The following is a 56,425-nucleotide window of genomic DNA, read 5'->3' as shown; positions in this document are numbered from 1 at the left end:
CGACAAGTTTGTAGTAGTAGCCGGTCATCGCCGTGAAGCGGCTATTGCTGGCGACGTTATCCCCGAGCAGCCAGTGGTAACCCAGCGACGACCACAAGCCATGGGCGCCGCCTTCGTCCCAACTCAAGCCCAAGCTCGTGCCGTTTGCGGTTACGGCCCCCCAGCGGGTGCCGGTGACGGGGTCGCGAGCGCCGCCGTAGGACAACAGTGAGTTGCTCATCGGGCGACGTGACGCGCTTAGCGACCAGCTGACGGGGTTCAGATCGCCTCTGCCGGTCACGCCGCCGTAGAGGTTGTTTATCTCGAAACCTTCAGTCAGGCCCAGGTCCGCTTCCAGGCGCTCGCTGCGCCAACCGCCGGCAAGCAGTGTCGCTGTGGCTCGTTGGCTCTGATCGGCGCAACCGCTTACCGCCCTACAGGCACCAAAGGGGGCGTCGTCTTCCAGCTTGCCGGCATCAAGAGCAAGGCGTTCGGCGCGCACGAAACTGCGTCCGCCCGCTGCCGGGGTTTCCAGATGCAACAGCGTCGTGTCCGTGAGCAGCTCGGAAATGCCCGGCGTGCCGTCATCGTTACGCCAGCCGTGATCGTGCTGCAGGGTTAAGGTGGTGTCCTGTTGCTGATGAAGGGCTGCGGTGTCGCGGCGAAGACTCCGAACCAGCCAGTCATCCTTTTCGTTCTCACGGGTGGCCTGGGTCAGCTCCGCGTCGCTGGCGGATGCGCCCAACAACTCGGCATCGATCAGTGCCTGTCGGTAGTAAGCCATGGCCGCGGTCGGGTCGACGTCCGCGACAAGTCGCGCAGTATCTCGTCGGAGCAGGGGATCGGGGCGCTCCAGACGTGCCTCGGCCTGCTGAAGTATCTGCCGCGCTTTTTGCCGCTCACCGACCGCAGCCCAGCTATTGGCCAGGCGCCGGTTGGCGTTCCCGTTATCCTCCGCTAATGCGGGCGAGGCTGTTCGTAGAGACTCCCGGGCGTCGGCGGTTCGTCCCATGGCGAGCAACAGCTCGATGCGCATCAAACGAGCTTCCGGATGGGCAGGGTCAATGTGCAATGCGCGGTCCACATAGCGAGCGCCGACCGCAGGTTCGCCGCGTATCGCGGCCCAGTCGGCCAGCAACAGCAGATCGTCTACCGAGTCGCCGTTTTTGCTCAGCCGCTCCTGCATCAGCTCGACGGCAACCGATTCCCGTCCGCTGTCGCGTAGCTTATCGATGCGCGACATCAGCTCCCGACGTTCGAGGCGCGTCGCCAGGGCGCGCATGTCGTCATCCCAGTCACGTTCGCTGATGTGATTGAGGCTCGCAATCGCCTGAACGTCGCGTGCGGTTCCCGAAAGAAAGAGGGCATGGGCGTAACGCGCGATCGGATTGTTGGGCTGCCGCGTCAGCAAGTCGTTGAACACCGCATCGGCTTCCGTGAGGGCTTGCTGTTGCTGTAAGGAACTGGCCAGGCGATAAGCCAGCCAAGGGTCGGTTGGCGCAAAGCTGCGAGCCTGCTTCAGAGCTGTGATTGCCGAAGGCTGATCGCCGCGAGCCGATGCCTGTTCGGCGAGTAGCTGGTAGCGCGCCAGCAGCAGGCTATTGCGCAGCTCGGTGAAGGAGCTTCGCTGGCTGATGCTCAGCGTATCGATGAACGCGAGCGCGCGTTCCGGCGACTGCGCCTGGTACAACCGGAGCAATCCTCGGATTGCGCTGGCGTTGCCCGGATCACGACTGAGCAGCCGCTGATATCCGTCTTGCGCTTCGACTAGTCGGCCTTGTGCTTCGGCGACCTGGGCGAGCCCGAGCCGGGCAAAGACGCTGTCCGGCTGTTGCTTGAGCGCGCTTGAGTAAAGGGATGCCGCTTCGTCGGTGTGTTGCCGTTCAAGCGCCTGATCGGCTTTCTCCAGGGTGAGCCAGTAGCGGGTCGAGGTGATCAGGTCGTTCCACTTGCCGAGATTGTCGATGTCTTCTTCGTGTTTTTTGGCGCGCCCAAAATAAACCAGCGCTTCCTCGCGATGACCCGGGCGCATCAACGCCAGGCCCAGACCACCGAGCAGCTCGGGGTCCTGCGGGTGGCCGCGTAGTGCATGCCTTAGCTTGGCTTCGGCAGCTTCGTCCTGATCGCGGTCGAGCAAACGTAGGCCCTCTTGCCCGGCTCGCCAGAACGGGTCAGCGAGCAGTCGTTGGCTGCGCTCCAGGTTTGCTTGTGCATCTTTGGCGAAGCGCCCGTCGGGATAGCGCTGCAGAAATCCTTTCCAGGATTTGACACTGGAGTCGTCGATTCGCCGTGTTGCGAGGTACTCGAACTCCCGCTGGGCCGCCGCATCGGTCGCGACCGGATTGCGCCCTAGCTCGGCAAGCAACGCCAGGGCGGCCGTGTCCTGTCCGTCTGCGAATAGCAGATTGGCCAGGAGCTGCTGAGCGGGCGGGTTTCCCGGGTACTGCTCGTCGATTCGGCGCAATGCGTCGATTGCCTGAGCTCGCTGACCCGGCTGCGCGCTACGCACACGCCAGTACTCGACAGCCAGCTCCAGTGTCGGCGGCTTGTCGCCATATAGGGCTTTGAACCCACGCAGCGCGTCTTCGGGGCGACCTGCCATAGCGGCCAGCCGGGCTTCCTGCAGCTGCTGCTGTCCGGCCTCGCTGCTCAGTGCGTAAAGCACGCGTGCGTCCCGTTCCGCTTCACTGTTCGGCGCTGCTTGCTGCAGCGCCTGTTGCAGTGTCTTTACTCGTTGCGAGTCCCGCTGGCGCAAGGCAAGCCGCATCTCTGCCAGCATGGCCTGCGGGTCACCAGGCGCAACGAGTTGAAGGCGCGCCAGTGCATCACGCACCAACTCATCGCGGCTCACCGCTTCGGCTGCTCTGACTTGCGCCAGAAGCCATTCGGTTTGCCCGGCGCGGTTTTCCGGTACCTGGGCGTAGCACCAAACGGGAAGCAGAGCAGCGACGAGCGCCAGCTGGAATTTACGCATGACGGATCACCCGGCTTACTCCGAGTCAGCCAGGCGCCGACGGGCAGCCCAGCGCAGCGCTCGCCACAGCACGATAGCGAATAGCACCACGCTGACGGCAGCAAGAAACGCCAATAGCACGGGATGCGACGAGAGGTGGAACCACAGCAATAGCCACCAAGGCAACTCGCCGACGTAATACTGCTCACCGACGAAGTGGCTGCTCACACCGCTGTTGCGGATCAGGGTTACCGTGCCGGCGAAGGCTTCCTGCTTGCCGGAGTCGGTCAAGGCTTCGCGGAGCAGGCGATAGTCCTGCGGGCCGGAGGCCAGCAGTGCAACCAGGCTACGCTGGGCATGGAAGGGCGACTGCTGGCCAACGACCGCGGCCAGCGGGCCGTTAGCGGTCATGCCGAGATTTCCGTTCGGCGCGCCAGCGGGCGTCGCCCCACCACTTTGCACCCAACTACGTGATGCCTCGAGCAGCACCGGAAATGTCGAGCTGTCCAACAGCTGTTGCGGCATTGGGCCAAGCAGGAGCAAATCGGCATCGACCTCCTGGGCCTTGCTCCAGTCGTCTGTGAGGCGAACGCCGTAGGCGGGGTGGCCGGTGTGCGAGCCAATCAGGGCAAGTGTGTCCAGAAGGGTCCCGACCTGAGCCTCGTCGGGTTGTGACGCTACCAGCACCAACGTTTCGGACAGATCTGCCATCCGGCTGAAGGGGAAGCCGGTGCGAGCGAAGGCCTTCAGATCAGGCATGGCCAGGTAGTGATAGTACCCAGAGAGGTCGATGGTCGATTGCTCATCGATGGCCGCTTGGATATTGGTCGGCAAATAGGTCTGGCAGCGATCACGCTGGGCGTTGCCGAGTTTGCTGGCGAAGTTGAACTCGAAGCGCAGCTTGTTGCGCATGCCCATCTTCAGTGCGGGCACGAGCAATGTTTCGCGTTCCGCCGTGCCATCGGCAGTCAGGACGGACAGGCGCAAGTTCTCGACACCGCTGCGCGCATCGCTGCCTTGCAGGGCGATGCTGCTGATGTACTGGTCGTTGATGCTGATATTGAGGCGCGACTCGTCCGTCGTGGTGGGCGGCGTGTAACGGTAGCGAGTCTGTAGGGGTATGCCCTGATTGCGCCAGACGAACAGGTCTGGAGGCAGGTTGACGTCGAGCGTGATCGGGTGGGGCTGCAGGCCGCTGACCTGCAATTGTTGGGGGTAGTCGATCAGCTCCGACAGCTGCACGGCGCGGTCGGTCCTGATCCAGTTGGGCGCATCGTACGGCATCCGAACAGGCGGCTCGACACGCTCCAGGCGCACCTTGTCGCCGCGCAGCTGGCCGTTACCCATGGCCAACGCGGTCGCTGCAGTGACAAGGTCTTGTTCGTCCCGGCCGCTGATGAGCAGCAGCTTGCTGTAGCGGTCCTGCGGGTGTTCGATCAGTTCGACAGTTGGCCCCACGACCGCGGGGTGATCTGCCAGGAATGATGGTCGGCGAGCATTGGTTGCGAAGACTACCGCCGGCTGCGGACGGTCGTTGGTCGATGGTAGCGAGTCGAACATCACTGGAAAGCTAGCGCCCCGCCAGCCAGCCAGGCTGCCGAAATAGGATGCCAGGATACCCGCAGCCCGCTGCTCTTCGCTTGTCGGAGCGCTCCCGAAAACCACGGGAAGAGTCAGGCGCTGGCTGTCGCGCTCGTCGAAAAATGGCAGTGGAAACCAGGCCAGGTCGCCGACGACATCCAGTGCCTGCTCGCGCAGACTGACGCGGCTTTGACGGCCCAGATTGAGCCACAGGCCACTATGCGCAGGGTCCTCACAGATATCGCTGTAGTGCCCTACGAATTCGATGCGTACCCGGTTGAAGTCGCCGAGCAGGCGAGGGTCCAGCGCCAGGTCCGTGCTGACACGCTGGCCAATCTGCTCCTGAGTGATTGGCAGCGTCCCCATCAGCTCATCGTTCAGATAGATCCGCAGGTGCGACAGCACCGGGATCAGGGCGGGCGACGGCGTGTAGTCCAGGTGCAGTGTGGCATCGGTAGCGATGCGATCATGACGCAAGCGGAACTCGACCTGCTCGGCATTGCGTATGCCCAGCATCAACTGGTCCCGCGGGCGGCCCAGGTCGCTGAAGCTGCGACTGGTGTCCCAGCTGGGCGGCACGAGGTCGGCATCGACCTTTGGCCCTGCAGTGGCGCCAGTAGCGATGGCCCAAAGCAGGAAGGTCAGCAGCGTCCGAGGATAGGTTCGGGTGTTCATGACGGGGATACCAGAGGTTTATAGGCAGGGGGGCGAGGGCAGAAGCTGAAAAGCCAGACGGCGAGGCGCACAAGCGGGCGGAGCGGTTTGCTCAGGCTGCTCGGCAGCTGCTCGAACAGACGGTGATAGCCGCGGCCGCCGATACGCAGGACTTCAAAAAAGCTGTGCAGCGGGCGATCGGCTTCGTACTGCTCATGCCGATTCAGCCAGACATCGGCACGGGCGAAGGTGCACTGAACAAGGTCGATCTGTTGGCGCAGGTCCAGATTGTCGAGGCGTACGCCCAGACGCTGGCCAACCTGACGTGATGCGGTACCGGGGAAGCTGAATTCACGATCGCCGCGTTTTAGGATGAGGAAAACCGGCTGGTCCATGCCCACTTGCAAGTCAGTCGGAATCTGCAGCCCGGCACCCCCTTCGGCAAAATCCTTCAGCGTGCAGGGGAAAACGTGGCCATTGCTGAGCTTGAGTGATGCGGGCTGATGAGCCATTACGCGGTGGGCGCGCCTTATCTGCCTAACCTCTGACGCGACGGCCACGGCGGCGCCAATGATGAGCAGGTTGTAGATGACCCAGGCGGAGCTGACCAGAACGGTACCGATCTCGGCGACCGGGCCGGTGAACAGCCGCCACACAGCGAATCCCAGGCCGGCCACGTTGAGCACGGCGAGCACCAGATACGGCCGGGCTATTCGCCAGTCGAACTGATCGTGATCCATCAGACCGCCCTTGGCGGTAACGTTGAACTTGCCTTTGCCCGGGTTGAACAGAGCTACAGTCGTCGGTCGCGCGATATACCAGGCCAGTACCGTCTCGTAGACCTCTCCCCAGAAGGAGTGCCGGTACTCGCCCTGCATGCGCGCATTGGTCAGGCTGGCGTGAATCATGTGCGGCAGCACGTACAGCACGATCATCAGCGCTGGCGCGTAGATGATGTAGGCATGCAGCAGCAGGAACGCCAGCGGCGCCGTCAGATATATGAGCCGGGGCAGCCCTGCGAGGAAATGCAGCATGGCATTGGCGTAGCAGATACGTTGGAAAAATGTCAGGCCGCGTCCCAACAGTGGGTTATCGGTGCGAAAGATCTGCGCCATGCCGCGTGCCCAGCGTATGCGTTGGCCGATGTGCGCCGACAGGCTCTCGGTCGCCAGGCCGGCTGCCTGCGGTGTCGGCAGATAGGCCGAGTTCCAGCCCGCCCGATGCAGGCGCAATGCGGTGTGAGCGTCTTCTGTAACGGTTTCGACTGCGAAGCCGCCGACCTCTTCAACGGCTGTGCGGCGCAGCACGGCACAGGATCCGCAGAAGAATGCGGCATTCCACATGTCGTTACCGTTCTGTACCAGGCCGTAGAACAGCTCGCCCTCGTTGGGCTGGCGGCGAAAGGAGCCGAGATTGCGCTCGAATGGATCGGGCGAAAAGAAATGATGTGGGGTCTGTACCAGCGCCAGTTTGGGGTCGCGCAGGAACCAGCCAGTGGTGACCTGAAGAAAAGAACGCACTGGAATGTGGTCGCAATCGAAAATAGCGATCAGCTCGCCACTGGTCACTTTCAGTGCATGGTTGAGGTTGCCCGCCTTCGCATGGTTGTTGTCCGTGCGAGTGATGTATCCAACTCCCACTTCTTCGGCGAAGCGGCGAAATTCGTCCCGTCTACCGTCATCGCAGATGTAGACCTTCAGCTTTTCGCGCGGCCAGTCCAGGCCTAGGGCTGCCAGGACTGTGGTGCGCACCACCGAGAGGTCTTCGTTGTAGGTGGGGATGAGCAGGTCGACAGACGGCCAGGCGGCGGTGTCCTCCGGCAGGGAGGCGGGTTTACGGTCAAGCGGCCAGCTGGTCTGCAGATAACCCAGAATCAGCACGACCCAAGAATATGTCTCTGCTGCGAGCAGGATCAGGCCGCAGGTCAGGTCGAAGTACGAGTCCCAGTGGAGCGTCGCGGTATAACGCCACCACAGGTAGCGGCAGGAAATGATGGTCGAGAGGACGACCAGCATCAGCACTGCGAAGCGGCCCGGAACGCGCCTGACGAGCAGCGCTATACCCCAGAGCAGCAGTACGAAGGTGACCTGCGCGGTATAGCCAAATGGCTCGGTGATGCAAAGGATGCCAAGCAATACCGCGAGCAGTGCGATGACGACGGTCGAGGCCTGCCTGACAGGTTTGGACAGCTGGGAAAACCAGCGCTCAGCCCCCAGGGTGTTTGCCGGCACGCCTTTTAGTGCCTGCAGTCGCGACACGTGCCTGCCAGCAGCGCGCACAGGTTGGGCCAATCTGGCTGAGACAGTGCGCAGGCGTCTGCCTGCCTGTCGGGCTGGGTGCGTTAACAGCGATACGCTACGTCCGTCCACGGGGCGCGTGATGATTAGCCATGCGCTCTGGAGCAGGATGCGTAGTGGATCACCGGCCTTCGGCCGGGTATCGGCAATGTGCGGATATAGCCGTCGACGTTCAGCCAGCACCCATTGCCAACCGGGTGCTTCCAGGCGGAACAGAAGCCAGGCCAGCATGTAGAAGCTCAGCCAGCTAATGGCGCCCCAAAGGCTCGCACCACGGCGGTATCGGATCTCTTGATAGTAATGCAGCGGACTGCGCATGCTCAGCACTCCGATCGCTGCGAGAGGCACCAGATCGCCAGGCTGCGCAGGTCGCTCGCCGCCTGGCTTTGGGGGGCGTAGTGGCCCACCGGAGATTTGTGGGCCAAGGCTTCCTGGACCGCTTCGTCTTCATGCACCAGCTGCGGTTGGCGTGGCAACCCGTGCCGCCTGCGCCAGATCATCAGCAGGTCTCGTTGCAGCTGGCTTGCCGGATTGAAGCGGTTGACCAGTAACAGGTCTGCGAGCGGATGTGGCCTTGTCTGTAGCAGCACATGGCATGCAGCATCAGGCATTGCGAGATCGATTAGCAGGTCGGCACGCTGCGTTGCGCACACGCCGAATCGATGGCCGGGTAGCCGCTGTGGCAGATCGAACAAGACCCAGTCGTAGGCATGGGAAATCAGGTTGCACCGCTGTGCCCAGCATTCCCGGTCCGCGCAGAGCGCTGATTCGAGCTGCGCTACTTCAGCGTCGCTCACCCTTCCGTACGGCAGCAGGTGCAATCCAGGTTGGACTTCCAGCGCCGGTTCATTCCACGCCTTTGCGTCCAGTTGCGCTCGCGCCCAGCCCGATTCGAGGCTGATTTCCACGTTGAAGTGCAGACGCAGCATGTTGTCTGGACTGAGGTCGATCAACAGCACGCGCTCGCCCTGCTGGTGCAGGGCCAAGGCCAGATCTGCGAGTAAAGACGTGGCGCCCAGGCCGCCGCGCAGCGCTCGTATAGCCAGGGTTTTCATGCCGGACGCCTGTCAGCGGTCGATGAGCCGATGGTATCGAGCGTTGCAGCGTCCAGCGCAGTGTTGAGGTCGTCGACTACTGAAAGCTCGAGCAGCAGCGGCCAGCGCTGGATGGCCTTGTCCAGTTCCAGTGATGCGGAAATATCCAGGTAGCCGAGATCCGGCAGGCCCAGATAGCGTTCTAGGCGGCCGATATCGTCATTGTGAACCCGCTGGGTCAGGCTGGGCATGTGTCGCTACTCGAAACGGTTCGGATAAGGGAGCCAGACGGTTTGCCCGCCCAGACGTACGTAGGGTTTGCCATCGTGTTCAATGACCTGCGCGGCCGCGGTCTCGGAAACCGGTTCGGTTCTTGGTAAATCGGCTATCAGCGCATTGATGTCCAGCTGGTTGCCTTCGCGTTGCGCGGCATAGAGCCTGGAAACCAGTTCTGAAAGAGCCAGGAAGCTGGAGGGCTGCTGAACATGAAGCGCTTGCCCGCTGCCGGCAGCGGTCATGCCGATCAGCTTCAAGCCGACTGGCACCTGGGTGATGGAGGGGCGTGGAATTTCGCGCATGCCGGCAATCTGCATGCGGTCCCCGTGCAGTGCCGCACCGTGTTCGGGAACCAGCAGCAATGCCACGGGTTTGCCGCTGCGCTCCAGCTCATCGATGAAATTCGAAATATCGTCCAGAAGCCGCTGCGCCCTCGGACGGTATTCAGCCGATTGGGCCTTGCCGTCGGCACCGACGATCCGGTTGCCGTCGTGCAGGCTAATGCTGTTGTAGAAGAGGCTGACCCGCTCATCCGGCTGCTGCTGACGCTGCTTCCACCAGCCGCTGAGCACGTCGAGATCTCGGGCAATTGGGGAGCCGTCGAAGCCCGCTAGAGAGCGCGGGAAACGCTGGCTCGAAAGCGCAGGTTGCGGCATCCCTTGTGCAGATATCTCGTCGGCAAAGCCATCGAAACGACCGTTATGGTTCATCAGTGTTTCGGAACGGAAGCCCAGGTTGGCCAGGTTCTGGAACAACATGCATTGCTCTGGCGCGGGCTCGTACAGCGCTTGATGGCGTGGCTGGCCACAGCTGGCGCGCAGCAATCGTATGGCGGCCGGCCCGCTATATGACGTTGCCGAGTTGAAGCGATCGAAAACGACGTCCATTCGTTGAAGCAGCGCGTTATCGCGCAGGCCAACCGCATCGAGGTCGTCCCAGGCCAGCGAACAAACGTTCAGCACGACGACGTCAAATGCTGCGCTCTGCGGGCTCGGCGGTGGGAATTGCGTCTGGCGAGCAGCTTCGGCTTTGAAGAAGTTTTCCAGCCAGTTGTCGAGTGCGAGGCTGTCATTGCCTTGGCTATTGGTGGCGGCTGTTGCACTGATGCCCTGCGCCGGACTGGCTGGGGAGGCAGCCAAGCTCGGCGTGTAGGCCCACAGATCAGTACTGCTGAGGTTCAACCAAAGCAGGCCGCCAAGACAGAACACCGACAGACGTACCCAGCTGGCAACGTAGCTGTAAGCAATGACCAGCAACGCGCAGAGGCCGATTAGTTTCCAGTCAACGAATCGGCCTGCGAGATCGAGCAGATACGCCGGGGTGAAGTCGAGCACTCCGGGTTGTGCGAGCAGGCGCTCGAACGGGGGGAGCCAGGTATCGTGATAAAGCAGGGCGATACCGATCGGGATGGCGATCAGCTGACGGGCAATTCGCAGGGCCCGGCCAGGCAGGGGTACGACCAGGCAGGCAGCGAACACCAGATTGGGCAGGGGTTGAAAATTCAGCAAGCCAAGGCCAATCAGCAGGAACTTGAGCAGGAAATACAAATTCCATGTGCCGAGCCCAGGCCAGGAGGCAGTCGCTGGTGCGGATACGATCAGAGGTTCATGCGCGCTCATGCGTGCCATCCTCCCGGACCGTGTCGGCTGAACGACGGCGCAGCGCTGTGGTTTTCAGGTAGCGTGGTGGAAGCACTCGATCGATTGAGCGAAAGATGCTCTGGCGGGTTGTTGCGATCAGCCAGCCAAGGCATATCCCGATCATTACGAATAGGGCGGCGACTTCGATCAGTTGCTCGAGTCTCATGTTCGTGCCTCCAGCGAAAGGCTCAGGGGGCGCGGTTTGAAAAGCTGTTTTGGCGTGCTGGAAGCGGTGGATGAGCGCGTGCTATCGGCAGGCGAGGCGTCATTCTGGAAGCCGGGACCGGACAGGAAGTCCAGCTCGGAGAGTGATTCCAGCCCCAGGAACAGCTCTTGCCATTTGACGCCGAATATATTGCTCAAGGCGTCGTCCAGCGATTCTGGGCGGCATGCAAAAAGGAACAGGTAGAGACCACCCTCGACGATACAGGCGATATCGCCGTTTCTGCGCAGCCGTGTCTGACTCAGCACCTGTTCCAGGCTGAGGCCGGGCACCGGCTGCAGACGAATCAGCTGGTGGCTGATGTCGCCAGCGACGCTTCCGGTCCACATCTTCCGAATGGCCTCGGCGAACCTGGCGGGGCTCTGCTGCCCACAAAGCGCGAGCGGCTTCAGTTCATCGAGATTTGCTTCGATTTCTTTCAGCTGCCTTTGCCAGACGTGCCCTTGGGCACTTTCCACCAAGGTCAGAAAACGAGTGAGCGGTGTACCGAAGGGGACCACAAGCGTGGCACCCCCGCTAATCAACAACTGCTCGTCGCGATAGCGCAGACACGGTGCGATCTCGCGGACGATCAGCTTTAGCTGGTTGCCGCACGTACGGCGCAGCTGATTGAGCAGATGTGCCAGCTCGTCGAGTTGCTCGTTTCGGGATATCGCGAAGAGAACGCTGGCAGCTCTGGCGGTCAGCGCGTGCTCGAGCAGCTCAGCGTTGCTGTCGAACAGCCGCCATTGTGGCGAGAGGTGGAGCGCGCCCTCCAGCACACTGCGTTCGGCGTGGACGCGGCCCTGGTCCGAATACTCCGCGCTTTGCCCAGCGTCGGCGGTCTCCGCGACTTTGAAGCCGCAGGGGCGATACTCAAGCGGGAACTTACGTCCACTCAACACGCCCTCGCTGGCATGCCAGAAGTGCAAAAAGAGCTGGGGGCCGGATGCCGTGCGACTCAACAAGGCGAGGCCTGCAAGTGAATAGGGCAGGTGGCACAGGTGATCGCTCAGGTCATCACTTATGCCATCGCTGATGATGACCATGGTCGCGTGGCGCTTTCTAAGCCAGATGCCAATTCGCTCGATCCACGCAGCCAGCGCTTGTTTGCCGAACAGGTTCCATGCCTGGGTGGGAAGCACCAATATAATGTGCTGGCCCCGAACATCTACAGCTCGCTCCAGCTCCGACTCGGTACGCTTCAGAAAGGCGCTAACGTGGTTAGCGGCCAGCGTCAAAAGCAACAGTTCGCGAGGGCCGGCGTCTACGGGCAGGCTGTCGACCAGGTGCTGGTGTTTTGTGTCGGTTGATATCAGGACCGCAAGGTGGTCTCGGCCGAGCCCCTTGATGACTTGCTGCGATAGCAACGCTGCGTCGCTAGCCTGCTCTGCAATAAGCCAATGAACCCGACCGGTGTTCAAGGTCAGGGCTCCTGCATCGCCATCGCCCAGCCCCAGCGAAGCTGGTTGCTGTTTGGAAAAGCTATCGGTAGGCAAGGTGGCGTGACCTGTTGCGGTTTTTAGTGGGACGCGCTCTGATGCGGCCTTGCCAGATATCGGCAGGGTCGTCTCTGGCGTGAGCCAGTCCATTTCACTTCGTCGGAAATTAGCAACATGACCATGTTGCCATCATTATGATATCAGCGATTGCGAGTATCAAATAGTTCGAGGCGATGGCCGGTTGCCATGTGCAGCAGTTTTGACGAGCTACGCTGGCTAAAGTCACTAGGGTTGGGGAAAGCATGAACGTTGAAACGGTAAAAGACGCCTCGGGACTCAAGACCAAGTCAGGTGTAGGGCGCGTGTTCAAGGCTGCCGGCTACTCCTTTGCGGGCCTTGCTGCGGCCTGGCGTTACGAAGCGGCCTTCAGGCAATTGCTTTGCATGGCATGCGTGTTGATACCCGTCGCCTTCTTCGTGACCGATTCGCCGGTCGAACGGGCGCTGTTGATCCTGCCGGTGTTGGTATCGCTAGCCCTTGAGTTGCTGAATTCGGCGATCGAGGCTGTGGTTGATCGCATCTCTCTTGACATCCATCCGCTATCCAAGCGCGCCAAGGATCTAGGTAGTGCCGCGCAGTTCATGGGCCTGTGTTCCATCGTGATCATCTGGCTCGCCGTTCTGATTTGAGCGAGCAGCGGATGGCACAGCCTGCCTGGTAACGAAAAATCTGCTAACAATGGCTGTCAGTAGGGCCGATCAACACTGCGCAATAATGCGCCGTCGACCATCTGGGAGTTTCCATGAGCAGCACTGCGCAAGCCAGCGAAGGCGAAAAAATCCTCATCGTCGATGACGATGCCCGTTTGCGGCGTCTGCTCGAGCGTTTCCTCGACGAGCAGGGCTACCGTGTTCGTACCGTGGAGAACACCGAGCAGATGGACCGTCTGCTCAGCCGCGAGCTGTTCCAGCTGGTGGTGCTCGACCTGATGATGCCGGGCGAGGACGGTCTGTCCGCCTGCCGTCGGTTGCGCGAGAGCAACAATCAGATTCCGATCATCATGCTCACCGCCAAGGGCGACGAGGCCAGCCGCATTCAGGGCCTGGAGCAGGGTGCCGACGACTACCTGGCCAAGCCCTTCAATCCCCGTGAGTTACTCGCGCGCATTCGTGCGGTGTTGCGTCGGCAGGCCCCGCAGGTGCCCGGCGCGCCGGCCAGCGAGGATGAGACCGTAACCTTCGGCGAGTACGAACTGTCGCTTGCCACGCGTGAGCTGAAGAAGGGCAACGAGGTGCACATGCTCACCACCGGTGAGTTCGCCGTGCTCAAGGCGCTGGTCCAGCATGCTCGCGAGCCGCTTACCCGCGACAAGCTGATGAATCTGGCACGCGGTCGTGAGTGGGATGCGCTGGAGCGTTCCATTGATGTGCAGATTTCCCGCCTGCGTCGGCTGATCGAGCCGGACCCGTCCAAGCCTCGCTACATCCAGACGGTCTGGGGTGTTGGTTATGTGTTCGTGCCGGACGGCAACAAGTGATGCCGCGGGCTGCAAGCGTCGGGCTGCTGGTAACAGGCGCACGACGCGCGGGCTCGACTCTGCCTGAGACATACCGCCTGAGGGCTGCGGCAGCTTTGTGAAAACTCCTCTGTGGTTCCCGCAAAGCTTCTTCGCCCGCACCCTGTGGATGGTGCTGATCGTGGTGCTGTTCTCCAAGGTACTCACGCTGGTCTATCTGATGGCCAACGAGGACGTGCTGGTGGATCGGCAGTACAGCCACGGTGCGGCGCTGACTCTGCGTGCCTACTGGGCTGCAGACGTCGAGGATCGCGATCGTATCGGGCGTGCCGCCGGCTTGCTGCCGGTCGCTGAGGAGAACGTTCCGCGCAGCGAATATCACTGGCCCTACACCGATATCTTCCAGCGGCAGATGCGAGACGAGTTGGGTGACGACACAGAGGTCCGTGTGCGTATCCAGCCGTCTACCGCCATTTGGGTGCGCGCACCGAACCTCGGACCAGATTGGGTCCAGATGCCGCTGTACGCTTATCCGTTGCGCGGCCAGCGTATTTGGAGCGTGCTCGGTTGGTTCCTCGGGATTGGTCTGCTGTCCACGGGTGCAGCCTGGATCTTCGTCAGTCAGCTCAATCTGCCGCTCAAGCGGCTGGTCTTTGCTGCGCGGCAGATCGGCAAGGGGCGCAGGGTAAGGTTGCCGATCAGCGATACGCCGAGTGAAATGACCGAGGTCTATCGTGCCTTCAATCAGATGGCCGAGGATGTCGAGCAGGCCGGCCGCGAGCGCGAGCTGATGTTGGCGGGCGTCTCCCACGATCTGCGTACACCGCTGACGCGCCTGCGTCTGTCGCTGGAGCTGATGGCCAGCGATGATGAGCTGACCGAGGACATGATTCGTGATGTCGAGGACATGAACGCGATCCTCGACCAGTTTCTGGCTTTCGTGCGCGACGGTAGTGACGAGCCGGTGGAAACCACCGACCTCGGTGAACTGATCTGCGAAGCGGTGGCGCCCTACAATCAGCAACGAGAGACGGTGCGGCTGTGCGTCGAGCCGATGCCGCCGTTCGCCTTGCGCCGGGTGTCGATCAAGCGGCTGCTGGTCAACCTCATCGAGAACGCCCTGCGTTACGCCGGTGGCGGGGTGGAGGTGGCTGCTTATGTGTCGGGCGACCAGCACGCGCCCTACGTGGTGCTCAGCGTGCTCGACCGCGGCCCGGGGGTCGATCCGGCAGAGCTGGAAGGGATATTCAATCCCTTCATTCGCGGCGACCGCGCTCGCGGCGGACAGGGCGCCGGCCTGGGCTTGGCGATCGTCAAGCGCATCGCCTCGCAGCATGGTGGCGTGGTCGAGCTGCGCAATCGCGAGGGCGGCGGTCTGGAGGCGCGGGTCAGCCTGCCGCTGGGGCTGCTGCTGCCGCGCGATGCAGTGCAGGGCAAGTCGGCGGAGTAAGCCGGCTCGCCGCGCGGATCGGTCAGCCCTTGCCTTTGGTGCGGGTCAGGTGCGGCCCGCCGTTCTTCTCCAGGTACTGGATGATCAACCCGGCAACGTCCTTGCCGGTGGTTTCCTCGATGCCGGCCAGACCCGGCGAGGAGTTGACTTCCATCACCAGCGGTCCGTGGTTGGAGCGCAGGATGTCGACGCCGGCCACGTTCAGGCCCATCACCTTGGCCGCGCGAATGGCGGTCATGCGCTCTTCCGGGGTGATCTTGATCAGGCTGGCGGAGCCGCCGCGGTGCAGGTTGGAGCGGAATTCGCCGGGTTTGGCCTGGCGTTTCATCGCGGCGATGACCTTGTCGCCGACCACGAAGCAGCGGATATCGGCACCGCCAGCTTCCTTGATGTACTCCTGCACCATGATGTCCTGCTTGAGGCCCATGAAAGCCTCGATCACCGATTCGGCTGCCTTCTCGGTTTCGCAGAGCACCACGCCGATGCCCTGGGTGCCCTCCAGCACCTTGATCACCAGCGGTGCGCCGTTGACCATCTGGATCAGATCGGGAATGTCGTCCGGCGAGTGGGCGAAGCCGGTTACCGGCAGGCCGACGCCGCGGCGCGAAAGCAGTTGCAGCGCACGCAGCTTGTCTCGCGAGCGGGCGATGGCGACCGACTCGTTGAGCGGGAATACGCCCTGCATCTCGAACTGGCGCAGCACCGCACAGCCATAGAAAGTCACCGAGGCGCCGATACGCGGGATCACCGCATCGAAACCTTCCAACGGCTTGCCGCGGTAATGGATCTGCGGCTTGTGACTGGCAATGTTCATGTACGCACGCAGCGTATCGATCACCACCACCTCATGGCCCCGCTGCTGACCGGCTTCGACCAGGCGTCGGGTGGAATACAGGCGCGGATTGCGCGACAGCACGGCGATTTTCATTGAGCACCGGAGGAAGTGAGGATCTGGGGTTTGTCCTGGATATAGGTTCGCGACGGATCGATCAGCCATTGCCCTTCGACCAGCGCCTTGGAGCCGAGCAGCAGGCGATAGCGCATGGTCTTGCGGCAGGTCAGAGTGAACTCCACCGGCCAGACATGGCTGCCGAGCGCCAGCAGAGTGCGCACCACGTAGCGTGTCTGCACCTGACCATTGGAGCTTTTGATCAGCTTGCGCGTGACCAGCGGTGCTTCGCAGCGGTGGCGGCGCTGTACCAGCGTCCCCAGGTGCGCCGTAAAGCGAACCCAGCGTTGCCCGTCGCGTTCGAATTCACTGATCTCGGTAGCATGTAGCGCTGAGGTGCTGGCCCCGGTATCGACCTTCGCGCGCAGGCCCACCACACCGAGATCCGGCAGGGCGATCCATTCACGCAGACCGATCACGGTATGGGGGTCGAGACTCTTCAATGGGGGCGTCCGAAGATTTTGCGGGCATTCTAGTCGGGGCGCATGACAACTGCATCCGTCTGTAACACCCTAGAGCGACGTGTAGGAGATAGAGCTGGACGATGGCTGAAAAAGATGACGACAAGGTGCGGCTGGACAAGTGGCTGTGGGCTGCGCGCTTCTTCAAGACCCGCGCACTGGCCAAAGCGGCCATCGAGGGAGGCAAGGTGCACTGTCGCGGCGAGCGTTGCAAGCCGAGCAAGGAACCGAAGATCGGCGATGAGCTGGTGATTCGCGTTGGCTTCGACGCGCGTACGGTGGTTATCCGCGCGCTGTCGGCGGTGCGCCGCGGCGCACCCGAGGCGCAGACGCTCTATGAAGAGACGCCGCAGAGTCTGGCCGCTCGCGAGGAAGCGGCAGCCCAGCGCAAGGCGGGCGCATTGGGTATGCAGACCGACGGACGGCCAAGCAAGAAGCAGCGCCGGCAGATTCAATACCTGCGCGACTTCAAGCCGGGCTAGTCGCGCAGCAGGGCGATTCGCCTTAGCAATGGCAGCTTTGCGGCCAGCTGCATGGGCGCGCGCGCCAGCCATTGCAGCAGCGCGGCGATGTACGCGCCCAGTGGTGTGCAATAGCCCCAGCCGAGAGCCAGCAAGGCGATCAGCAGGCCGCCGACGAAGTCGTCGCTGAACCAGTGCGCGCCGGCTACCAGCCGCGGCAGCATGAACACAACAGTGACGCCGATTACCACGACGAGACGCCCACCGCGGGCGAACAGCGCCATGAACAGCCCCCAGATCAGCAGTACCGACGCGTGATCGCCAGGAAAGCTGCGACTGGACCGGTCCTTGAGCTCGAATACCCGCTCGAGCAGCGGGAAGTGATCGCTCAAATGATAGGCGCCAGCAATTTCCAGCGATGGGCTGGCATGCTGCCAGCCGAAGTGGCCGGCCGATTTGGTTACTGCCACGCGAATCACCAGCAGCACGAGCAACAGGCCGATAAAGGTGAACAACGCCGGGCGCAGTTGGTGTTGGGCAAACAGCCAATCGCGACGAATCAGCAAGGTCAGCAGCAGGGCTCCGACCAGAATGTCGAACACACGGACACTGCTCAGCGCCCACAGCCAGTCCCACCATCCGGTGATGCCCAGCGAGCCATTGAGCAGGTGGAACACCGCATGATCCATGGCATCCCACAGTGCGCGGGTGGTCGGCCATAGCCAGCTGAGCAACAGCAGCCCGGCGAGCAGGTGAGTGATCAGCAGCGGCAGCGGACGCCAGCGCGCCTGGGGAGTGGTCACGGACATAGGTAATCTCGACCGGGGTTTGCGATGGCGCGCGATACTAGTTCGCGTTATCGGTCCTGTCCTGACCACCTGCAAGCTGTTCAGCCACGGTTCAGTTTCGGCCAGTTCGGCGTGCCCGCCCGGCAGTCGCCCTTGGTGCTAGCCGGCTTTGCGCCTAAAATCGCCGGCTTCCTCCGCCGTTTCCTGCGAGCCCCGGCATGTCCGATCAAACCCAGCGTTTTCTCTTCGATGATTCCGACGTTCGCGGCGAAATCGCCACGCTAGACGAGAGCTTCCAGCATGTGCTGGCCAAGCATGCCTACCCGGAGCCTGTCGCCCAGCTGCTTGGCGAGCTGTTGACCGCTGCCGCGTTGCTGGTTGGCACGCTCAAGTTCGATGGGCTGCTGATTCTGCAGGCGCGCTCCAGTGGCGCCGTGCCTCTGCTGATGGTCGAATGCTCCAGCGCCCGTGAAGTGCGTGGCATTGCCCGCTACCACGCCGAGCAGATCGAGGCTGGCGCCTCGTTGGCCGAGCTGATGCCCGAAGGCATGCTGGCGATCACCGTCGATCCGGCCAAGGGCCAGCGCTATCAGGGCATCGTCGATCTGGATGGCGTCAATCTGGCGGAATGTCTGACCAACTACTTCGCTGCTTCCGAACAGTTGCCGACACGCTTCTGGCTCAACGCTGACAGCCGCCGGGCTTGTGGGCTGCTGCTGCAACAGCTGCCGGCCGATCGCATCAAGGACGCAGATGAACGCGACGCCAGCTGGCAGCACCTGCGTACCCTGGCCGATACCCTGACGGCCGAGGAGTTGTTGGGATTGGACGGCGAGACGGTGTTGCATCGTCTCTATCATGAAGAGCAGCTGCGTTTGTTCGATGCACTGCCGATTCGCTTTCGCTGCAGTTGTTCGCGTGAACGCTCCGCCCGTGCGCTGATCAGCCTGGGCGAGGAGGACGCCCAGCAGCTGGTCGCCGAGCAGGGCGGGGCGGTGAGTATCGACTGCCAGTTCTGCAACGAGAAATACACCTATGATGCCGCCGACGTTGCGCAACTTTTTGCCGGTGGTGGCAGCGACGCCCCCTCGGATACCCGTCACTGATCGAGTACTGTTGCCTGCCGTCATTCAGACATACGCTGGCATCGCTGTGCGCGTTAGGTGTCTGGACCTATAGGTAGGCAGTGAACTATTTGGCCATCACGGCCTCATACCCAGCGCGGCGGATTATCTGGCATAATCGCGCGCACTTTTTTCGATGTAGTTCGCCGTTCGGCGGGCTACAACAGCATGGAGGAATCGGCCCAAAGGCCGACGGGGACACTCATGACGCAAGCCACCAACGCCGTGTACACCGACATCAGCACCGCTCAACTGATTGAAGAAGCCGTCAAGCGCGCTGAGGGCGAACTGTCCGCCAATGGCTCTCTGGTGGTTAAGACCGGGCACCGCACCGGTCGTTCTCCGGCTGACCGCTTCATCGTTGAAGAGCCCAGCACCCAGCAGAAGATTGCCTGGGGCCCGATCAACCGTCCGTTCCCGGCCGGCAACTTCGAAGCTCTCTGGAATCGCGTCGAAGCCTACCTCGCCGAGCGCGACAGCTTCGTTTCCCACGTCCATGTCGGCGCTGATCCCGAGCACTACCTGCCGGTCAAAATGACCACCGAGACCGCCTGGCACAACCTGTTCGGCCGCTGCCTGTTCATCACCCCCGAGCAGTTCAACCCGATCGCCCTGAGTGAATGGCGCATCCTCAATGCTCCCTTCTTCCAGTGCGAGCCTGAGCGCGACGGCACCAACTCCGATGGCTGCGTGATCATCAACTTCGCCGAGAAGAAGGTGCTGATCGCCGGCATGCAGTACGCCGGTGAAATGAAGAAAGCCATGTTCTCCGTGCAGAACTTCCTGCTGCCGGACGTCGACGTACTGCCGATGCACTGCGCTGCCAACATTGGCGAAGACGGCGACACCACTCTGTTCTTCGGTCTGTCGGGCACTGGCAAGACCACCCTATCGGCGGACGAAAGCCGCTACCTGATCGGCGACGACGAGCACGGCTGGGGCGTTGGCCGCGTGTTCAACATCGAAGGCGGTTGCTACGCCAAGTGCATCGACCTGTCCGAGAAGAACGAGCCGGTAATCTGGAAGGCCATCAAGTTCGGCGCCGTGCTGGAAAACGTGGTGCTCGACGACCGCACGCGTCTGCCTGATTACGCCGATGCCAGCCTGACCCAGAACAGCCGCGCGGCCTACCCGCTGCAGCACGTCGAGAAGCGTTCCGAGAAGAACCTCGGTGGCGAGCCGAATGCGGTCATCTTCCTGACCTGCGACCTGACTGGCGTGTTGCCGCCGGTGTCGATCCTGAACAACGAGCAGGCTGCTTATCACTTCCTGTCTGGCTACACCGCGCTGGTCGGTTCCACCGAAATGGGTTCGGGCAGCGGCATCAAGTCGACCTTCTCCACCTGCTTCGGCGCGCCGTTCTTCCCGCGTCCGGCTGGCGAGTATGCCGAGCTGCTGATCAAGCGTATCAATGGTTTCGGATCCAAGGTCTACCTGGTCAATACCGGCTGGACTGGTGGTGGCTACGGTGTCGGCAAGCGCTTCAACATCCCGACCACCCGTGCGGTGATCGCTGCGATTCAAAGCGGTGCGCTGATCGGTGCCGAGACCGAGCATCTGCCGATCATCAACCTGGATGTGCCGAAGGCTGTCGCTGGTGTCGACACCCAGCTGCTCAACCCGCGCAACACCTGGACCGATCAGAGCGCCTACGATCAGGCAGCGAAAGAGCTGGCTACCAAGTTCGTTGAGAACTTCAAGAAGTTCGACGTCTCCGACGCCATCCGCAACGCCGGGCCGCAGCTGTAAGCTGAGCGCCGTGTCGAAAAAGCCGCCTCCGGGCGGCTTTTTCGTGTGCGCCTGGCGCTGCTCGCATCAATAGCGCCGATGATTTTCATCAGCAAAACGGCATGGATTCGATGGGTTGCCGTCTCTAGCATGGCCTCACTGTTTTTTCCGAGGAAATGCCATGAATACTGAAGAAGCCATCCGCACCCGTCGCGCCGTCAAGGTTTACGACTCGGCCTACACACTGAGCCGAGAGGAAAAGGATGAGCTGCTGCAGCTGGCCTTGCTGGCGCCGTCCGCCTTCAATCTGCAACACGTGCGACTGGTCGAAGTCAGCGACCCGACATTGCGCACACAGATCCGTGAGGTGGGTTGGAACCAGGCGCAGATGACCGATGCCTCGATGCTGGTGGTGGTCTGTGCCCAGGTCGATAGCTGGGAAAAGAACGTCCGCCGTGTATGGGACGGAGCGCCAAGCGAGGTGCAGGACTTCATGGCCGGCGCCATCGACGCCTACTACCGTGACAAGCCGCAGGTTCAGCGTGACGAAACCATGCGCAGCTGCGGTTTGGTGGCGCAGACGCTGATGCTCGCTGCGCGCGCCAAGGGTTTGGACTCCTGCCCCATGGACGGCTTCGATTTCGAGGCGGTCGGCAAGCTGATCAACCTGCCGGACAACCATGTCATCGCCATGATGGTCGCGGTGGGCAAGCGGGCCGCTGAGCCAAAGCCACGCATCGGCAAGCTGCCGTTCGATGAGGTGGTCGTCCGCGATCGCTTCTGACGCGCTGCGGGTTTGCGCCAGCGATGGCCCGGCGTATTGCTCGCGCGCAGGCCAGCTGCGGTCTTGTGGTCGGCTGGTGTTCAGTTCTGGTATTTGCAGGCTTCGGAAAGCGTGCGGTAAGCCAGCTTGCGCTCGGCGCCAGCCGAATCCCGATAGGTCATCACCGCGTCGGTCACTTCGCAGTACGGGGTCGGTTTGATCTTTATCGACAGCACTGCAGCAACATCCAGCTGGGTGCCGTAGGTGTAGGGTGTGGCTTTGACATCGTTGGCCTGAGCAAGAGCGGAAAACAGCAGGGCAGTGGCAATAAGGGGTGCGCGCATGGCGGTGAATCCTGTTCTAGTTCATGGGTCCGTCCTGTTCGCGGGCAGGATCACCTGATCCGGCGGCGCTTATGTTTGTTTTCAGGAGCCCGGCAATCGTAAAGGTAGATAGCTTCCTAACGGTAATTGCCAATTCCAATCCCACCGATTGACTGAAATGGCTGGCCGTTTTGCTCGCTGCCTTGCGCTGCCGAAGCAAACTCCGCTCGTATACCTTCTAGACGGTCGGGCTCACCTGTCGACCCGCTTTGCAGTACCGTCTCCCTCCTTTTGCTACCCTCCGGCCTCCAGTCAAAGGAGTGACTCAGCATGATCGAACAGACCCTCAAGCAGACTTTCGGCTACGACCGCTTTCGTCCAGGGCAAGACCAGGCGATTCGCGCCGTCGTGGGCGGGCGCTCGGCGGCGGCAATCTTTCCCACCGGGTCGGGCAAGTCCCTGTGTTATCAGTTGCCGGCGCTGCTGTTGCCGCATCTCACCTTGGTCGTCTCGCCGCTACTGGCATTGATGCAGGATCAGCTGGCGTTCCTGCATCGGCACGGCATCGCGGCGGCAAGCATCGATTCGGCGCAGAGCCGCGAGCAGGCGAGCGAAACCATGGCGCGCGCCAAGTCTGGTGAATTGAAGATCCTGATGATTTCGGTGGAGCGGCTGAAGAACGAGCGCTTCCGCAACTTCATCAGTCAGGTGCCGATCTCGTTGCTGGTGGTCGACGAAGCACACTGCATCTCCGAATGGGGCCACAACTTCCGCCCGGATTATCTGAAGCTTCCTGACTATCAGCACCAGTTCAACATCCCTCAGGTGCTGCTGCTGACGGCAACGGCGACGCCGCCGGTGATCGCCGACATGCAGGCCAAATTCTCGATTGCCGCGGACGACGTGGTAACCACCGGTTTTTACCGGCCCAATCTCAACCTGCTGGTGGAGCCGGTCACTGGTTTCAACAAGCAGCGCCGGTTGGTGGCATGGCTGGCGGACAAGGGCGGCCAGCCGACCATCGTCTATGTTACCCAGCAGAAGACTGCCGAGCAGGTCGCCGAACACCTGGCGCAACGGGGCTTTCCGGCCAGCGCTTATCACGCTGGGATGGCGCACGAGCTGCGCGAATCCATCCAGCGACGCTTCATGGAGGGCGAGCTGAACTGCATCGTCGCCACCATCGCTTTCGGCATGGGCATCGACAAGGCGGATATTCGCAATGTGGTGCACTACGACCTACCCAAGTCGGTGGAGAACTACAGCCAGGAAATCGGCCGTGCGGGCCGTGATGGGCAGCCGTCCGACTGTCTGGTGCTGGCCAATCGCGACAGCCTCAGCGTGCTGCAGAACTTCGTCTATGGCGACACGCCGGAGCACGACGGTATCCGCTGCGTGCTTGATGAATTGCGTCAGGCAGGCGCTGGCGGGCAATGGGAGCTGATGCTCAACCAGCTCTCGGACCAGAGCAATATCCGCCAGCTGCCGCTGAAGACGCTGCTGGTGCAACTCGAACTGCGCGGCATCATCGCGCCACGCTTCGCCTACTTTGCCGAATATCGTTTCAAGTACCTGCTCGAACCCGAAGTGCTGGTCACCAGGTTCGAAGGCGAGCGGCGGCAGTTCGTCGAGGCCATCGTGCATACCTCTGCTCGGGCTCGCACCTGGTGCACCCTGGACTTCGACATGCTCTACCAGCAGCACGGCGCCGACCGCGGCCGGGTGGTCAAGGCGCTGGAGTACTTCCAGGAAAAGGGCTGGATCGAGCTGGAAAGCAAGCAGATGACCGATGTCTACGCGCTGCTCGATGCGAATTTCGACGCAGAAGCCTTGAGCGAGGAGCTGCATGCCTACTTCAAGCAGCATGAAGCCAGCGAGATCACGCGCATCGAGAACATGCTGGCGCTGTTCGAGTCCGCCGAATGCCTGAGCCAGCGGCTGGCTACCTACTTTGGCGATGCCAACGCACCGCAGCGCTGCGGGCATTGCTCGGTCTGCCGCGGGCAGGTCGCGCAACTTCCTGAGCCAGCGGTGCTGGCGCCGCTTGGCGAGATCGACCTTGATGCCCGGTGCGCCGAGTTCAACCAGCGCTACACGCAGCTAAAGGGAGGGGCGCCCAGCGTCGAATGCCTGACGCGCTTTCTCTGCGGTATCAGCGTGCCGGTATTCACCAAACTCAAGGCACGCCAGATTCCCGGGTTCGCCTCGCTGGAGGCCTATCCCTACGCTGCAGTTCGCGAACGGTTGGCGAGATAGCGCCCGGCTTATTCGTCGTCCGCGGGCTGTGTCAGCGTGCCGTGAGGCCAATCAGCATGTCGGCGACGCCTTTGGTCTGGCGCGACGTACCGGCGGTGAGGTTGCTCGAGTTTTCCAGCGCATCCAGCAAGCCGGTCAGCGAACCGACACCGGCCGACTGGGTCTCGATGTGTTGTGCCACCGCGCGAATCTCGCTGGCCAGCCGGTCGATATCGGTGCCGATCTCCTCCGCATTCTTGCCGGTGATCTCGGCCAGCTTGCGCACCTCATCGGCGACCACCGCAAACCCCCGGCCCATCTCGCCTGCACGCGCCGCCTCGATTGCAGCATTGAGCGCCAGCAGGTTGGTTTGCCCGGCTATCTGCTGGATCGTTTGCACCACCGATTGAATGCGCTGGCTCGATTGCGCCAGCTCCCTTGCACTGCCGACCACTTCATCAGCTTGACTGACCATCTGCTTCACCGAGCTGCCGGCCTGCTCGATTACCGCGCCTTGCTGGTTGATGTTCAGGGTCAGGTCATCCATCGAACCGTGCAGTTCTGTGGCGCACTGACTCAGCTGCTCGGAAATGGACCGCCGCTGCTCGTCGGCCTGGGACAGGACCTGACCCAGGTCGGCCAGCCCGCGAAACACCGGGCGAATGTGCTCGTCCAGGCCGCTGACGTCTACTGCGCTGCTGTAGTCTTGGCGCTTGAACTGCTCGATCTGCTTGACCACTACCTGGCTGAGGCCGGTGAGCTTCTTGATCTGCCGGCGCAGGAAGAACGCTTTGAATTCGCCGTGGTAAGCGATGAAGTTGTCGGTGTATTCGTCGTGAAATTCTTCTTTTCCGTTGGTGCGGAAAAAGAACACGGCGGTCAGGGTCTGGTTCAGGTTGAGCCCTAGGATCTCGCCGAACGTGGAATATCCCGCCACGGGGACGCCATCGAATACCGGGTCCATGCCGCCCAGAGCCTGTTCGTTATTCAATCGGCGCAGGATGCAGTCGTTGAGAATGCCCACCAGCGGCTTGCCAGGCTTGTTGCGCATGAACTGCTGATAGTCGCGGCGGGTGGCCTCGGCCAACGGCGTGCGCTTGACCATGATCAGCTCTTCCCCGGGCGCCACATCGCAGAACAGGTGCACGCGTTCGTTGGCGAAGTCGATCTGTGAGATCGAGCGGACGAACACTTCCTCACCCACGCGAATGGCGAAGGAATAATCCGACAGGCGCTGCTCAAGCTCCTGCGGTGCGCACTTCAGTGCATCGCACAGGGCCTGGACCATCGTGCGGATATTGCCTTTTCCGTCCACGACCTGGCTGATGTAACGGTCTTCCAGCGACGCACTGAGCACGTTGAGGATCAGCGTCGTGGGTTCGAAGTTCTGGCTCTTGAACACGCCGAAACGCACGTCGCGGGCGCACTTGAGGAACACGATCAGCGCATGGTTCTGGTAGCTGCGCTTGCCGTCATGCAGCTGGGTCTTCTGGAAATCCAGCTTGCCTCCGGCCGAGCCGCCAACGAACAGGCAGGGAAAGCGCCCGGATTCGTACAGTGCTTCCATGAAGAACGACTCCGACGCTGAAAGACCGTCGAAGAATATGTTTGCCAGGGTGTCGCGGTAGTCGATCTTCATCGACACCTGCACGCGCTTGATCGACGCCGTGAGGCGTGCGATGCGTTCTGTCATGGACAGCCGCTGGGAGCCGCCGCGTATATCCTCGCATTCCAGCGGCACACGAACGATCTCGGCGGCCGCGATGACGCTCGCGTCGAACAGCTGCAGCACCACCCGATCCCACTGTGCCCCGGTGGCGCAGTAAAGTCGTTGGCCTTCGCTGGACAGCTCACCCGCCGTGGTGCACAGGCTGATGGTCGCTTCCGGGAAGCGCTGGGACACCTGCCTGGCGACATCATCCAGATCGACATGCGGCGAGATGAAGCCGGCGATGTAGGTCGGGTTGAAGCGCACGGCAGCCAGCTGTTGTGCGAGCTGCTGCGCCGAGCAGAGCAGGCTTGCAGTGCCGCTGGATTGCGTGTGGCCTGGCTTGAAACGGGAAAGCGAAATCATGGGCAGTACTCGCGCTTTGAGGGTACGAAGCGGGACACTTGGCCGCTCCCGCGCTGATCGGCTGTCGACCAGAGGCTATTTATTGTTATCGGCGTCGGCGGAACGGTCTGTAGGCCGTTCGGCGGCGTTGTCGTCTTGCACGTTATCGGCCGCCGGCGGAAAGATCGCCATGCCACCATGGTATTCATCCCTAAGTACTGAGCGTGCGAGGGGCAGGGGTGACGCACAGCCGAATGTGCTCCGGTAGCCGCCTCTGATATGTGGTCAGGTCATGCCAGCGATTGCGCGATTTTCGACCAGCGGAGTGTTGTCGCAGGCGTTGCTGCCGATAGTGTGGATAGGCGTCCTGCAGGAGCGACATCATGCCCCGCTTTTTTACCGACTTAGGTTTTCGCTGGAAAATAACCCTGCCCATCGTGGCGCTGGCCTTGCTGCTGGTGCTGATGGGAGCTTTCGGGATGCGTGGCATCGAGCGCGTTGCGGACTCCAGCGAAGTGCTCACCGAGCGACATCTACCTGCTATCGGCCTGCTGCTCAATGCCGACCGTGACCTCTATCAGGCCTTCGTCGCTGAGCGAAGCCTGCTCGGCGGTAACTCCGAAGCGCATGCGCAGGCGCTCAAGGCGACTCACGCGGAGAATCTTCAGCAGGCCTATGACCGGGTGCAGAAGTACGCAGCGATGCAGCCCGGCGCGGAGGCACTGGCGTTGGTCGAGCAGTTCAATCGAGGCTTTCAGCAATGGGCAGCAGTATCCCAGCGCGTTATCGAACAGGTCGATGTCGACCTCCGGGCCGCGAGTGCGCTGAGCTTCGGCGACAGCGAGGCCCGCTTCGATTCCATGCGTGATGCCATCGACAAGCTGGGCGAGCTCGAGGAGGCCGCTGCTGAGAGCGAAGGTAAGGAGGCCATTGCTGAAGGTGCGGCCACCGCCAGGCAGCAGGGCGCTGTATTGGTAATAGGCCTGATTGGATGCGTGCTGTTGATACTGGGTTTGCCGATGGTGGTGTTGCATCCGATGCGTCGGCTGCTCGAACGTTTGAAGCAGATAGCGGACGGTGACGGCGATCTGCGCGCCCGCCTGGAAGTACGTTCGGCCGATGAGCTGGGGCAGCTCGGTAACGCATTCAACCGTTTCCTCGACAAGCTGCAGCCGCTGATTGCCGAGGTCGGCCGCGTTACGGGCGAGGTCGAGACCGCTGCACGCGGCATGGCTGCCATGGCCGAAACCAATGATCAGCTGATCAGCCGCGAGCACGCTGCGGTCGACCAAGTCACGACGGCCGCTACCGAAATGAGCGCAGCCGTGCATGAGGTCGCGCTCAATGCGCAGAACGCATCAGACGCAGCGCGTGCGGCGGAGACGCAGTCGCGTCAAGGCGCAGCAGTGGTCAGCAGTACCATCCAGTCGATCCGTCAGCTGGCCCAGGAAGTCGAAGGCGCCTCGCAGACCATAGGCGCGCTTGCCGAGGAAACTTCCAGCATCGGTGCGGTGCTTGAAGTGATCCGCGGGATCGCCGAGCAGACCAATCTACTGGCACTCAACGCCGCCATCGAAGCCGCCCGTGCTGGCGAGCAGGGGCGTGGCTTCGCCGTGGTGGCTGATGAGGTGCGGGCATTGGCCGCCCGCACCCAAGACTCGACCAAGGATATCCAGGCGCGCATCGAGCGCCTGCAGAGTGGCGTCGGCAAGGCGGTGCAGGCCATGCAGACCGGCAGCGACAAGGCGCGTGATAGTGTCGAGCGGGCATCGGGCGTCGATCAGGTGCTGGCAGAAACATCCGTGTCGGTACAGCGCATCAATGACATGGCTGCGCAGATCGCCACTGCGTGTGAGGAGCAGGGCTGCGTCACCGAAGAGATTGCCCGCAACATCACCGATATCCGGGATCTGTCCAATGAGGCTGCGGCGTGCTCGTCGCAGAGCATGGTCGCCAGTCAGCAGTTGTCCGGTCTCTCGAAGAATCTGGCGGAGTTGGTTGGGCGCTTCCGGACATGAGTAACGGGCAGTAGCGGCTACAGGGTGCCCCACAACAGCCTGCCCAGGCCCCTGTCGTGAGGCAGCAGGAGCAGGCTGAGAATGAACACCAGCAGCAGCCCGACGGCGTAGCACAGGCAGGTCAGGCCTCGGCTGCGCTTAGCGCAGGGTGCGGCCGGTGCTACGGGCTCAGGACTTCGAGGCGGGCAGGATTGGCTGGGCATGAGTGTCTCGTCGGTTGCATACAGCGCCAAACATGCGGGCATCGCTCGGCTTTTCTGGGCGCGGCGCAGCAAACGCCAAAAGGAGGCATATTGCCAGTACTTGCAGTCTGTGCCGACGATAATCGTCGTCATCCGAGCTGCCATGTTTTTGAAACATCGCGAAAAGCTCCCGCTCGTCGTTCCGAAAATTTGATGGCGGCGCTCGACCATACTCAGAGGTCGATGCCATAGCCTTTCGGAGAGTTCGCACATGTCGACGCGCCGCCAGCTCCTGCAACGTTCTGCCATAGCCGCCGCGATGCTGGCCCTTGGGCCGCTGCTGCCCTCGCTGGTGCGGGCTGCCGAGACGCTGAGCACCCGCAGGATCCCGTCCACGGGCGAGATGTTGCCGGTCATCGGGCTCGGCACGTCACGCACCCATGACGTGCGCTTCGATGATCCGCAGATGGACCCTCTGCTCGAGGTACTGCGAGTGCTTGTGAGCGGTGGTGCGTCGTTGATCGATACCGCGCCGAGCTACGGCAATGCCGAACGCGTCGCGGGTGAATTGGTGAAGCGCATCGGCGAGCGTGACAAGGTTTTCCTCGCCAGCAAGGTTTCTTCCAGCGGACGTGAGCGCGGTATGGCCCAGATCGAGGCCAGCTTCCAGGCGCTGCAGACCGATACCATCGACCTGATCCAGGTGCACAACTTGCAGGACACCGGCACCCAGCTCGGCCTGTTGCGCGAGCTCAAGCAGGAGGGCCGTGTGCGTTATATCGGCGTGACTCACTATTTGGAGTCGGCCCATGACCGGCTGCTGGAGACGCTCAAGCAGGAACAGGTCGACTTCGTTCAGCTCAATTACTCGGTAGGCGAGCGCAACGCGGAGAAGCAGCTGCTGCCGTACTGCGCCGACAACGGCATCGCCACGCTGATCAACCGGCCATTCACGCGCGGCAACCTGCTCTCCCGCGTCAAGGACAAACCGCTGCCGGTCTGGGCTGCGGAGATCGATGCCAGTTCCTGGGCACAGCTGCTGCTCAAGTTCATCCTCGCCGAACCGGCAGTGACGGCGGTGATACCGGCGACCTCCAATCCGCGCTACATGGCCGACAACCTGCTCGCCGGGCAGGGTCGGCTGCCGGATGAGCGCCAGCGAAAGCTGATCGTCGAAGCCTTCCGCTAAGCCTGGTCTCTAGTCAGCTGTTGGAGGGGGCATGCTCACATCGCTAGGCACACGCGCCGCCGCCCTGATCAATGCCCGTCCCGGCGAACTGCGCGCGGCGCTTGGCGGGTTCGGGCTGTTCTTTTGCCTATTCGCCGGCTATTTCATGCTCCGACCGATTCGCGAGTCGATGGGCATTCAGGGCGGCGTCGAAAACCTGCAGTGGCTGTTCACCGCGACCTTCTTCGCCATGCTGGTGGCCGTGCCATTGTTCGCCTGGCTCAACTCTCGCGTGGCGCGGATCCATTACATCGATTGGGTGTATGGCTTCTTCTGCGTCAACCTGCTCGTGTTCGCCGGGCTGTTCTTCCTTCTCGGAGACAGCGTTTGGCTGGCGCGGGTGTTCTACGTGTGGATCTCGGTCTACAACCTGTTCGTGGTGTCGGTGGCCTGGAGCCTGATGGCCGACGTGTTCGACGCGCCTCAGGCACGCCGACTGTTCGCTTTCATCGCTGCAGGGGCTAGCGTGGGCGGGTTGGTAGGTCCTGCACTGAGTGCGTTGCTGGTAGGTGTGCTCGGGCAGTTCGGCCTGATGTTGCTGGCCGCGATGCTGTTGGCAGCGGCAGTGGCGATCAAGCACTACCTGATGGCGTGGCGTGAGCTGCTGGGTGCAGGGCGCCCCGGTGCCGAACATGCCGAGAGCCCAAAACGTCCGGTTGCCGGCAATCCATTCAGCGGCCTGACGCGGGTGTTGGGTTCGGGCTACCTGCTGGGTGTTGCCGCTTTTGTGTTGCTGCTTACGACCGCCAGCACCTTTCTCTACTTCGAGCAGGCACGGCTGGTTGCCGAACTGTTTCCTGGTCGCGCCGAGCAGGTACGCGTGTTCGGTGCGATCGATTTTGTGGTGCAGGCGGGGGCGCTGTTATCTCAGCTGTTCATCACCGGTCGGATCGCCCAGCGGTTGGGTGTTCGTGTGTTGCTCGCCGCGGTGCCGGCACTGGTTTGCCTGGGCTTCATCGGCCTGGCGCTGGCGCCGACCTTTGCCGTGCTGGCCGCGGTGATGATCGTCCGCCGCATCGGCGAATACGCATTCGTCCGCCCAGGCCGCGAGATGCTCTTCGCGCCGTTGGATGCCGAGAGCAAGTACAAGGCTAAGAACTTCATCGACACCGTGGTCTATCGCGGCGGCGATGCCCTGAGCGGGTGGGCCAAGAGCCTGCTCGACAGCCTCGGCCACGGCGCCTGGCTGGTTGCCCTGGTAGGCGCCATATGCGCAGCGGTCTGGGGCGTGGTGGGCTGGTTTATCGGCGCACGGGCCGACCGCGCTGGCGCCAAGCCGGATGAGCCGCGGTCGGCAACCAGACGAAGCAGCTGAACCTCGTCGGCGCTCACGCCTCGAACCCTAGTAGGTACGTCATCTATCAGGAGTAGTCGTATGCATGTTCAGGTCAATAGCAACCATATTCCCGGCAGTGTCGAGCTGCACGAGTGGGTCGGCTCGACCGTAGAGGATCGTCTCGAGCGTTTCGACGACTTCCTCACCCGTGTCGAAGTCCACATCAGTGATGAAAACGCGCAGAAGGCAGGCGCCGATGACAAGCGTTGCCAGATCGAGGCGCGGCCCAAGGGCCATCAGGCCGTGTCCGTGACGCACAAGGCCGAATCGTTGCAGCTTGCGGTCGATGGAGCGGCGGACAAGATGCAGCATGCGCTGGCAAATCTGATGGGTAAGCTGGACACCCGCGTACTGTCCAGCGGTGAGTTGAATGATCCACTGCTCGATGAACAGCCCCAGGCCGTCAAGGATGCGATGCTCGAAGAGGAATTCCTGGAAAAGCAGGACGAGCTCGACAAGTGACACCATCGCCCCGGTCACGTGCCGGGGCGACATGCGTTAGCCCTCCTTTCCCCTGCTTCCTTCCGCGCGTTTGTCGTGGCGGAGCAGGCCTGCGTATCCGGTAAATGTAGATGCAGATCATCCTCGTGCGACACGGCAGACCCGACCATGGCGGGGCGCGCTGGAGCACCCCCAAGGGCATGAAAACGTGGGTCGAGCGCTACAACGCTGCCGATGTCGTTGCCACCGAGCGCCCCGATAGTCTGGTCGAGCTCGCAAGTTCGGCTGGTATCGTGGTCTGCAGCTCGTTGCAGCGCTGCATCGAATCGCGGTCGCACCTGGAGTGCGATTGCTGCGAGGTGCCTGATCCGGTGTTCGCCGAACCGCACCTGCCGTACCCGGATTGGGGGCTGCCGCTGCTGCCATCGCGCTTCTGGCGGCTGGCGTTTCGTACTGCCTGGTTCCTGGGCTTCGCCAGCCATACCGAGCACATCCGCGAATCCACCAGGCGTGCCAGCGCAGCGGCGGAGCGCTTGATCGAACTGGCGGAAGCCAACGAAAGCGTGCTGCTGATGGGCCATAAGATCATGAACGCTCTGATCGCCAGGCAGCTCCGTCAACGCGGCTGGAATGGCCCCGCCCTTCCGTTGCTCACCGGTTACTGGCAGCCGAGTCGCTACATCAAGACCTGAGCGCTATCCCGAGTCGCGGCATCGCAATTTCCGCCTTTGGTCATTCCAGGCCGCTTTGGCTTGCCAGATGAAACGTTTCAGCTACCTTGAGCAGGAGTCATAACAACAAAGGAATATCCATGATGCGTTTGCAGCTTCTCCTCGGCCTGGGCATCTGCCTGGCCACCCCTGCCATGGCCTGGGAACAGGTTCTGATCGACCACGACAAAGCCGCGAAAAACTGGCGCGTCACCAGCGAGCAGCTGGGTATCGATGCGCCAAAGCCGTTTTCGGTCAGCATGCGTACCTTGCATGGCGGCCGGCAGGAAGGCGTCAGTCTGATCGAGATCGACAATGGCACCATGCGCATGACCGTTGTGCCCACGCGCGGCATGAACGTCCTGGAAGCCGTCGCGGGCGACGTTCGCCTGGGCTGGGATTCCCCGGTGGATGAAGTGGTCAATCCGGCCTTTATCGAGCTCAATGGGCGCGGCGGGCTGGGCTGGCTGGAGGGTTTCAACGAGCTGGTCACACGCTGCGGCTTCGAGTGGGTCGGTCATCCCGGCGAGGACAACGGCGAACTACTCACGCTGCATGGCCGTGCGGCCAACATTCCGGCCTCGCGCGTGGTGCTGCAGATCGATGAAAAGCCCCCCTATGCCATTCGCTTGCGAGGCGAGCTGCAGGAGAAGGCCTTCAAGAAACTCGACTTCGCGATTCTCACCGAGCTCAGCACCGAGCCGGGTCGTGCCGGTTTCTCGCTGCACGACACGCTGACCAATCAGGGTGACTATTCCAAGGAATATCAGGCGCTGTACCACACCAACTTCGGTACGCCTTTGCTGGAGGAGGGCGCGCGTTTCGTTGCGCCGGTCAAACAGGTCTCACCCTTCAATGCCCGTGCTGCGAAAGAGCTGAGTGACTGGCAACGCTACCGCGGCCCAACGAAGGATTATGACGAGACGGTCTTCAACGTGGTGCCCTACGCGGACGAGCAGGGCGACACCTTGACCATGCTGCACAACCAGGCCGGCAATCTTGGCGTCAGTGTGGGCTTCAATACCGGCGAATTGCCGGTGTTCTCGCTATGGAAGAACACAGATACCGAGAAGCAGGGATATGTGACCGGGCTGGAGCCGGGGACCAGCTATTCCTACAACCGCCGTTATCAGCGACCGCTCGGTTTGGTGCCGAAGATCGAGCCGGGCGAGCAGAAGCACTTCCGCGTGCGTTACGAGCTGTTGGGCGACAGCGCCGCAGTGGACAAGGCACGCAAACAGATCGAAGCGTTGCAGGGCGGGCGTGATACGGAGACACGCAAGGCCCCGCTGGTTGACCTCAACAAGGACTAATACGCCATCAGCCAGACATTCATCCTGCCGGTTCGTCATCAGGGAGCGGGGCGCCAGGAAATTTACGTGAATGCCTCTCGATGGCTCTAGCCCAGGGGTTCTGGTGCTGCTGAAGGCCAAAGGACCAATGCGAAAGTTCCCCGCGGCGCGGAGGTATAGCGAAAGGCTTACAAGAAGCTGCGACGTTCGCCACTTCTGCAGTCTGCGGCATGTAATTAATCTACACACACTCTGAAGCGCAGGAAGCGCTCAGGATCAGGAAGATCGACCATTAGCCAGGACGGCACTCGAAGGGACTTCGGAAAGGTCAGAAAAAACCCGCTTCGGCGGGTTTTTGCTTTTTGGCGTGTCACGTTTGTACGTGCGCCTGAGCTTGTCCTGTTGTCTTTTCCCCCGGCTCCGTTCCTGGCTGCTGTGAGCATTGGTAATCGCCACTTATCATCGAACCAATCAGCCGAATTCATCGCCGTGCTATTTATTACGGACGAAAAAAAGCCCCGCCGAAGCAGGGCTTTTTTATATCAGGCGTCTTAGGAGACTTGAACCTGATCGGCCTGCATCCCTTTCTGGCCTTTAGTAGCCATGAAAGAAACTGCTTGGCCTTCGCTCAGGCTTTTAAAGCCTGCGCTTTCGATTGAACGATAATGGACGAAAAGATCTTCGCTACCATCGGTCGGCGTAATAAAGCCGAAACCTTTTTCATCGTTGAACCATTTAACTGTGCCATTTTGACGAGTAGACATGAGTATCTCCCAGGTGTTTTAAGGCTGCAGCACTGAAGCATTCAGGGCCGAGACTGAGAAGCGAGAATCAAAACGAACCGAGGAGATGAAACAGAGAAACATCATGCCGGGTGTCGAAGTGTTAATTGCGAAGCAGTGGGAGCGAATATACGCACATTTAAATATAAGTACAGCGTTCTTTATTGTTCTCTGTATTTCGAGCGGCGAGTAGAGATCTGGCCCTGCTGATAATTCCCAGATAACTGGCTGTTAATGATGAATATTTGTACCCGATATGGCTAGCCTAAAAAATTAATTCAAATACCGCCTGCTTTGTAAAAAGCAAAGCTTGAGCTTGCCTTTTTGCTTCTGTCCGCCGAATAGAAGTGGTGCCCCTGGAAACGCTTGGGCACCACGTGATAACCAGCAATCGAGGCACGGTTTTTCGGGGGCGAGCGCGACAGCAGAACAGGGTGATTGTTTCGCCTATAGCGAAAGGCTTACAAGAATCCCAGTTTTTTGCCCTTCAGCATCGGCCAGCAGATGATTAATCTGTGCCCACTCTGAAGCGCAGGATGCGCTCAGGATCAGGATGATAGACCACCGCCAGGAAGGCAGCCGAAAGGATTCGGAACGGTCAGAAGAACCCGCTTCGGCGGGTTTTTTGTTGCCCAGGGGAAAGTATCTCCTGCACCCCGCCTGTCCCCACCTATCAGGCAGAGGCTTATACGATCACGCTTCGTCGAGCAGGGCGCGGATCTTTATCAGTAGGTCGGCGCCTTCAAACGGCTTGAGCACCAGTTCCATGCGCTCATCTACGAAGCCCTCGCGACTGGATGCGTTCTCCGCATAGCCGGTCATCAGCACCACCGGCAGTGTCGGGCGTTCGCGGCGAGCCCATTCGGCCAGCTGACGACCGGAGAGGCGCGGTAGTCCGACATCGGTCAGCAGCAGGTCGATAGACGGATCGGCCTCCAGCAGAGACTGGGCAGTCTCCACATCGCCCGCTTGGCTGCACCGGTAGCCGGCTTCGATCAGGGTTTCGGCGATCAGCATGCGCACACTGGGCATGTCTTCCACGACGAGCACATGCTCATGACCGGCGAGGAGATGGGTCGACCTGTCGAGTGCCGTGTCGCGCGTGGCCGGCAATTCGCCGGTGGCCGCGGGAAGTAGCAAGGTGACTTCCGTACCGGCGCCAAGCGTACTGCGAATGCTCGCATCACCCCCTGACTGCAAGGCAAAGCCGTAGATGCTCGACAGGCCCAGCCCAGTGCCGCGACCTTGGGGCTTGGTGGTGAAGAACGGATCGAAAACCTTGTCCAGCACGCTGGGCTCGATACCCGTGCCGTCATCGCTCACGCACAGGCCGATGTAGTGCCCTGCCGCGAGCTCCGGCTTCTGACTGCCGTCCGATGGGAACGTGCTGATGCGAATATGCCCGCCTTCGGGGAGCGCATCGCGGGCGTTTATCACCAGATTGAGCAGGGCACTCTCGAACTGGCTGACGTCCACGCGAGCCACTGCGGGCTCATCGGTGAAGTCGAATGTCAGCGTGATGCGCTCGCCGATTGTGCGGCGCAGCAGGTCTTCCAGGGAGCGGATGCGTTCGTTGATGTCCAGTGCCCGTGCATCCAGCGGCTGCTTGCGGGCGAATGCCAACAGGCGATTGGTCAGTGATGCGGCACTGCGCGCCGAGCTGAGGGATGCGTCGGCAAAGCGCAGCACGCTGTCGGCGCGGCCTTCGATGATGCGCTGCTTCATCAGCTCGATGCCGGTGATGATGCCAGTAAGCAGGTTATTGAAGTCATGGGCGATACCGCCGGTGAGCTTGCCCAGTGCGTCCATTTTCTGCGCCTGCAGCAGCTGTTCCTCGGTGCGCGCCCGCTCGGCGACCTCGTGGGCAAGCTGGCTGGTGGTAGTGGCGATCTCCTGTCGCTGAGCACGCTCGCGGTGGCGCTGTTCGGTTACGTCCTCGACGAATACCAGGCCAAGGCCTTGGGTGCGGTACGGCGAAATCTGCCATTCGGTCTCGCGCGTCTTGCCGTCGACCAGCATCTGCAGCGGCGTCCCCCAGCGCTCGCCTGCCCGCAAATGCGTGCGCAGCTCGGTGAGTATCGCTTCCTGCCCGGGGGCGAAGCACGTTGTCAGAGGGGAGGAGCGGCCGGCGGCGCCGATCAGCAGTTCGAACGCATGATTGCACTCGTGCAGTTGCAGTTCGGCGTCGAGTACTGCAATGGGTGCGGCGACATGGATAAAGATTTCCCGGAAGCGCGCTTCGCTATCACGCAACGCTCGCTCGGTGTCGCGCACTCGCAGCAATGTGCGCAGCGTCGCCAGCAGCACGTCGGGATCGACCGGGTGAATCAGATAGGCATCGCCGCCAGCATCCAGGCCGGTGATGATGTCGTTGGTTTCGATCGAGGCGGCCGAAACGTGAATTAGCGGTAGCAGTGCGGTGCTCGCGTCGGCACGTAATTGGCGGGCGATGTCGAACCCGCTCATGTCCGGCAGGTTAACGTCGAGGATCAGTGCATCTGGCGAGGCATTGGCGACCAGTTCCAGGCCTTCGCTGCCGGTGCCGGCTTCCAGCACCTGATAGCCATGGCGTTCGAGCACCCGGCGCATCGCATAACGCGTCGTGGCGTTGTCGTCGACTATCAATAGAAGACTGTCACGCTCCATCGGAACTCTCCGGCTGAATCGTGAACGGGAGGATGACGAAGAACTCGGATCCCTTGCCGGGCTCGCTTTCCAGACCGACGCGACCGCCTAGCAGTTCGGCGAAGCGCTTGCACAACGCCAGGCCAAGGCCGGTACCGCGCAGGCGCTTCTGCAAAGGCGAGTCGACTTGAGCGAAATCCTCGAAGAGCCGGTCATGTAGCCCGGCGGCGATGCCGATACCGGTGTCGCTGACGGCGAAACGGACCTGCTGCGGGTTTTCCATTCGCGCCGAGACGCGTACCTCGCCCTGTGGCGTGAACTTCACGGCGTTGGAGATGAAGTTGCGCAGAATCTGCGCCAGCTTTTTGTCATCGGTGTAGAAGCGCGGAATGCCTTCCGGCTCTTCGAAGATGAGCGCCACTGGCGAGCCTTCGACAATTGGGCGGAACATCCCGCGCAGCGCCGAGAACAGGTCGAGCATGTCGAACCAGGCCGGGGAAATGCTGACGCGGCCGGCCTCGATCTTGGCCAGGTCGAGCAGATCGTCGACCATCTCGCTCAGCTCGCTGGCGGCCGAGCTGACGAAACGCACCTGCGTGTGCTGTTCCGGGCTCAGCGGCCCGTCCAGTTCGTCGCTGAGCAGGCGGGTGATGCTGAGAATCGAGCCCAGCGGCGTGCGGAACTCGTGACTCATGTATGACAGAAAGCGGCTCTTCAGGTCCGACGCCTGGCGCAGTTGCTCGGCCTGGGTGTCCAGCTCCGCATACAGCGCCAGCACACCCTGATTGGTTTCTTCGAGCTCGGCGCGCAGCGACTCGTTATCGCGGCGCAACTGCTCGAGCAGGCCGGCGTCGCCGGACTCGGGGGACGTCGGATCAGCCACGAGGAGCCTCCAGATTGAGTGCCAGCACGGTCACATCGTCGCGACCGCGGCAGAAGTCGCGATGCAGCAGCGCGGCGATGATGGCCGGGTGGCGGTGAACGAGACCGGGGTAGTCGCGCAGATTCCAGCGAGTTTGCAGTCCATCGCTGTAGAGCACCAGCAGCCGCGCCTCACCCAGCGGGTAGTCGAAGACATGCGCCTTGCGAAAGCGCACGCCGACGATGCCGGGATGCGAGGCCAGGCCGCGCGAACCCTCACTGCCGATCAGGCTGGCGCCGATATTGCCAATGCCGGCGAAGTCCAGCGTCTGCCGTTGGCTGTCGAAGTGGGCGATCGCCGCCGCGCCGCCGCGGCTGCCGTTCATGGCCTGGTGCATGTTGCTGAATAGCGTGAACGGTGAATCCAGTGGTGTTTCTGCAAACGCCACGGCACCCGCCTGCGCGGCCTGCTGAGCAAGCTCGCCATGGCCGATGCCGTCGATGACCAGGGCACTGCAGCGCGCTTCGTCGAAGGCCAGATGCCAGACATCACCACAGGCCGTTTCGCCTGGGTAGGGATGTTGGCTGACGCCGAAGCGCCACTGCGGTGGCTGCACACCGCGTGGAAACAGCTGCGCCAGCACTACCGAGCCGCGCGCGTCGGAATAGGCGTCGAACACCTGGGCCTGGCGCGCCAGCGCGCCGAGCCCGATGCCCTGAGTCCCGCGAGTGGAAAAGCCGTCCGTCAGGCACTGATCGAGATCGAAGCCCGGCCCGCGGTCGACCGCGATGATCTCGACCCCGTGCCCCTCTCGTCCAGGCACTACACGCAGGTGCAGTTCGCCGCGCCCGGCGTGCTTGAGCACGTTACTGCCCAATTCGGTCACCAGCAGCGCGACGCGCCCGGCATCGGTGGCGTCGAAACCATGCTGTTCGGCCAGCCGCTGGGCGACCCGGCGGGCATGGCCGATCTGGCTGTTGTCTTCGATCAGCAGAACCTGAGTGACGCTTCCCTGAACGTTCATGTCCACCGCGTGATGGTGATTCGGGTGCCCGCGCCGACCGTGCTGTCGAGTTCGAACTCGTCCACCAGCCGCTTGGCGCCGGTTAGTCCCAGGCCGAGCCCGCTGCCGGAAGTCCAGCCGTCGGTCATGGCCAGCTTGATGTCGGCGATACCCGGACCTTCGTCGCGGAAGGTCAGGCGTACGCCGACCCGCGTGCCGTCCTCGATCAGCTGCCAGTCCATGTCGCCGCCGCCACCGTAGACCACTGTGTTGCGCGCCAGCTCGCTGACCGCGGTGACCAGCTTGGTCTGGTCGATCAGCCGCATGGCGCATTCCTGGGTCAGCTTGCGCACGGTCTGCCGTGCCAGCACTACGTCCTGCTCGAGGCGCACCGGCTGGCTGCCGCTGCTGCGCACGATCATTGCGCGGCCACGCGGGCACGCAGTAACTGCATGCCACGCTCGACGTTCAATGCGGTGCTGACCCCAGGTAGCTCGAGGCCGAGTTCGACCAGGGTAATGGCCACGGCGGGCTGCATGCCGACCACCACGGTCTCGGCATCCATGATCCGCGACAGGCCGGAGATGGTGCCGATCATGCGACCGATGAAGGAGTCGACCATGTCCAGCGCGGAGATGTCGATCAGCACGGCCTTTGCCGAGGTTGCACTGATGCGCTCGGCCAGATCGTCCTGCAGGGTCATCGCCAGTTGGTCGTGCATGTCGACCTGGATGGTGACGAGTAGAAACTCGCCCATCCGCAGAATGGGTATGCGGTCCATTAGACGGCCTTCGTCACGGTGAGGCCCGCACGGCGCAGGGCCAGGGCGAGGGCGTCAGCCAGGCTGGCCTTGGTGACGATGCCCTGCAGGTCCAGGCCCAGATGCACGATGGTTTGCGCGATCTGCGGACGCACGCCGCTGATGATGCAGTCGGCACCCATCAGGCGAATCGCGGTGACCGTCTTCAGCAGATGCTGGGCGACCAGGGTGTCGACCGTCGGCACACCGGTGATATCGATGATGGCGATTTCCGAACCGGTATCGACGATGCGCTGCAGCAGCGATTCCATCACCACCTGGGTGCGCTGCGAGTCGAGGGTGCCGATCATCGGCAGGGCGAGTACGCCGTCCCACAGCTTGACCACCGGAGTCGACAGTTCCAGCAATTCTTCCTGCTGACGCTTGATCACTTCTTCGCGGGACTTCTGGAAGGTGCGTACGGTGTACAGACCCAGGCTGTCGATCAGCTCGGACGCGGCCCACAGCTGCTCGGCGAATACCGCCGGCTCGTTGGCGTACTCGCTTTGCAGCAATGCCATCAACGGGCGCTTGAAGGCGAAGATGAAGCCGGCGGTCTGCTGCGAATCCATGCCTAGGAGTGCGCGGCTACGCGAGAGCTTCTCCAGATACAGGCGCATGCCATCCCACGCCGGGCCATTGATGTCGGCCGAGCCGTCTACCGTTCCGCTGATCAGCTGGCGGATAAAGTCGACAGTCTGCTGGGCTAGTTCTTCGGACTTGACGTTGTGGTAGCCGCCAAGGTTCTGCAGATCGGACTTCCAGCTGCTGAGCAGTTCGGACTGATTGCGAGTGATGGTGTCGATGGTGCGTTGCAGCAGGGCCGCCATAGGTGTAGCTCCAGATTTGACTTGATTGTCCATGTTCACCATGGCGCGTTAATAGGAATAGAGGTCCGCCTCGCGGCGATGTTCCGCGAAGCCAGCGATGGCTTGGCAGCTTTCCGATATTTCCGACAAATAAACTGGGAGATAGTAGCAAATGGGCATCAGCTACAAGCAGGAATCGCGTCATGGCCGATCGCTGTTCAGGCGGGCGCCACGGCAGCGATCTGCTCGATCAGCCATTGCAGCGCCGAGTCGTTCTGCCGCTGCGCGACGCTGACGATGTCCAAAGCGAAGGTGCCGAGATCAAACGGCAGATCGAATAGCTGCAGGGGCAGCAGGGTGGCGAAGTAACGCGCCAGCTGGGTCGGCAAGACTGCGGCGAGGTCGCTGCTGGCGACGATATGGGCGGCCTGCAGGTAGTTTGGTGTGGTGTACACCACCTCGCGCTCGCGGCCCTGGGCTTCCAGCCACTGGTCGACCATGCCACGGGTTTGGCCACCATGTACCCACAGGTGGCGCAGGCGTAGAAAGGCGTCCAGATCCAGGCCCGCGGTGAGTAGCGGATGTTCGCGGCGCACCGCCACCTGCAGGGTCTCGCTGGCCCAATGGCGGACGTGAAAGCGCGAGGGCACGTCGAGAAAGCGCCCAAGCACCAGGTCGACCTCGCCGTTGTCCAGCGCTTCGACCGGCAGCGTCGGGGTCAGGTGCTGGATCGCCAGTTGAATGCCGGGTGCATGCTCGGCCAGGCGCCGCATCAGTGCCGGCATGCAGATCAGTTCGACGTAGTCGGTCACGGCGATGCGAAAACGCTGCTGGCTGCACGCCGGATCGAAGGCCTCGCCGGCAATCAGGCTGTGTTCGATCTGCTGCAGCGCATGACGGATTGGCGCCTCCAGCGCCAGGGCTCGCGGCGTCGGCTGCATGGCCCGGCCGACGCGCACCAGCAGCGGGTCGTCGAGCAGTTCGCGCAGGCGGGCCAGGGCATTGCTGACCGCCGGCTGGCTGAGCGAAAGCCGCTCCGCCGCCCGCGAGACGTTGCGCTCGCGCAGCAGGGCGTCCAGCACACGGAGCAGGTTGAGGTCGAAGTTGTAGATATTCATTTGGTGAATCCGAAACATCACAAGACTAAATTTCAAAAATAGTAGCGTCTTCGTCTATGGTTGGTCTCCAGTTTTTCCAGCCTTGCAACGAGGACAGCTGCAATGAGCCAAACCCAATTCGATATCCAGACCGCAGCCGTGATCGGCGCGGGCACCATGGGCCGCGGTATCGTCATGAGCCTGGCCAACGCCGGCGTGCAGGTGCGCTGGCTGGACAACAATCCCGAGATGCTGGAACAGGCGCTGGGCGCGGTGGCCGACACCTACGCGCACAACGTGCGCCAGGGGCGGATCGACGAGACTCAAGCGGCTGCGCGACGGGCCTGCATCAGCAAGGCGGCTGATTACCAGGCGCTGGCCGATGTGGATCTGGTGATCGAGGCGGTCTACGAAAACCTCGAGCTCAAGCAGCAGATCTTCCGCGAGCTGGACGGCATCGTGAAGCCGACCGGCATTCTTGCCAGCAACACCTCGGCGCTGGATATCGACGCCATCGCCGCCGTCACCGGGCGCCCGGAGCAGGTCGTGGGCCTGCACTTCTTCAGCCCGGCGCACATCATGAAGCTGCTGGAAATCGTCCGCGGCGCGAAGACCTCCAAAGCCGTGCTCGACGCCTCCACCGAACTGGGCAAGCGCATGGGCAAGGTCAGTGTGGTCGCCGGCAACTGCCCGGGCTTCATCGGCAATCGCATGCTCGCCACCTACGTACGCGAGGCGCGGATGATGCTGCTCGAAGGCGCCTATCCCCATCAGGTGGACGCCGCGCTGCAGGGCTTCGGCTTCGCCATGGGCCCATTCCGTATGTATGACGTGGTCGGTATCGATCTGGAATGGCGCACCCGCGAACTGGCCGGCAAGGGTCAGGACGAGCCCGAGGTGCAGGTGGATAACCGTCTCTGCGAGCTGGGCCGCTTCGGCCAGAAGTCGCGCATGGGCTACTACCGCTACGCCGAGGGCAGCCGCCAGGCCGAGCACGATCCGGAAGTGGACGCCCTGGTGCAGCGCGAGTCCGAGCGCCTCGGCTATGAGCGCCGCGAGATCGGCCCGGAGGAGATCCTCGAGCGCTGCCTGCTGGCGCTGGTCAATGAGGGCGCGAAGATTCTCGAGGAAGGCATGGCTGAGTCCAGCGCCGATATCGACACCGTCTACCTCTACGGTTACGGCTTCCCTGCTGAAGTCGGCGGGCCGATGACCTGGGCCGATCGTCAGGGCCTGCCGGCCATTCGTGATCGCCTCAACGCATTGGCCGAGCGCCACGGCGCGCACTGGCAGCCGGCCGAGCTGATCGACAGCCTGGCCACCCTTGGCGGTCGTTTCGCCGACCACAAGAAGGAGGCGTGAGCATGGAATACAAGGCACCCCTGCGTGACATGCGCTTCGTGCTGCACGAGCTGTTCGACGCCACCGGTCATTGCGAATTGCTCGGCAACGGCCTGGACCGCGAGCTGATCGACGGCGTGTTGGAAGAAGCCGCGCGCTACACCGGCGGCGAGATCGCGCCGCTCAATCGCAACAGCGACGAAGAAGGCGTGACCCTGGAAAACGGCGAAGTGCGCACGCCGCAGGGCTTCGTTGAGGCCTACAGGCAGTACGTCGACAACGGCTGGGCGAGCATGACCGGGCCGACCGAGTACGGTGGTCAAGGCTTTCCGCAGCTGGTGGCCTGCAACTTCCACGAGATGCTGATGGGCGCGTCCCTGTCCTTCCGCATCTACTCGGGCCTCACCGAGGGCGCGGTGCTGGCGCTGTACAAGCACGGAAGCGACGAGCTGAAAAATGCCTATCTGGAGAAGCTGGTCAGCGGGAGCTGGAGCGGCACCATGTGCCTCACCGAGCCGCAGGCCGGCACCGACCTCGCCCTGCTGCGCACCCGGGCCGAGCCCCAGGCGGACGGCAGCTACAAGGTCAGCGGCAGCAAGATCTTCATCTCCGGCGGCGAGCACGACATGAGCGAGAACATCGTGCACCTGGTGCTGGCGCGCCTGCCGGATGCGCCGGCTGGGGTGAAAGGCATCAGCCTGCTGCTGGTGCCCAAGTTCATCGCCAATGCCGATGGCACGCCGGGCGAGCGCAACGCGCTGAGCTGCGGCGCCATCGAGCACAAGATGGGCATCAAGGGCGCGGCCACCTGCGTGATGAATTTCGACGGTGCCACCGGCTGGGTTGTCGGCGAGCCGAACCAGGGCCTTGCCTGCATGTTCACCATGATGAACGACGCGCGCTTCCAGGTCGGCTTGCAGGGGCTTGGCATTGCCGAACAGGCTTATCAGGGCTCGCTGGCCTATGCTCGTGAGCGCTTGCAGTCTCGTGGGTTGGCAGGCGCGCAGCACCCGGACAAGGTCGCCGACCCGATCATCGTCCACCCGGACGTGCGCCGCATGCTGCTAACGCAAAAGACGCTGGTCGAAGGCAGCCGCATGCTGGCCGCCTACTGCGCCCGGCAGCTGGATCTCGAACACGGCCACCCCGAGCCGAGCTACCGCAAGGCCGCAAGCAAGCGCGCTGCGTTGCTGATCCCCATCGTCAAGGCGTTCTTCACCGACATGGGCCAGGAAGTCGCAAGCCTCGGCGTGCAGGTCTACGGTGGCCACGGCTATATCCGCGAGTGGGGCATGGAGCAGCTGATGCGCGACAGCCGCATCACCCAGCTCTACGAGGGCACAAACGGTATCCAGGCGCTGGATTACATCCGCCGCAAGCTGCTCGGCGATGGCGGCGCGGAGCTTTCGGCGTTGCAGGCGGAATTCAGCGAGGTCTGTGACCGGCAGATCGACCGGCCAGCACTGCACGACATGGCTAGCAAGGTGCAGGCACGCATCGGCGAATGGCGCGAGCTGACTGCCGAGATCATTGCTGCGACCGGCCGCGATCCGCAGGAGATTGGCGCGGTGTCGGTGGATTTCCTGCAGTACTCGGCGTATGTCCTGTTGGCGGGCTTGTGGCTGCAGGCCGCGGCGCGCGCCCAGGATGCGCTGGAGCAAGGCAGCGGTGAAGAGGCGTTCTATCAGGCCAAGCTGGCCAGTGCGGATTTCTACCTGCGCCGGGTATTGCCGCGGGCGAGTGCGCATCGGGAAGCCATTCAGGGTGGGGCCGAATGTTTGATGGCGCTGCCGGAAAGCGACTTCGCGTTTTGAGCTAATCGATCACAGGAGGCACCGATGCATCCGTTCAGCTTTGCCACAACCGCTCAATTGATCTGTGAGCCCGGCTCGTCGCGCCGGCTGGCCAGCCTCTGCAAGGAGCGCGGGGCACGCTCGGTGCTAGTGGTGACCGACCCCGGCATCACCCGTTTCGGCCTGCTCAATGAAGTGCTGCCGGGCTTCGAGGCGGAAGGGCTGCAAGTCGCTGTGTACGATCAGGTCATCGCTGATCCGCCAGAAAATATCGTGATGGCTGCGGTCGAGCAGGCGAAAGCGTGCGGTGCCGATCTGGTCATCGGCTTTGGTGGCGGCAGCTCCATGGACGTAGCCAAGCTGGTGGCATTGCTGGCGCATCCTGACTGCAGTCAATCGCTGCAGGACATCTATGGGGTCGGCAACGCCAAGGGTCAGCGCCTGCCGCTGATACAGGTGCCGACCACGGCGGGCACCGGCTCCGAAGTCACGCAGATCGCCATCATCACCACCGGCGAGACGACCAAAATGGGCGTGGTCTCCACGCTGTTGCTGCCGGATCTGGCGTTGCTGGATGCCGATCTCACCCTCGGCCTGCCACCAGCGGTGACAGCGGCCACGGGCATCGATGCCATGGTGCATGCCATCGAGGCCTATACCAGTGCGTTGAAGAAGAACCCGATGTCCGACCTGTTGGCCCGTGAGGCGCTGCGCCTCTTGGCGGCCAATCTGGACGAGGCGGTGCATAACGGCAGCAACCGTGAGGCGCGCCAGGCCATGCTGCTGGGCGCCTGCCTGGCCGGGCAGGCGTTCGCCAATGCGCCGGTGGCGGCAGTGCATGCCTTGGCTTATCCGCTGGGTGGCAATTTCCATATCCCGCACGGGCTGTCGAACGCGCTGGTGTTGCCGCAGGTGCTGCGCTTCAACGTCAGCGCGGCGACCACGCATTATGGCGAGCTGGCGCCGATCATCCTCGGCGACCGGCTGCGCACGGACGACCCATCGACCTACGCCGAGCAGCTGATCGAGGAATTCGAGCAGATGAGCGCACGCGTTGGCCTGCCGACCCGGCTGCGTGATGCCGGTGTGCCCGAGGACATGCTGCCGCAACTGGCCAAGGAAGCGATGCTGCAGCAGCGCCTCTTGGTCAACAACCCGCGGGAAGTGACCGAAGCTGACGCCCTGGCGATCTACCGAGCGGCTTACTGACCCCACGTTGCGTCGCGTTCACGTGGCGCAGCGTCTGTTACCCCGAAGGATTACCGCATGGCCGAACAACCGCAGCACCTGCGTACCGATTATCGCCACTTCCAGCCCATTACCACGCGCTGGCATGACAACGACATCTACGGCCACGTGAACAACGTCGTCTACTACAGCTATTTCGATAGCGCGGTGAATACCTATCTGATCGAACGCGGCGGTCTGGATATTCACGACGGCGAGGTGGTGGGCTTCGTGGTCAGCTCCGCGTGCGATTACTTTTCGTCCATCGCCTTTCCGGACGCTCTGGAAGTTGGCTTGCGAGTCGGAAAATTGGGCAACAGCTCAGTGCAGTATGAACTGGCGATCTTCAAGGCCGGTGAGGCGCAGGCCTGTGCGGCGGGGCGCTTCGTCCACGTCTTCGTAGAACGCGTCAGCAACCGACCAACCCCGATTCCCGCTGGCTTGCGTCAGGCGTTGGAAGCATTGCTGGTGTGAGGAGGGATGTGGGGGTAGAAGAGGAGCGGGGTTTAGCTGCACTGCATGGCTGGGATTCCGGGCCATGCAGCGGTGCTCTTGCTGTGCCAGTTCGCGCGGCAAGGTCAGCAGTATCAGCGGTGATGTTTGTGTTTGTGCTTGTAGTGCCCTTTGGCTTTGCCGGGGTGACCGTAGTAACGGCGGTCGTCTCGGTAGCGGCGGTCGCCGCGATAGTCATCATCATCGCCGTAAGCATTGCCGATAGCGCCGCCTGCTCCGCCGCCTACCGCAGCGCCGATCAGCCCACCGGTGCTGCCTCCGACCCGCTGGCCAATGACATTGCCGCCCGCTGCGCCCAGGCCGCCACCGATGGCCGCTTCGGTGCGGCTGCGCTTATCTGCACCGACCATGCCGCCAGCCGCGCCGCCTACGCCGGCACCGATCGCCGCGCCGGTAGACCCCCCCAGATGCTCGCCGACCACTGAGCCCAGCGCGCCGCCAAGTGCGCCGCCGACGGCGGCTTCAGTGTTGCTGCCGGCGAATGCCGCGCCGCTGAGCAGGCTGGAAGACAACAGGAAAATCGAGGCGTACTTCATGGTGTGATCCCATATGTGGAATTGCGCCGTGATCCTCACGTGCCGTTCCGCTTCGGGCAAGAGCGTCCCGACGAAATGCGTGATGCAGTTCCCGTTTGCTAACTCTTTGATTTTCCGTGGGAACTTGGATTTTTCTGGATGGTCTCAGTTCGCTTGTAGGATATCCCCGTTTCCCGGGTGAAGTGCGCATCAGCCGCGCGGTTTGCCCGCAGCCGATACCGTTGGGCTGTAGACACGTGGCGTGCTGTGGTGCGGCAGGTGGATCAGATTCAGGTTATGCCGCTGCGCCCATTGCGCAGCCAGCCCCGTAGGTGAGGACAGGCTGACCAGCGTCGGAATGCCGGCCCGCTGAACTTTGTGTACCAGCTCCAGACTGCAGCGGCTGGTGACGATCGCCAGGCCGCCATCTGCGACACAGCCAGTGCGGGCCATGGCGCCAATCAGCTTATCCAGCGCGTTATGCCGGCCGATATCTTCACGGCCCAAGCGTATTTCCCCGGTCGCATCCATGAACAGCGCGGCGTGGACCGCGCCGCAATCGCGGCCCAGTGGCTGAAAATCCGCAATACGCTGGCGCAGGTCCGCCAGCCAATGCGAGGGCGGCAGCGGTGAGGTCGGCATTATCGGCAGCTGGGGCAACGCCTGCTCCAGCGCCTCGACACCACACAGTCCGCAGCTGCTGGTACCCGGTAGCTGACGACGCTGCTGCTTGAGACGCCAGAATGCGCGGCTGGAAATCTCCAGCTCCGCCCGCCTCGCATTGCCGCGACCTTGCAGGCGGACGTCGTAGATATCGTCCAGCGAGTCGACGAGGCCATTGGCCAGGCTGAACCCTACCGCGAAATCTTCCAGATCGGCCGGCGAGATCATCATCACCGCCTGGTTGAGCCCGTTGTAGGCGATTGCTAGCGCGCACTCTTCGGCGAGGTCGACCGCGCACTGCTCAACTTCGTCGATGGGCTGATAGCAATAGCGCTGACTGGCACCGGCGGGTGATTGCGCGGCGTCGGCGAAGCCATCGGTCAGGCGAGACGGGGCATTCATCGGCAAGTTCATCCTGGGCAGTATTGCAAGGCCGGAGCGCTGGGCTGCAGGCGAGACGGCGCAGTTGCCATGAATGCGCGCAGCCGGCGGATAGGGTTATGACCCCGTCCGGCTGCGGACGATTCACCGTTGATCGTTCTCTGCCAGCATGTCGCGCACTCGTTTGGCCAGTGCATCCAGGTTGAACGGTTTGCTGATCATGTCCATGCCCGGTTCGAGGAAGTCCGCGCTGGCAGCCTGTTTGGCGTAACCGGTCATGAACAGCACGGGCAGGCCAGGGTACTGCTGGCGCGCGACGTCGGCGAGCTGGCGGCCGTTCATTCCCGGTAGTCCGACATCGGTGACCAACATGTGGATGGCCGGAGTGCTTTCGAGTATGCGAATCGCCGCGTTGCCGTCCGCCGCCTCCAGTGCCTGATAGCCGAGCATCTGCAGCACATCGATGACCAGCAGGCGCACCGCTGGGTCATCTTCGACTACCAGCACCGTTTCACCCTGTTTTGCATGCAACGTGCCTTCCGGCTCCATGGCCGTCGTAGCCATTGCTGCGGCGGACTGTTCCTCGAAGACGGGCAGGTAGAGGCTGACCTGCGTGCCTTCGCCAGGCTCGCTGGCGATCTGGATATGGCCACCCGCCTGGCGAGTGAACCCGTACACCATCGATAGGCCGAGACCGGTGCCCTGGCCGATCGGCTTGGTGGTGAAGAATGGTTCGAAGACGCTGGCCAGTACCTTTGCACTCATGCCGCAGCCGCTGTCGGTCAGGCATAGGATGACGTAGCGCCCTGCGGGTAGATCGCCGACCTCGCCTTGTCGCTGCAGTTCGGTATTGCGGGTTTCGAGCAGCAGGGTGCCGCCGTCGGCCATGGCATCGCGGGCGTTGATGACCAGATTGAGCAGCGCGCTTTCCAGTTGGTTCTCGTCGCTGGAAACGGGCCATAGCCGTTCCTGCAGCTGATTGCGGATCTGGATATGGCTGCCCAGTGTGCGGCTGAGCAGATCGTGCATCGACTCGATCAGCTGGTTCAGCTCGACACGCTTGAGATTCAACGGTTGGCGCCGGGCAAAGGCGAGTAGACGGTGGGTCAGCGCCGCGGCACGGTTGGCCGAAGTCACGGCGGCATCGATGAAACGTTGGGTTTCGCCGTGACGGCCGGACTGGATGTAGCGTTGAATCAGGTCCAGGCCGCCGATGATGCCGGTCAGCATGTTGTTGAAGTCGTGAGCGATGCCGCCGGTCAGCTGGCCTACCGCTTCCATCTTCTGCGCCTGACGCAATGCTTCCTGCGCCTGCTCGCGGCTGGCCATTTCCTTGAGCAGCCGCTCGTAGACTTCCGCCAGCGCCTGGGTGCGCTCTTGGATGCGGCTCTCCAATGTCTCGTTGAGTTCGCGCAAAGCCTGTTCGGCACGCCAGCGCTCGGTGACATCCAGCGCCATGACGAAAAAGCCAAGTACTGCACCGCGGCCATCGCGGCGCGGCAGATAGTGCACCAGCATCCTGCGCACTTGCCCGTCCCGGTGCGGGCTGTAGGCTTCGAAGGTCACGTCCTTGCCGGCGAGCGCGTCGCGAATGCTCGCCTGGCGTTCGACATAACCTTTTTCGCCGAGCACTTCGCGTGCAGTCTTGCCCAGCAGCCATTCGGTCGAGTGGCCGAACCAGTCGGAGTAGTAGCGATTGTTGAAGCGAAAGCGCTCTTCTGCGTCGACATAGCCGATCAGCACCGGCAGCGCGTCGGTGACCATCTTCAGTTCGGCTTCACTCTGGCGCAGGGCGTCTTCGCTGGTTTGCTGACGGGTGATGTTCATAACCGCGCCGGGGAAACGCAGTGGCCTGCCTTGGTCATCGCAGTGGCAGCGCCCACGCGCCAGCGCCCAGCGTGTTTCGCCATCTGGTTGCTGGAGTCGGTAGCGAACGTCGAGGTTGCCGCGCTCGGCGATGCAGCGCTCGAGGGCCTTGCGTAAGCGTGGTACGTCGTCGGGGTGGACGTGCTCGAAAAAGGCTTCGCTACTCAGCCCATTGGGGCCGGACTGTTCCACCGGAAGAATTCGTGAAAGCTCGGCCCCCGGCGGAATTTCGCTGGCGTGGATGGCCCAGTCCCAAATGCCGATCAGGTCGCTGGCTTCGAGGGCAAGTTGCAGGCGCTGCTCACTGGCCCGGTGCACCTCGGCGCTGAGCTTGTAGTGCAGGGCGGTCTGCGAAAGGCGAGTTTCGGTGCGTACGCGTTCGCTGGTTTCACTGAGGCACAGCAGCAGCCCGCTAATACTGTGCGGCGCATTACGAATGGGGCTCAGGGCGAGATCGAACCAGGCTTCTTCCAGTTGACCTGCGCGCTCGATGGCCAGCTGCTGATTGCGCAGCACGCGGGCCTCACCGCGCTGAGCAGTGTCGCAGGCCGGGTCGAGCAATTCCCAGGTCGCGCCCCAGCGCTGACAGGCCGGCTGGCCCAGTTCACCTGGGTGGCGATCGCCGATCAGTGCGGCGTGGGCGTCGTTGTACAGCTGCAGCGCCTGGTCGCCCCAGAGGATGCACATCGGCAGAGGTGCTTCGAGAATGGTATCGAGCAGCAACCGCAGCGAAGCCGGCCAGGTATCGGGCGTGCCCAGCGCAGTCGCGCCCCAGTCGTACCGGCGGATCCGCTCGCTCATCTCGCTGTGACTGTGAGGCCAGAGTTCGGCGCCTACTGCTGCCATGTTGCTTCCTATCGATCATCCGTGGCTGCTACGAGCGTTGGCAGCTACTGCCTCTACCTCGCTGTTTCAATGCGCGTCGACCCTGGCTCTTCCTGAGCCGGTTCTCGCCGACGGCAACTGTTGCGTAGTGTAAAGCTTCCGAGCCGCGGACGGCAGCGCCAGCCGTCACGCTTGGCCATCGCGCAGGCTGCTGACCAGGTCGAGATAGTCGCCGACCGCGGCAAATTCCTCGGTATCCTTGGGCGCGCGCCGGCTGTCCGGTTCGCGCACGGCCAGCAGATGAGCGATGCCGAAACGTCCAGCGCTGCGCAGGATCGGCAAGCTATCGTCGATGAACAGCGCGCGCGCGGGGTCGAAGTCCAGATCCTGACGCAGTGCATGCCAGAACTGCGGCTCCTCCTTAGGGTAGCCATAATCATGCGAGCTGATCAGCCGATCGAACCATGGCGCCAGTTCGATCTTTTCCAGCTTCAGCGACAACGAGTCGCGGTGGGCATTGGTGATCAGCACCACGCGTTTGTCGGACTTGCGCAGCTCGGCGAGAAACTCGTCTGCAGAGGGACGCAATGCAATCAGCTCGGCGATCTCGCGCTTCATCTCGCGGATCGGCAAGTTGAGTTCGCGGGTCCAGTAATCCAGGCAGTACCAGGTGAGCTTGCCGACGTGTTCGTTGAACAGTGGCGCCAGCTCCAGCTCGGCCATTGCACGGCTGATGCCGTGCAGCTCGGCGTAGCGTTGCGGCAACAGTTCGAGCCAGAAATGGTTGTCGAAATGAAGATCCAGCAGCGTGCCGTCCATATCGAGCAGGACGGTGTCGATTTCGGACCAGGGCAGATTGGCAGTCATGGGCGGGCTCGGGGTCGGCGATGAGTAGATAGGCAAGCGGCGGTCAGTTGGTCGCAAAGCACTCGCGGCCAGCGCAAAAAGCCGGGTTATGATAGCTGCTCGCGTTTCCAGGAGTTTCCCATGCGCCAGAAACCCACCGTGCTAGCCCGTGAGATCGTCGCCAGCAGCCGACTGTTCCGTGTCGAGGAGCTGCAGCTGCGTTTTTCCAACGGGGTTGAGCGTACCTACGAACGCCTGGTCGGCAAGGGCAGCGGTTACGGCGCGGTGATGATCGTGGCGCTGGCCGATGCGGAGAATGCGCTGCTGGTCGAGGAATATTGCGGCGGCACCGACAGCTACGAGTTGTCGCTACCCAAGGGGCTGATCGAGCCGGGTGAAGACGTGCTAGAAGCGGCCAACCGCGAGCTCAAGGAAGAAGCCGGTTTCGGCGCACGGCGTCTGGAGCTGCTCACCGAGCTGTCGCTGTCGCCGGGCTACATGAGCCAGAAGATCCAGGTGGTGCTGGCTCGCGATCTTTATCCCGAACAGTTGCCTGGTGACGAGCCCGAGCCAATGCGCTTGGAGCAGGTGAGCCTGCACGAGCTGTCGAGCCTGATCCAGCACCCCCAGTTCAGCGAAGGTCGTGCGCTGGCCGCGCTTTATCTGGCCAAGGATCTGCTGACCCAGCGTGGAGAGTTCGGCCAATGAGTCATCCTTACTTGTCATCGGTCATCGATCTGGTTCGCCAGGCCGGCGATGCGATCCTGCCGCACTGGCGCAGCGAACTGGTGGTGCAGGCCAAGGCCGACGAGTCGCCGGTGACGGTGGCGGACATGGCTGCGCATCAGGTTCTGATTGATGGGCTGAAGGCATTGGATAGCGGCATCCCGGTGTTGTCGGAGGAGGATTGCGAAGTGCCGCTGGCTGAACGTGCTGGCTGGACACGCTGGTGGCTGGTCGACCCGCTGGATGGCACCAAGGAGTTCATCGCCGGCAGCGACGAATTCACCGTGAATGTCGCGCTGATCGAAGAGGGCAAGGTGCGCTTCGGGGTGGTCGGCATACCGGCCTCTGGGCGCTGTTACTACGGTGGTGAGGATTTCGGCGCCTGGTCTAGTGAGACATCCGGCGCGACGGAGCCGTTGCGCGTACGCCAGCAGCATGCAGATGCCTTCACCGTGGTCGCCAGTCGGCGTCACAGCAGTCCTGCGCAGGAACAGTTGCTGAGCCGGCTGGGTGAGCGTTTCGGTGAGCTGGCACTGGTCAATGTGGGCAGTTCGCTGAAGCTCTGTCTGCTGGCCGAAGGCGCCGCCGATTGCTATCCGCGTCTGGCGCCGACGTCGCAATGGGATACCGCTGCCGCACAGGGTGTCTTGGAGGGGGCCGGCGGTGAAGTGCTGGATGTCAGCGGTGCGTCGTTGCGCTATGAGGCGCGGGAAACTTATCTGAATCCATCGTTTCTGGCCTTGCCCAAAAGCGTCGACTGGCGCGATTGGCTGATCGACCTCGCCAACCGCGAATAACCGGTGCGCCGGCTTGCCGCTCGCCGGTGCCGCCTGAGCAAGCCGCAGCGGACGCAGCGGCTTGCAGTCCTTGCTATTTGTGCAGCACGAACTGCCCGGTGAAACGCACGGCATCACGGCCGTCGGCCGCCAGGATGCGGCTTTTCAGCTCCAGGCGCGAACGGCCGCGGCGGCGATAGATGGATTCGAAACGTTCCCAGGCCTCGGGGCTTGGTGCCGAACAAATGGCCATGGCGTCATCCATCACTGGCAGCGGATATTCGATCTTGCCTTCGTGGATGACGATGTGGCCGTCCTCGATGCCCGCCTCGCGCAGGCGCAAATGCAGCCAGCCCCAGCCAGCCAGCACCGAAGCGCAATACAGGCTGCCGCCGAACATGCTGCTCTTGTGATTGATGTTCGGCTGCAGCGGTACCTGCAGGCGCAACTCGTGGTTTTCCCACTGTTCGACGCGCAGCCCAAGTGAGCGGGTCAGCGGTATGTCGTGATGGAGGATGGCTTCCAGGTAGCGGCTATCGCGGCTCATGCCGGGGAGGTTCCTAAACGTTACGGAGATACAGACAGACGCCAAGCATGACTCCTGAGTCACGGTTTGGCCAGTCCGTTCACACCATTTGCCTAGGCATGCAGAGGCCGCGCCACGCCTGCGTTGCGGGTGGTCTGGATCGGTGCTCTGAAGTGCTGTGGCGATGCTCGATGGTGCGCTGGCTCAGCCGGCAGCCTTGCTTCGGTAGGCGCAGTAACCCGGGCGTGGGCCGATGCGCGGGTGGTTGCGGCAGGTGTCCGGGCGCTTGGCATAGACCGTGCAGAGCCGGGTCTTGCGGTCCAGGTAGAGGCAATCGCCATTGGTCAGCCGTGTGAGCGTGAAGATCTCGTGCTTGTGGTTGAAGTGTTCGACGATGCCGGCCTTGCTCAGCCGCTTGGCGACGTTCTTCGCCGGCTCGTCGCGCTCGAAGGCATCGACCAACTCCAAGCGAATCAGGTCGTCGATGCGTACCTCTACCGGCAGCGTGCAGCAGGTTGCATTGCAGTCTCGGCACAGGCCGGCGCTGTAGCGTACCCAGGTTTCCAGGCGTTCCGGGTCGGCGGAGGCGATCACTTTGTTCTTCACGGGCAGTCTTCGGGCGATTCGGGCGCGCGGATCATAGCGAGTCGCCCGCCGATTACCAGTGCCTTCCGACGACAGCAATGACCAGACAGGCGGTAGCGCAGATGTAAAGGAAACCTGCAAACCTTTCAGGAACGTTTAACGGAGGTGAACGGGCGCGGCTGCCGCGAGTCCCTCTTGTGTGTCTTCGCTAACCGAGGTCTGTCCATGACGCAGGAATCAGCCATTGCCACCGCCGAAGAAGTTGCCGCTTTCCGTGAGCGGGTGTTGCGCAAGCTCACCTACTCGGTGGGCAAGGACCCGGAGAACGCCTCCGATTACGACTGGTTCCATGCGGTAGCCCTGGCCACACGCGACAGCACCATCGACCGTTGGATGGATTGCACGCGTGACGCTTACACCGTTGGTCAGAAGCGGGTGTACTACCTCTCGCTGGAGTTTCTGATCGGCCGGCTGCTGGTGGATAGCCTGAGTAATCTTGGATTGTTTGACGTCGCCCGCGAGGCGCTAGCCGGGCTCGATGTGGATATCGATCGCATCCGCCTGTTGGAGCCGGACGCGGCGCTGGGTAACGGCGGTCTGGGTCGGCTCGCCGCCTGCTTCATGGAAAGCATGGCTACCCTCGGCGTGGTCTCCCATGGTTACGGCATTCGCTATGACCATGGTTTGTTTCGCCAGGCCATCGTCGACGGCTGGCAGCACGAGCAGACCGAAACCTGGCTGGATTTCGGCAACCCCTGGGAGTTCGAGCGCTCCGAGGTCAATTACCTGATCGGTTTCGGTGGCAACGTTACGGCCAGCACCAACGAGAAGGGCGAAGTGCAGCATTTCTGGCATTGGGCCGAGGGCGTGCGAGCGATCGCCTATGACACCCCGATCGTCGGCTGGCGCGGTGCCGGTGTGAACACCCTGCGCCTGTGGCGCGCACGGCCCGAGGCGGATTTCCATCTGGCGCGCTTCAACGCGGGTGATCACATCGGCGCCGCGGCGGAAGAGGCCCGCGCCGAGAGTATTTCGCGCGTGCTCTATCCGGCCGATAGCACCGAGGCCGGGCAGGAATTGCGCCTGCGCCAGGAGTACTTCTTCGTCGCGGCCTCGTTGCGCGATCTGCTGCGCCGCCACATCAAGCAGCGTGGGTCACTGGACAGCCTGCCCGAGTACAACGCGATCCAGCTCAACGACACCCATCCTGCGATTGCGGTGGCCGAGCTGATGCGTTTGCTGGTGGACGTGCACAGCTACGAATGGGAGCACGCCTGGCGCCTGACGACAGCGACGTTGTCGTACACCAACCACACGCTGCTGCCCGAAGCGCTGGAGACCTGGCCGGTTGGCTTGATGGAGCGCTTGCTGCCGCGGCATATGCAGATCATCTACCTGATCAATGCCCATCATCTGGACTGTCTGCGTGAACGCGGCATTCAGGATGCTGAGCTGCTGCGCTCGGTATCATTGATCGAGGAGGATCACGGTCGTCGCGTGCGCATGGGTAACCTGGCATTCCTCGGCTCGCACAGCACCAACGGCGTTTCCGGGCTGCACACGCAGTTGATGCGCAAGACCGTTTTCACCGATCTTCACAGCCTTTATCCGCAACGCATCAACAGCAAGACCAATGGCATCACCTTCCGTCGCTGGCTCTATCAGGCCAACCCGCAGCTGACCCAGCTGATCGTGGAGCATCTCGGTGAAGAGGTGCTCGATGAACCGGAGACGCGGCTACTCGAGCTGGAACCCTACGCCGAACAGGCACAGTTCCGTCAGCGCTTCGCCGAGCAGCGGCTGGCGAACAAGCGTCACCTGGCCAATGTGATTCACGAGCGGCTGGGTATCAGCGTCGATCCGACGGCGCTGTTTGATGTACACGTCAAACGCATCCACGAGTACAAGCGCCAGCTGCTCAACCTGTTGCATACCGTTGCGCTTTACCAGGCTATTCGCTCCGATCCGGGTGGCAACTGGGTGCCGCGGGTGAAGATATTCGCCGGCAAGGCGGCGGCCAGCTATCACCAGGCCAAGTTGATCATCAAGCTGACCAACGACATCGCTAACACCATCAATGCCGACCCCACCGTGCGCGGGCTGCTGAAGGTGGTATTCCTGCCCAACTACAATGTCAGCCTGGCCGAGGACATCATTCCCGCGGCCGATCTGTCCGAGCAGATCTCCACTGCCGGCCTGGAGGCTTCCGGAACCAGCAACATGAAGTTCGCTCTCAACGGGGCGCTGACCATCGGCACGCTGGATGGCGCCAATGTGGAGATGAGCGAGCAGATCGGGCTGGAGCATATGTTCATCTTCGGCCTCACCGCCGCACAGGTGAATGCGCGAAAACAAGCCAACGAGTACAACGCCGAAGCCATCATCGCTGCTTCGCCGCGACTCAGCGAAGTGCTCTCGGCGATTCGTGGCGGCGCGTTTTCTTCGGGCGACCCGGGGCGCTATGTCGGGTTGGTAGATGGCATCAGCTGGCACGATACCTTCATGGTTTGTGCCGATTTCGAGGCCTATTGGCAGGCGCAGCTGGACGTCGAAGAATGCTGGCGCGATCCGGCGCGCTGGTGGCGGTCATCCGTGCTGAACACGGCCCGCACGGGCTGGTTCTCGTCCGATCGGACCATTCGTGAGTACGCCCGCGAGATATGGAAAGTGATCTGATGGCGGTGCGCGCCGAAGTCGATATTCGGCGCGCCGCCTCGGCTGATGCGGGCTGCAGCCCGTGCTGGCAATC

At 62.4% G+C, this 56,425-nt stretch carries 48 protein-coding genes and 3 pseudogenes (1 of these 51 cut by a window edge); 23 read left to right on the top strand and 28 right to left on the bottom strand.

Annotated features, from left to right (window positions below):
• The 8 genes in view from bcsC to bcsE are tightly spaced (at most 15 nt apart) and all read right to left on the bottom strand, a layout consistent with a single transcriptional unit that may run on beyond the window.
• Positions 1–2,953: the 5' portion of a cellulose synthase complex outer membrane protein BcsC gene (gene bcsC, locus AAEZ08_RS18535; RefSeq protein ID WP_500124864.1), read on the bottom strand. The gene continues 506 nt to the left of window position 1, outside the view; the window shows 2,953 of its 3,459 coding nt (coding positions 1–2,953); its start codon is at positions 2,951–2,953; its stop codon lies off the left edge, out of view.
• A 15-nt stretch (positions 2,954–2,968) separates the two neighbouring features.
• Complete coding sequence (gene bcsB, locus AAEZ08_RS18530) at positions 2,969–5,188, bottom strand: cellulose biosynthesis cyclic di-GMP-binding regulatory protein BcsB (RefSeq protein ID WP_500124863.1); 2,220 nt, start codon at positions 5,186–5,188, stop codon at positions 2,969–2,971.
• Complete coding sequence (gene bcsA, locus AAEZ08_RS18525; RefSeq protein ID WP_500124862.1) at positions 5,185–7,782, bottom strand: UDP-forming cellulose synthase catalytic subunit; 2,598 nt, start codon at positions 7,780–7,782, stop codon at positions 5,185–5,187. The genes bcsB and bcsA overlap by 4 nt, the downstream gene beginning before the upstream one ends.
• 2 nt (positions 7,783–7,784) lie before the next feature.
• A complete protein-coding gene (gene bcsQ / locus AAEZ08_RS18520; RefSeq protein WP_058063500.1) occupies positions 7,785–8,519 on the bottom strand; it encodes a cellulose biosynthesis protein BcsQ in 735 nt (244 codons plus the stop codon).
• Positions 8,516–8,749, bottom strand: a complete 234-nt coding sequence (bcsR, locus tag AAEZ08_RS18515) for a cellulose biosynthesis protein BcsR (RefSeq protein ID WP_003281061.1) — start codon at positions 8,747–8,749, stop codon at positions 8,516–8,518. Before bcsR ends, bcsQ begins: the two co-directional genes overlap by 4 nt.
• A gap of 6 nt (positions 8,750–8,755) precedes the next feature.
• Positions 8,756–10,393 (bottom strand): cellulose biosynthesis protein BcsG, encoded by a 1,638-nt coding sequence (bcsG, locus tag AAEZ08_RS18510; protein WP_500124861.1) that lies wholly within the window; start codon positions 10,391–10,393, stop codon positions 8,756–8,758.
• Positions 10,380–10,580: a cellulose biosynthesis protein BcsF gene (bcsF, locus tag AAEZ08_RS18505; RefSeq protein WP_058063503.1), complete on the bottom strand. Its 201-nt coding sequence runs from the start codon at positions 10,578–10,580 to the stop codon at positions 10,380–10,382. Before bcsF ends, bcsG begins: the two co-directional genes overlap by 14 nt.
• Positions 10,577–12,208 carry a cellulose biosynthesis protein BcsE gene (gene bcsE / locus AAEZ08_RS18500; protein WP_500124860.1) on the bottom strand — a complete coding sequence of 544 codons (1,632 nt, stop codon included), beginning with the start codon at positions 12,206–12,208 and terminating at the stop codon, positions 10,577–10,579. The genes bcsF and bcsE overlap by 4 nt, the downstream gene beginning before the upstream one ends.
• A gap of 152 nt (positions 12,209–12,360) precedes the next feature.
• Here bcsE and AAEZ08_RS18495 point away from each other — a divergent pair, with 152 nt between their 5' ends.
• The 3 genes from AAEZ08_RS18495 (at position 12,361) to AAEZ08_RS18485 (ending at position 15,024) form a co-directional block, all read left to right on the top strand.
• Positions 12,361–12,747 (top strand): diacylglycerol kinase, encoded by a 387-nt coding sequence (locus AAEZ08_RS18495; protein WP_102820963.1) that lies wholly within the window; start codon positions 12,361–12,363, stop codon positions 12,745–12,747.
• A 113-nt stretch (positions 12,748–12,860) separates the two neighbouring features.
• Positions 12,861–13,595, top strand: a complete 735-nt coding sequence (gene ompR, locus AAEZ08_RS18490; protein ID WP_003281070.1) for an osmolarity response regulator transcription factor OmpR — start codon at positions 12,861–12,863, stop codon at positions 13,593–13,595.
• A gap of 97 nt (positions 13,596–13,692) precedes the next feature.
• Entirely contained in the window at positions 13,693–15,024 is a 1,332-nt protein-coding gene (locus AAEZ08_RS18485) for an ATP-binding protein (RefSeq protein ID WP_102820964.1), read from the top strand.
• A gap of 22 nt (positions 15,025–15,046) precedes the next feature.
• Here the strand turns inward: AAEZ08_RS18485 and rimK are convergent, their stop codons facing one another.
• Together rimK and rimB are read right to left on the bottom strand one after the other, a co-directional pair.
• Positions 15,047–15,952, bottom strand: coding sequence for a 30S ribosomal protein S6--L-glutamate ligase (gene rimK, locus AAEZ08_RS18480; RefSeq protein WP_003281074.1), 906 nt, complete (start codon positions 15,950–15,952; stop codon positions 15,047–15,049).
• Positions 15,949–16,416 carry a retropepsin-like aspartic endopeptidase RimB gene (gene rimB, locus AAEZ08_RS18475; protein ID WP_003281076.1) on the bottom strand — a complete coding sequence of 156 codons (468 nt, stop codon included), beginning with the start codon at positions 16,414–16,416 and terminating at the stop codon, positions 15,949–15,951. The genes rimK and rimB overlap by 4 nt, the downstream gene beginning before the upstream one ends.
• Positions 16,417–16,517: 101 nt before the next feature.
• Between rimB and AAEZ08_RS18470 the strand changes: the two genes are divergently transcribed.
• Positions 16,518–16,916, top strand: a complete 399-nt coding sequence (locus AAEZ08_RS18470; protein WP_500124859.1) for an RNA-binding S4 domain-containing protein — start codon at positions 16,518–16,520, stop codon at positions 16,914–16,916.
• On the opposite strand, the gene AAEZ08_RS18465 is transcribed toward AAEZ08_RS18470, so the two are convergent.
• Positions 16,913–17,704 carry a phosphatase PAP2 family protein gene (locus AAEZ08_RS18465; protein WP_102820966.1) on the bottom strand — a complete coding sequence of 264 codons (792 nt, stop codon included), beginning with the start codon at positions 17,702–17,704 and terminating at the stop codon, positions 16,913–16,915. The genes AAEZ08_RS18470 and AAEZ08_RS18465 overlap by 4 nt on opposite strands.
• Positions 17,705–17,901: 197 nt before the next feature.
• On the opposite strand from AAEZ08_RS18465, the gene hslO reads away from it, so the two are divergent.
• The 3 genes from hslO to AAEZ08_RS18450 all read left to right on the top strand — a co-directional run bounded on the left by hslO (position 17,902) and on the right by AAEZ08_RS18450 (position 21,319).
• On the top strand, positions 17,902–18,789 hold the full coding sequence (gene hslO, locus AAEZ08_RS18460; protein WP_003281080.1) for an Hsp33 family molecular chaperone HslO: 888 nt from the start codon (positions 17,902–17,904) through the stop codon (positions 18,787–18,789).
• A 222-nt stretch (positions 18,790–19,011) separates the two neighbouring features.
• Positions 19,012–20,556: a phosphoenolpyruvate carboxykinase gene (locus AAEZ08_RS18455; RefSeq protein WP_058063506.1), complete on the top strand. Its 1,545-nt coding sequence runs from the start codon at positions 19,012–19,014 to the stop codon at positions 20,554–20,556.
• Between the two features lie 160 nt (positions 20,557–20,716).
• Entirely contained in the window at positions 20,717–21,319 is a 603-nt protein-coding gene (locus tag AAEZ08_RS18450; protein WP_102820967.1) for a nitroreductase family protein, read from the top strand.
• An 80-nt stretch (positions 21,320–21,399) separates the two neighbouring features.
• Here AAEZ08_RS18450 and AAEZ08_RS18445 read toward each other — a convergent pair whose 3' ends face one another.
• The gene (locus AAEZ08_RS18445) at positions 21,400–21,642 is read right to left on the bottom strand and encodes a DUF2790 domain-containing protein (protein WP_003281084.1); all 243 of its coding nucleotides are present in this window, start codon (positions 21,640–21,642) and stop codon (positions 21,400–21,402) included.
• 309 nt (positions 21,643–21,951) lie between these two features.
• Here AAEZ08_RS18445 and AAEZ08_RS18440 point away from each other — a divergent pair, with 309 nt between their 5' ends.
• The gene (locus AAEZ08_RS18440) at positions 21,952–23,877 is read left to right on the top strand and encodes a RecQ family ATP-dependent DNA helicase (RefSeq protein WP_500124858.1); all 1,926 of its coding nucleotides are present in this window, start codon (positions 21,952–21,954) and stop codon (positions 23,875–23,877) included.
• Between the two features lie 31 nt (positions 23,878–23,908).
• Here AAEZ08_RS18440 and AAEZ08_RS18435 read toward each other — a convergent pair.
• Together AAEZ08_RS18435 and AAEZ08_RS18430 are read right to left on the bottom strand one after the other, a co-directional pair.
• A pseudogene (locus tag AAEZ08_RS18435) lies at positions 23,909–24,289 on the bottom strand (methyl-accepting chemotaxis protein); the annotation flags it as partial.
• A gap of 486 nt (positions 24,290–24,775) precedes the next feature.
• Positions 24,776–25,930 (bottom strand): annotated as a pseudogene (locus tag AAEZ08_RS18430) (FIST signal transduction protein); the annotation flags it as partial.
• A 362-nt stretch (positions 25,931–26,292) separates the two neighbouring features.
• On the opposite strand from AAEZ08_RS18430, the pseudogene AAEZ08_RS18425 reads away from it, so the two are divergent.
• The 8 genes and pseudogenes from AAEZ08_RS18425 to AAEZ08_RS18390 all read left to right on the top strand — a co-directional run.
• A pseudogene (locus AAEZ08_RS18425) lies at positions 26,293–27,069 on the top strand (MCP four helix bundle domain-containing protein); the annotation flags it as partial.
• A gap of 69 nt (positions 27,070–27,138) precedes the next feature.
• Positions 27,139–27,927, top strand: a complete 789-nt coding sequence (locus tag AAEZ08_RS18420; RefSeq protein WP_500124876.1) for a methyl-accepting chemotaxis protein — start codon at positions 27,139–27,141, stop codon at positions 27,925–27,927.
• Positions 27,928–28,128: 201 nt separating this feature from the next.
• Positions 28,129–28,323 (top strand): hypothetical protein, encoded by a 195-nt coding sequence (locus AAEZ08_RS18415; protein WP_500124857.1) that lies wholly within the window; start codon positions 28,129–28,131, stop codon positions 28,321–28,323.
• A gap of 57 nt (positions 28,324–28,380) precedes the next feature.
• Entirely contained in the window at positions 28,381–29,298 is a 918-nt protein-coding gene (locus AAEZ08_RS18410; RefSeq protein WP_500124856.1) for an aldo/keto reductase, read from the top strand.
• Between the two features lie 31 nt (positions 29,299–29,329).
• On the top strand, positions 29,330–30,652 hold the full coding sequence (locus tag AAEZ08_RS18405) for an NTP/NDP exchange transporter (RefSeq protein WP_058063511.1): 1,323 nt from the start codon (positions 29,330–29,332) through the stop codon (positions 30,650–30,652).
• Between the two features lie 60 nt (positions 30,653–30,712).
• Positions 30,713–31,135: an HPF/RaiA family ribosome-associated protein gene (locus tag AAEZ08_RS18400; protein WP_003281097.1), complete on the top strand. Its 423-nt coding sequence runs from the start codon at positions 30,713–30,715 to the stop codon at positions 31,133–31,135.
• Positions 31,136–31,245: 110 nt separating this feature from the next.
• A complete protein-coding gene (locus tag AAEZ08_RS18395; protein WP_036991047.1) occupies positions 31,246–31,806 on the top strand; it encodes a histidine phosphatase family protein in 561 nt (186 codons plus the stop codon).
• Between the two features lie 119 nt (positions 31,807–31,925).
• Positions 31,926–33,137 (top strand): aldose 1-epimerase family protein, encoded by a 1,212-nt coding sequence (locus AAEZ08_RS18390; protein ID WP_500124855.1) that lies wholly within the window; start codon positions 31,926–31,928, stop codon positions 33,135–33,137.
• A 530-nt stretch (positions 33,138–33,667) separates the two neighbouring features.
• Here the strand turns inward: AAEZ08_RS18390 and AAEZ08_RS18385 are convergent.
• The 8 genes from AAEZ08_RS18385 to AAEZ08_RS18350 form a co-directional block, all read right to left on the bottom strand.
• The gene (locus AAEZ08_RS18385; protein WP_003281102.1) at positions 33,668–33,880 is read right to left on the bottom strand and encodes a cold-shock protein; all 213 of its coding nucleotides are present in this window, start codon (positions 33,878–33,880) and stop codon (positions 33,668–33,670) included.
• A 711-nt stretch (positions 33,881–34,591) separates the two neighbouring features.
• Positions 34,592–36,544: a PAS domain-containing hybrid sensor histidine kinase/response regulator gene (locus AAEZ08_RS18380; protein ID WP_500124854.1), complete on the bottom strand. Its 1,953-nt coding sequence runs from the start codon at positions 36,542–36,544 to the stop codon at positions 34,592–34,594.
• Complete coding sequence (locus tag AAEZ08_RS18375; protein ID WP_500124853.1) at positions 36,534–37,406, bottom strand: sensor histidine kinase; 873 nt, start codon at positions 37,404–37,406, stop codon at positions 36,534–36,536. Before AAEZ08_RS18375 ends, AAEZ08_RS18380 begins: the two co-directional genes overlap by 11 nt.
• Entirely contained in the window at positions 37,399–38,409 is a 1,011-nt protein-coding gene (locus AAEZ08_RS18370) for an ATP-binding protein (RefSeq protein ID WP_483031154.1), read from the bottom strand. The genes AAEZ08_RS18375 and AAEZ08_RS18370 overlap by 8 nt, the downstream gene beginning before the upstream one ends.
• Positions 38,406–38,810: an ATP-binding protein gene (locus tag AAEZ08_RS18365; protein ID WP_003281109.1), complete on the bottom strand. Its 405-nt coding sequence runs from the start codon at positions 38,808–38,810 to the stop codon at positions 38,406–38,408. Before AAEZ08_RS18365 ends, AAEZ08_RS18370 begins: the two co-directional genes overlap by 4 nt.
• Positions 38,807–39,169 carry an STAS domain-containing protein gene (locus AAEZ08_RS18360; RefSeq protein ID WP_041015300.1) on the bottom strand — a complete coding sequence of 121 codons (363 nt, stop codon included), beginning with the start codon at positions 39,167–39,169 and terminating at the stop codon, positions 38,807–38,809. The genes AAEZ08_RS18365 and AAEZ08_RS18360 overlap by 4 nt, the downstream gene beginning before the upstream one ends.
• Positions 39,169–40,017 (bottom strand): STAS domain-containing protein, encoded by an 849-nt coding sequence (locus AAEZ08_RS18355; protein ID WP_003281113.1) that lies wholly within the window; start codon positions 40,015–40,017, stop codon positions 39,169–39,171. The genes AAEZ08_RS18360 and AAEZ08_RS18355 overlap by 1 nt, the downstream gene beginning before the upstream one ends.
• A 197-nt stretch (positions 40,018–40,214) precedes the next feature.
• A complete protein-coding gene (locus AAEZ08_RS18350; protein ID WP_500124852.1) occupies positions 40,215–41,114 on the bottom strand; it encodes a LysR family transcriptional regulator in 900 nt (299 codons plus the stop codon).
• A 102-nt stretch (positions 41,115–41,216) separates the two neighbouring features.
• Between AAEZ08_RS18350 and AAEZ08_RS18345 the strand changes: the two genes are divergently transcribed.
• Genes AAEZ08_RS18345 through AAEZ08_RS18330 form a run of 4 tightly spaced genes read left to right on the top strand, consistent with a single transcriptional unit; the run spans position 41,217 to position 45,928 of the window.
• Complete coding sequence (locus AAEZ08_RS18345; protein ID WP_500124851.1) at positions 41,217–42,455, top strand: 3-hydroxyacyl-CoA dehydrogenase; 1,239 nt, start codon at positions 41,217–41,219, stop codon at positions 42,453–42,455.
• 2 nt (positions 42,456–42,457) lie between these two features.
• On the top strand, positions 42,458–44,248 hold the full coding sequence (locus AAEZ08_RS18340) for an acyl-CoA dehydrogenase C-terminal domain-containing protein (protein ID WP_500124850.1): 1,791 nt from the start codon (positions 42,458–42,460) through the stop codon (positions 44,246–44,248).
• Between the two features lie 24 nt (positions 44,249–44,272).
• Entirely contained in the window at positions 44,273–45,436 is a 1,164-nt protein-coding gene (locus AAEZ08_RS18335) for an iron-containing alcohol dehydrogenase (protein ID WP_500124849.1), read from the top strand.
• A 57-nt stretch (positions 45,437–45,493) separates the two neighbouring features.
• The gene (locus AAEZ08_RS18330; RefSeq protein WP_122163317.1) at positions 45,494–45,928 is read left to right on the top strand and encodes an acyl-CoA thioesterase; all 435 of its coding nucleotides are present in this window, start codon (positions 45,494–45,496) and stop codon (positions 45,926–45,928) included.
• 113 nt (positions 45,929–46,041) lie between these two features.
• Here AAEZ08_RS18330 and AAEZ08_RS18325 read toward each other — a convergent pair whose 3' ends face one another.
• From AAEZ08_RS18325 to yrfG, 4 genes are all read right to left on the bottom strand, one after another.
• Positions 46,042–46,503 carry a YMGG-like glycine zipper-containing protein gene (locus AAEZ08_RS18325; RefSeq protein WP_003281009.1) on the bottom strand — a complete coding sequence of 154 codons (462 nt, stop codon included), beginning with the start codon at positions 46,501–46,503 and terminating at the stop codon, positions 46,042–46,044.
• Between the two features lie 189 nt (positions 46,504–46,692).
• Positions 46,693–47,547, bottom strand: a complete 855-nt coding sequence (fdhD, locus tag AAEZ08_RS18320) for a formate dehydrogenase accessory sulfurtransferase FdhD (protein WP_500124848.1) — start codon at positions 47,545–47,547, stop codon at positions 46,693–46,695.
• A gap of 123 nt (positions 47,548–47,670) precedes the next feature.
• Complete coding sequence (locus tag AAEZ08_RS18315) at positions 47,671–50,238, bottom strand: hybrid sensor histidine kinase/response regulator (RefSeq protein WP_500124847.1); 2,568 nt, start codon at positions 50,236–50,238, stop codon at positions 47,671–47,673.
• Between the two features lie 165 nt (positions 50,239–50,403).
• Complete coding sequence (gene yrfG, locus AAEZ08_RS18310; protein WP_058063523.1) at positions 50,404–51,084, bottom strand: GMP/IMP nucleotidase; 681 nt, start codon at positions 51,082–51,084, stop codon at positions 50,404–50,406.
• A gap of 120 nt (positions 51,085–51,204) precedes the next feature.
• Here yrfG and nudE point away from each other — a divergent pair, with 120 nt between their 5' ends.
• Both nudE and cysQ read left to right on the top strand, forming a co-directional pair.
• Positions 51,205–51,771 (top strand): ADP compounds hydrolase NudE, encoded by a 567-nt coding sequence (nudE, locus tag AAEZ08_RS18305; RefSeq protein WP_102820981.1) that lies wholly within the window; start codon positions 51,205–51,207, stop codon positions 51,769–51,771.
• Positions 51,768–52,586: a 3'(2'),5'-bisphosphate nucleotidase CysQ gene (gene cysQ / locus AAEZ08_RS18300; protein ID WP_500124846.1), complete on the top strand. Its 819-nt coding sequence runs from the start codon at positions 51,768–51,770 to the stop codon at positions 52,584–52,586. The genes nudE and cysQ overlap by 4 nt, the downstream gene beginning before the upstream one ends.
• Positions 52,587–52,659: 73 nt before the next feature.
• Here cysQ and AAEZ08_RS18295 read toward each other — a convergent pair whose 3' ends face one another.
• Together AAEZ08_RS18295 and AAEZ08_RS18290 are read right to left on the bottom strand one after the other, a co-directional pair.
• Positions 52,660–53,112, bottom strand: coding sequence for a thioesterase domain-containing protein (locus AAEZ08_RS18295; RefSeq protein WP_058063526.1), 453 nt, complete (start codon positions 53,110–53,112; stop codon positions 52,660–52,662).
• A 183-nt stretch (positions 53,113–53,295) separates the two neighbouring features.
• Positions 53,296–53,775, bottom strand: coding sequence for a YkgJ family cysteine cluster protein (locus AAEZ08_RS18290; protein ID WP_241491459.1), 480 nt, complete (start codon positions 53,773–53,775; stop codon positions 53,296–53,298).
• A 126-nt stretch (positions 53,776–53,901) separates the two neighbouring features.
• Between AAEZ08_RS18290 and AAEZ08_RS18285 the strand changes: the two genes are divergently transcribed.
• The gene (locus AAEZ08_RS18285) at positions 53,902–56,352 is read left to right on the top strand and encodes a glycogen/starch/alpha-glucan phosphorylase (RefSeq protein ID WP_427702507.1); all 2,451 of its coding nucleotides are present in this window, start codon (positions 53,902–53,904) and stop codon (positions 56,350–56,352) included.
• Positions 56,353–56,425: the final 73 nt, after the last annotated feature.

Origin of the sequence: Pseudomonas sp. E45-MNA-CIBAN-0222 (assembly GCF_040310405.1) — a bacterium.
Classification (GTDB): Bacteria; Pseudomonadota; Gammaproteobacteria; order Pseudomonadales; family Pseudomonadaceae; genus Stutzerimonas; species Stutzerimonas stutzeri_AC.
Note: the sequence above shows the minus strand (reverse complement) of the source record. Positions and strands in the feature narration are given on the sequence as shown.

Excerpts from the sequence above, each read along its gene's own strand:
- bcsB (WP_500124863.1), bottom strand. The coding sequence starts at position 5,188 with ATGAACACCCGAACCTATCCTCGGACGCTGCTGACCTTCCTGCTTTGG.
- bcsA (WP_500124862.1), bottom strand. The coding sequence starts at position 7,782 with ATGCGCAGTCCGCTGCATTACTATCAAGAGATCCGATACCGCCGTGGT.
- bcsQ (WP_058063500.1), bottom strand. The coding sequence starts at position 8,519 with ATGAAAACCCTGGCTATACGAGCGCTGCGCGGCGGCCTGGGCGCCACG.
- bcsR (WP_003281061.1), bottom strand. The coding sequence starts at position 8,749 with ATGCCCAGCCTGACCCAGCGGGTTCACAATGACGATATCGGCCGCCTA.
- bcsG (WP_500124861.1), bottom strand. The coding sequence starts at position 10,393 with ATGAGCGCGCATGAACCTCTGATCGTATCCGCACCAGCGACTGCCTCC.
- bcsF (WP_058063503.1), bottom strand. The coding sequence starts at position 10,580 with ATGAGACTCGAGCAACTGATCGAAGTCGCCGCCCTATTCGTAATGATC.
- bcsE (WP_500124860.1), bottom strand. The coding sequence starts at position 12,208 with ATGGACTGGCTCACGCCAGAGACGACCCTGCCGATATCTGGCAAGGCC.
- AAEZ08_RS18495 (WP_102820963.1), top strand. The coding sequence starts at position 12,361 with ATGAACGTTGAAACGGTAAAAGACGCCTCGGGACTCAAGACCAAGTCA.
- ompR (WP_003281070.1), top strand. The coding sequence starts at position 12,861 with ATGAGCAGCACTGCGCAAGCCAGCGAAGGCGAAAAAATCCTCATCGTC.
- rimK (WP_003281074.1), bottom strand. The coding sequence starts at position 15,952 with ATGAAAATCGCCGTGCTGTCGCGCAATCCGCGCCTGTATTCCACCCGA.
- AAEZ08_RS18470 (WP_500124859.1), top strand. The coding sequence starts at position 16,518 with ATGGCTGAAAAAGATGACGACAAGGTGCGGCTGGACAAGTGGCTGTGG.
- AAEZ08_RS18465 (WP_102820966.1), bottom strand. The coding sequence starts at position 17,704 with ATGTCCGTGACCACTCCCCAGGCGCGCTGGCGTCCGCTGCCGCTGCTG.
- hslO (WP_003281080.1), top strand. The coding sequence starts at position 17,902 with ATGTCCGATCAAACCCAGCGTTTTCTCTTCGATGATTCCGACGTTCGC.
- AAEZ08_RS18455 (WP_058063506.1), top strand. The coding sequence starts at position 19,012 with ATGACGCAAGCCACCAACGCCGTGTACACCGACATCAGCACCGCTCAA.
- AAEZ08_RS18450 (WP_102820967.1), top strand. The coding sequence starts at position 20,717 with ATGAATACTGAAGAAGCCATCCGCACCCGTCGCGCCGTCAAGGTTTAC.
- AAEZ08_RS18445 (WP_003281084.1), bottom strand. The coding sequence starts at position 21,642 with ATGCGCGCACCCCTTATTGCCACTGCCCTGCTGTTTTCCGCTCTTGCT.
- AAEZ08_RS18440 (WP_500124858.1), top strand. The coding sequence starts at position 21,952 with ATGATCGAACAGACCCTCAAGCAGACTTTCGGCTACGACCGCTTTCGT.
- AAEZ08_RS18420 (WP_500124876.1), top strand. The coding sequence starts at position 27,139 with ATGGCTGCCATGGCCGAAACCAATGATCAGCTGATCAGCCGCGAGCAC.
- AAEZ08_RS18415 (WP_500124857.1), top strand. The coding sequence starts at position 28,129 with ATGAGTGTCTCGTCGGTTGCATACAGCGCCAAACATGCGGGCATCGCT.
- AAEZ08_RS18410 (WP_500124856.1), top strand. The coding sequence starts at position 28,381 with ATGTCGACGCGCCGCCAGCTCCTGCAACGTTCTGCCATAGCCGCCGCG.
- AAEZ08_RS18405 (WP_058063511.1), top strand. The coding sequence starts at position 29,330 with ATGCTCACATCGCTAGGCACACGCGCCGCCGCCCTGATCAATGCCCGT.
- AAEZ08_RS18400 (WP_003281097.1), top strand. The coding sequence starts at position 30,713 with ATGCATGTTCAGGTCAATAGCAACCATATTCCCGGCAGTGTCGAGCTG.
- AAEZ08_RS18395 (WP_036991047.1), top strand. The coding sequence starts at position 31,246 with ATGCAGATCATCCTCGTGCGACACGGCAGACCCGACCATGGCGGGGCG.
- AAEZ08_RS18390 (WP_500124855.1), top strand. The coding sequence starts at position 31,926 with ATGATGCGTTTGCAGCTTCTCCTCGGCCTGGGCATCTGCCTGGCCACC.
- AAEZ08_RS18385 (WP_003281102.1), bottom strand. The coding sequence starts at position 33,880 with ATGTCTACTCGTCAAAATGGCACAGTTAAATGGTTCAACGATGAAAAA.
- AAEZ08_RS18380 (WP_500124854.1), bottom strand. The coding sequence starts at position 36,544 with ATGGAGCGTGACAGTCTTCTATTGATAGTCGACGACAACGCCACGACG.
- AAEZ08_RS18370 (WP_483031154.1), bottom strand. The coding sequence starts at position 38,409 with ATGAACGTTCAGGGAAGCGTCACTCAGGTTCTGCTGATCGAAGACAAC.
- AAEZ08_RS18365 (WP_003281109.1), bottom strand. The coding sequence starts at position 38,810 with ATGATCGTGCGCAGCAGCGGCAGCCAGCCGGTGCGCCTCGAGCAGGAC.
- AAEZ08_RS18360 (WP_041015300.1), bottom strand. The coding sequence starts at position 39,169 with ATGGACCGCATACCCATTCTGCGGATGGGCGAGTTTCTACTCGTCACC.
- AAEZ08_RS18355 (WP_003281113.1), bottom strand. The coding sequence starts at position 40,017 with ATGGCGGCCCTGCTGCAACGCACCATCGACACCATCACTCGCAATCAG.
- AAEZ08_RS18350 (WP_500124852.1), bottom strand. The coding sequence starts at position 41,114 with ATGAATATCTACAACTTCGACCTCAACCTGCTCCGTGTGCTGGACGCC.
- AAEZ08_RS18345 (WP_500124851.1), top strand. The coding sequence starts at position 41,217 with ATGAGCCAAACCCAATTCGATATCCAGACCGCAGCCGTGATCGGCGCG.
- AAEZ08_RS18340 (WP_500124850.1), top strand. The coding sequence starts at position 42,458 with ATGGAATACAAGGCACCCCTGCGTGACATGCGCTTCGTGCTGCACGAG.
- AAEZ08_RS18335 (WP_500124849.1), top strand. The coding sequence starts at position 44,273 with ATGCATCCGTTCAGCTTTGCCACAACCGCTCAATTGATCTGTGAGCCC.
- AAEZ08_RS18330 (WP_122163317.1), top strand. The coding sequence starts at position 45,494 with ATGGCCGAACAACCGCAGCACCTGCGTACCGATTATCGCCACTTCCAG.
- AAEZ08_RS18325 (WP_003281009.1), bottom strand. The coding sequence starts at position 46,503 with ATGAAGTACGCCTCGATTTTCCTGTTGTCTTCCAGCCTGCTCAGCGGC.
- fdhD (WP_500124848.1), bottom strand. The coding sequence starts at position 47,547 with ATGAATGCCCCGTCTCGCCTGACCGATGGCTTCGCCGACGCCGCGCAA.
- AAEZ08_RS18315 (WP_500124847.1), bottom strand. The coding sequence starts at position 50,238 with ATGGCAGCAGTAGGCGCCGAACTCTGGCCTCACAGTCACAGCGAGATG.
- yrfG (WP_058063523.1), bottom strand. The coding sequence starts at position 51,084 with ATGACTGCCAATCTGCCCTGGTCCGAAATCGACACCGTCCTGCTCGAT.
- nudE (WP_102820981.1), top strand. The coding sequence starts at position 51,205 with ATGCGCCAGAAACCCACCGTGCTAGCCCGTGAGATCGTCGCCAGCAGC.
- cysQ (WP_500124846.1), top strand. The coding sequence starts at position 51,768 with ATGAGTCATCCTTACTTGTCATCGGTCATCGATCTGGTTCGCCAGGCC.
- AAEZ08_RS18295 (WP_058063526.1), bottom strand. The coding sequence starts at position 53,112 with ATGAGCCGCGATAGCCGCTACCTGGAAGCCATCCTCCATCACGACATA.
- AAEZ08_RS18285 (WP_427702507.1), top strand. The coding sequence starts at position 53,902 with ATGACGCAGGAATCAGCCATTGCCACCGCCGAAGAAGTTGCCGCTTTC.